40 protein-coding genes, 1 pseudogene and 5 riboswitches (2 of these 46 cut by a window edge) are annotated in these 57671 nt (G+C 74.0%); of the genes and pseudogenes, 14 read left to right on the forward strand and 27 right to left on the reverse strand.

Annotated elements, in window-relative coordinates:
* Nucleotides 1-281, forward strand: the end of a protein-coding gene (locus QWJ13_RS00220) for a YbaK/EbsC family protein (protein ID WP_316519707.1). 283 nt of this gene lie to the left of the window's left edge; the window shows 281 of its 564 coding nt (coding positions 284-564); the start codon falls outside the window, past its left edge; the stop codon is at nt 279-281.
* Nucleotides 282-319: 38 nt separating this feature from the next.
* Here QWJ13_RS00220 and QWJ13_RS00225 read toward each other — a convergent pair whose 3' ends face one another.
* Genes QWJ13_RS00225 through QWJ13_RS00235 form a run of 3 tightly spaced genes read right to left on the reverse strand, consistent with a single transcriptional unit; the run spans nt 320 to nt 3257 of the window.
* Nucleotides 320-1168 carry an ABC transporter ATP-binding protein gene (locus QWJ13_RS00225; protein WP_316519709.1) on the reverse strand — a complete coding sequence of 283 codons (849 nt, stop codon included), beginning with the start codon at nt 1166-1168 and terminating at the stop codon, nt 320-322.
* Nucleotides 1165-2238, reverse strand: a complete 1074-nt coding sequence (locus tag QWJ13_RS00230) for a FecCD family ABC transporter permease (protein ID WP_316519711.1) — start codon at nt 2236-2238, stop codon at nt 1165-1167. Before QWJ13_RS00230 ends, QWJ13_RS00225 begins: the two co-directional genes overlap by 4 nt.
* A gap of 20 nt (nt 2239-2258) precedes the next feature.
* A complete protein-coding gene (locus QWJ13_RS00235) occupies nt 2259-3257 on the reverse strand; it encodes a FecCD family ABC transporter permease (RefSeq protein WP_316519715.1) in 999 nt (332 codons plus the stop codon).
* 90 nt (nt 3258-3347) lie between these two features.
* Between QWJ13_RS00235 and QWJ13_RS00240 the strand changes: the two genes are divergently transcribed.
* Entirely contained in the window at nt 3348-4310 is a 963-nt protein-coding gene (locus QWJ13_RS00240; protein ID WP_316519718.1) for an ABC transporter substrate-binding protein, read from the forward strand.
* Between the two features lie 77 nt (nt 4311-4387).
* On the opposite strand, the pseudogene QWJ13_RS00245 reads toward QWJ13_RS00240, so the two are convergent.
* The 6 genes and pseudogenes from QWJ13_RS00245 to QWJ13_RS00270 all read right to left on the reverse strand — a co-directional run.
* A pseudogene (locus QWJ13_RS00245) lies at nt 4388-4645 on the reverse strand (short-chain fatty acyl-CoA regulator family protein); the annotation flags it as partial.
* A gap of 112 nt (nt 4646-4757) precedes the next feature.
* On the reverse strand, nt 4758-5558 hold the full coding sequence (locus QWJ13_RS00250) for an ECF transporter S component (RefSeq protein ID WP_316519719.1): 801 nt from the start codon (nt 5556-5558) through the stop codon (nt 4758-4760).
* Entirely contained in the window at nt 5555-7219 is a 1665-nt protein-coding gene (locus QWJ13_RS00255; protein WP_316519721.1) for an ABC transporter ATP-binding protein, read from the reverse strand. The genes QWJ13_RS00250 and QWJ13_RS00255 overlap by 4 nt, the downstream gene beginning before the upstream one ends.
* Complete coding sequence (locus tag QWJ13_RS00260) at nt 7216-8391, reverse strand: energy-coupling factor transporter transmembrane component T (RefSeq protein ID WP_316519722.1); 1176 nt, start codon at nt 8389-8391, stop codon at nt 7216-7218. The genes QWJ13_RS00255 and QWJ13_RS00260 overlap by 4 nt, the downstream gene beginning before the upstream one ends.
* Before the next feature lie 2 nt (nt 8392-8393).
* Nucleotides 8394-9473, reverse strand: a complete 1080-nt coding sequence (locus QWJ13_RS00265) for a hypothetical protein (RefSeq protein ID WP_316521564.1) — start codon at nt 9471-9473, stop codon at nt 8394-8396.
* Nucleotides 9474-9523: 50 nt separating this feature from the next.
* The gene (locus tag QWJ13_RS00270; RefSeq protein WP_316519724.1) at nt 9524-12364 is read right to left on the reverse strand and encodes a prenyltransferase/squalene oxidase repeat-containing protein; all 2841 of its coding nucleotides are present in this window, start codon (nt 12362-12364) and stop codon (nt 9524-9526) included.
* Between the two features lie 106 nt (nt 12365-12470).
* Nucleotides 12471-12608: riboswitch (cobalamin riboswitch) on the reverse strand.
* A 103-nt stretch (nt 12609-12711) separates the two neighbouring features.
* Nucleotides 12712-12789: riboswitch (cobalamin riboswitch) on the forward strand.
* Nucleotides 12790-12910: 121 nt separating this feature from the next.
* On the opposite strand from QWJ13_RS00270, the gene QWJ13_RS00275 reads away from it, so the two are divergent.
* The gene (locus tag QWJ13_RS00275) at nt 12911-14335 is read left to right on the forward strand and encodes a prenyltransferase/squalene oxidase repeat-containing protein (RefSeq protein ID WP_432277397.1); all 1425 of its coding nucleotides are present in this window, start codon (nt 12911-12913) and stop codon (nt 14333-14335) included.
* Between the two features lie 49 nt (nt 14336-14384).
* Here the strand turns inward: QWJ13_RS00275 and QWJ13_RS00280 are convergent, their stop codons facing one another.
* On the reverse strand, nt 14385-14804 hold the full coding sequence (locus QWJ13_RS00280; RefSeq protein WP_316519726.1) for a MarR family winged helix-turn-helix transcriptional regulator: 420 nt from the start codon (nt 14802-14804) through the stop codon (nt 14385-14387).
* 99 nt (nt 14805-14903) lie between these two features.
* Between QWJ13_RS00280 and QWJ13_RS00285 the strand changes: the two genes are divergently transcribed.
* Complete coding sequence (locus QWJ13_RS00285) at nt 14904-15728, forward strand: SDR family oxidoreductase (RefSeq protein WP_316519727.1); 825 nt, start codon at nt 14904-14906, stop codon at nt 15726-15728.
* Here the strand turns inward: QWJ13_RS00285 and QWJ13_RS00290 are convergent.
* The gene (locus tag QWJ13_RS00290) at nt 15718-16497 is read right to left on the reverse strand and encodes an adenosylcobinamide amidohydrolase (protein WP_316519728.1); all 780 of its coding nucleotides are present in this window, start codon (nt 16495-16497) and stop codon (nt 15718-15720) included. The genes QWJ13_RS00285 and QWJ13_RS00290 overlap by 11 nt on opposite strands.
* Nucleotides 16488-17921, reverse strand: a complete 1434-nt coding sequence (locus QWJ13_RS00295) for a short-chain fatty acyl-CoA regulator family protein (RefSeq protein ID WP_316519729.1) — start codon at nt 17919-17921, stop codon at nt 16488-16490. Before QWJ13_RS00295 ends, QWJ13_RS00290 begins: the two co-directional genes overlap by 10 nt.
* Nucleotides 17922-18128: 207 nt before the next feature.
* Between QWJ13_RS00295 and QWJ13_RS00300 the strand changes: the two genes are divergently transcribed.
* From QWJ13_RS00300 to QWJ13_RS00310, 3 genes are read left to right on the forward strand one after another with little or no spacing between them, the layout of a single operon-like run.
* Nucleotides 18129-19655, forward strand: a complete 1527-nt coding sequence (locus QWJ13_RS00300) for an MmgE/PrpD family protein (RefSeq protein WP_316519730.1) — start codon at nt 18129-18131, stop codon at nt 19653-19655.
* The gene (gene prpB / locus QWJ13_RS00305; protein WP_316519731.1) at nt 19655-20560 is read left to right on the forward strand and encodes a methylisocitrate lyase; all 906 of its coding nucleotides are present in this window, start codon (nt 19655-19657) and stop codon (nt 20558-20560) included. Before QWJ13_RS00300 ends, prpB begins: the two co-directional genes overlap by 1 nt.
* An 18-nt stretch (nt 20561-20578) precedes the next feature.
* Nucleotides 20579-21715 (forward strand): bifunctional 2-methylcitrate synthase/citrate synthase, encoded by a 1137-nt coding sequence (locus QWJ13_RS00310; RefSeq protein WP_316519732.1) that lies wholly within the window; start codon nt 20579-20581, stop codon nt 21713-21715.
* Nucleotides 21716-21781: 66 nt separating this feature from the next.
* On the opposite strand, the gene metE is transcribed toward QWJ13_RS00310, so the two are convergent.
* Nucleotides 21782-24088: a 5-methyltetrahydropteroyltriglutamate--homocysteine S-methyltransferase gene (gene metE / locus QWJ13_RS00315; protein WP_316519733.1), complete on the reverse strand. Its 2307-nt coding sequence runs from the start codon at nt 24086-24088 to the stop codon at nt 21782-21784.
* Nucleotides 24089-24244: 156 nt separating this feature from the next.
* A riboswitch (cobalamin riboswitch) is annotated at nt 24245-24470 on the reverse strand.
* A gap of 144 nt (nt 24471-24614) precedes the next feature.
* On the reverse strand, nt 24615-25109 hold the full coding sequence (locus tag QWJ13_RS00320) for an acyl-CoA thioesterase (RefSeq protein ID WP_432277398.1): 495 nt from the start codon (nt 25107-25109) through the stop codon (nt 24615-24617).
* Nucleotides 25110-25303: 194 nt separating this feature from the next.
* Nucleotides 25304-25378, reverse strand: a riboswitch (cobalamin riboswitch).
* Between the two features lie 139 nt (nt 25379-25517).
* Here QWJ13_RS00320 and cobF point away from each other — a divergent pair.
* Complete coding sequence (cobF, locus tag QWJ13_RS00325) at nt 25518-26276, forward strand: precorrin-6A synthase (deacetylating) (RefSeq protein ID WP_316519734.1); 759 nt, start codon at nt 25518-25520, stop codon at nt 26274-26276.
* A gap of 45 nt (nt 26277-26321) precedes the next feature.
* Here the strand turns inward: cobF and QWJ13_RS00330 are convergent, their stop codons facing one another.
* The 8 genes from QWJ13_RS00330 to QWJ13_RS00365 form a co-directional block, all read right to left on the reverse strand.
* Nucleotides 26322-27098 carry an enoyl-CoA hydratase gene (locus tag QWJ13_RS00330; protein ID WP_316519735.1) on the reverse strand — a complete coding sequence of 259 codons (777 nt, stop codon included), beginning with the start codon at nt 27096-27098 and terminating at the stop codon, nt 26322-26324.
* Nucleotides 27095-27982, reverse strand: a complete 888-nt coding sequence (gene mmsB / locus QWJ13_RS00335) for a 3-hydroxyisobutyrate dehydrogenase (RefSeq protein ID WP_316519737.1) — start codon at nt 27980-27982, stop codon at nt 27095-27097. Before mmsB ends, QWJ13_RS00330 begins: the two co-directional genes overlap by 4 nt.
* Nucleotides 27979-29052, reverse strand: coding sequence for an enoyl-CoA hydratase/isomerase family protein (locus QWJ13_RS00340; protein WP_316521570.1), 1074 nt, complete (start codon nt 29050-29052; stop codon nt 27979-27981). Before QWJ13_RS00340 ends, mmsB begins: the two co-directional genes overlap by 4 nt.
* Nucleotides 29053-29123: 71 nt before the next feature.
* On the reverse strand, nt 29124-30269 hold the full coding sequence (locus QWJ13_RS00345; RefSeq protein ID WP_432277399.1) for an acyl-CoA dehydrogenase family protein: 1146 nt from the start codon (nt 30267-30269) through the stop codon (nt 29124-29126).
* Between the two features lie 5 nt (nt 30270-30274).
* The gene (locus QWJ13_RS00350) at nt 30275-31771 is read right to left on the reverse strand and encodes a CoA-acylating methylmalonate-semialdehyde dehydrogenase (RefSeq protein WP_316519741.1); all 1497 of its coding nucleotides are present in this window, start codon (nt 31769-31771) and stop codon (nt 30275-30277) included.
* A gap of 191 nt (nt 31772-31962) precedes the next feature.
* Nucleotides 31963-32137, reverse strand: a riboswitch (cobalamin riboswitch).
* 177 nt (nt 32138-32314) lie between these two features.
* Nucleotides 32315-32671, reverse strand: coding sequence for a zinc ribbon domain-containing protein YjdM (locus QWJ13_RS00355; RefSeq protein ID WP_316519743.1), 357 nt, complete (start codon nt 32669-32671; stop codon nt 32315-32317).
* A 53-nt stretch (nt 32672-32724) separates the two neighbouring features.
* Nucleotides 32725-34434 carry a SulP family inorganic anion transporter gene (locus tag QWJ13_RS00360; protein WP_316519744.1) on the reverse strand — a complete coding sequence of 570 codons (1710 nt, stop codon included), beginning with the start codon at nt 34432-34434 and terminating at the stop codon, nt 32725-32727.
* Between the two features lie 344 nt (nt 34435-34778).
* Nucleotides 34779-36398: an ADP-ribosyltransferase domain-containing protein gene (locus QWJ13_RS00365; RefSeq protein WP_316519746.1), complete on the reverse strand. Its 1620-nt coding sequence runs from the start codon at nt 36396-36398 to the stop codon at nt 34779-34781.
* A gap of 240 nt (nt 36399-36638) precedes the next feature.
* Here QWJ13_RS00365 and QWJ13_RS00370 point away from each other — a divergent pair, with 240 nt between their 5' ends.
* Entirely contained in the window at nt 36639-37325 is a 687-nt protein-coding gene (locus tag QWJ13_RS00370; protein WP_316519748.1) for a macro domain-containing protein, read from the forward strand.
* Nucleotides 37326-37388: 63 nt separating this feature from the next.
* Here QWJ13_RS00370 and QWJ13_RS00375 read toward each other — a convergent pair whose 3' ends face one another.
* The gene (locus QWJ13_RS00375; protein ID WP_316519750.1) at nt 37389-38051 is read right to left on the reverse strand and encodes a TetR/AcrR family transcriptional regulator; all 663 of its coding nucleotides are present in this window, start codon (nt 38049-38051) and stop codon (nt 37389-37391) included.
* A 100-nt stretch (nt 38052-38151) separates the two neighbouring features.
* Between QWJ13_RS00375 and QWJ13_RS00380 the strand changes: the two genes are divergently transcribed.
* From QWJ13_RS00380 to QWJ13_RS00400, 5 genes are all read left to right on the forward strand, one after another.
* Complete coding sequence (locus tag QWJ13_RS00380; protein WP_316519751.1) at nt 38152-39165, forward strand: zinc-binding dehydrogenase; 1014 nt, start codon at nt 38152-38154, stop codon at nt 39163-39165.
* Between the two features lie 180 nt (nt 39166-39345).
* Nucleotides 39346-42234, forward strand: coding sequence for a penicillin acylase family protein (locus QWJ13_RS00385; protein WP_316519752.1), 2889 nt, complete (start codon nt 39346-39348; stop codon nt 42232-42234).
* Nucleotides 42235-42451: 217 nt separating this feature from the next.
* Nucleotides 42452-43000, forward strand: a complete 549-nt coding sequence (locus QWJ13_RS00390; protein WP_316519753.1) for a YceI family protein — start codon at nt 42452-42454, stop codon at nt 42998-43000.
* Between the two features lie 83 nt (nt 43001-43083).
* Nucleotides 43084-44307 carry a threonine synthase gene (locus tag QWJ13_RS00395; RefSeq protein WP_316519754.1) on the forward strand — a complete coding sequence of 408 codons (1224 nt, stop codon included), beginning with the start codon at nt 43084-43086 and terminating at the stop codon, nt 44305-44307.
* A 126-nt stretch (nt 44308-44433) separates the two neighbouring features.
* Entirely contained in the window at nt 44434-45819 is a 1386-nt protein-coding gene (locus QWJ13_RS00400; protein WP_316519755.1) for a hypothetical protein, read from the forward strand.
* 49 nt (nt 45820-45868) lie between these two features.
* Here the strand turns inward: QWJ13_RS00400 and QWJ13_RS00405 are convergent, their stop codons facing one another.
* The 4 genes in view from QWJ13_RS00405 to QWJ13_RS00420 are tightly spaced (at most 26 nt apart) and all read right to left on the reverse strand, a layout consistent with a single transcriptional unit that may run on beyond the window.
* Entirely contained in the window at nt 45869-46924 is a 1056-nt protein-coding gene (locus tag QWJ13_RS00405) for an MDR family NADP-dependent oxidoreductase (protein ID WP_316519756.1), read from the reverse strand.
* Nucleotides 46921-48585 carry a phytoene desaturase family protein gene (locus tag QWJ13_RS00410; RefSeq protein ID WP_316521571.1) on the reverse strand — a complete coding sequence of 555 codons (1665 nt, stop codon included), beginning with the start codon at nt 48583-48585 and terminating at the stop codon, nt 46921-46923. The genes QWJ13_RS00405 and QWJ13_RS00410 overlap by 4 nt, the downstream gene beginning before the upstream one ends.
* Before the next feature lie 26 nt (nt 48586-48611).
* Nucleotides 48612-50306: a phytoene desaturase family protein gene (locus tag QWJ13_RS00415; RefSeq protein WP_316519757.1), complete on the reverse strand. Its 1695-nt coding sequence runs from the start codon at nt 50304-50306 to the stop codon at nt 48612-48614.
* Nucleotides 50293-57671, reverse strand: partial view of a non-ribosomal peptide synthetase/type I polyketide synthase gene (locus QWJ13_RS00420; RefSeq protein WP_316519758.1) — the 3' portion only. It continues 1864 nt past the right edge of the window; only the last 7379 of its 9243 coding nucleotides appear in the window; its start codon lies off the right edge, out of view; its stop codon occupies nt 50293-50295. The genes QWJ13_RS00415 and QWJ13_RS00420 overlap by 14 nt, the downstream gene beginning before the upstream one ends.

The raw sequence follows: 57671 nt of genomic DNA on the forward strand, positions 1-57671 counted from the left end.
CCACCCGGGTGGACGTGAACAAGGTGGTGCGCGGCCACCTGGGGGCGCGCAAGGCGTCCTTCGCGCCGATGGACACCGCGGTCGAGCTGACCGGCATGGAGTACGGCGGCATCACCCCCGTCGGCCTGCCGGCCGGCTGGCCGCTGCTGATCGACGAGGCGGTGGCCGCGGCCCCGCACGTGCTGGTCGGCAGCGGCCGGCGCCGGGGCAAGCTGATCCTCCCCGGCTGGGCGCTGGCGCAACTGCCGGGCGCCGAGGTGCTGCCGGGCCTGGCCGGCTGACCGGCCCGGCGGCCCCCGGGTGTCAGCGCACCCCGGCGTCAGCGCGCCCGGGGGGCGAGGCCGACCGGGCAGACCACCGGGGTGCCGTGCACCGGGTCGGTGAGGATGGCGCTCTCCACCCCGTACAGCTCGCGCACCAGCTCCGGGGTGACGATGTCGCGCGGCGCGCCCTGGGCGGCGACCTTGCCGTCCCGCATGGCGACCATGTGGTCGGCGTAGCGGCAGGCGGTGGTGAGGTCGTGCAGGACGAGGACGACGGTGCGGCCGCGCTCGGTCAGGCCGCGGACCATCTCCAGCACCTCCAGGGCGTGCCCCATGTCCAGCGCCGAGGTGGGTTCGTCCAGCATCAGGATGTCGGTGTCCTGGGCGACGGCCATCGCGATCCAGGCGCGCTGGCGCTGGCCGCCGGAGAGGGTGTCCAGCGGGCGGTCGGCCAGGTCGTGGAGGTCGGCGGCGGTGAGCGCGTGTTCGACGGCCTCGGCGTCGGCGGCGGACCACTGCCGCAGCAGGCCCTGGTGTGGCTGCCGGCCGTAGCGGACCAGGTCACGGACGGTCAGCCCGTCCGGGGCGGTGGCGGACTGCGGCAGCAGGCCGATGATCCGGGCGATCGCCCGGGTGGACAGCGAGGTCAGCGGCTTGCCGTCGAGCAGCACGGCGCCGGAGCGCGGGGCGATGGTCCGGGCCAGGCCGCCGAGCAGGGTGGACTTGCCGCAGCCGTTCGGGCCGACGATGACGGTGACCTGCCGCTGGGGCAGTTCGAGGTCGAGCTCGCGGACCACGATGGTGCGGTCGTGGCCGAGGCTGAGCCCGCTGGTCGCCAGCCGGGGCGCCCCGGCGGCGGTCCCGACGGGAGCGGCGGTCACGGCGGAAGCGGTGCGGGCGGTCATGCGGTCCTCCGGGGGCGGGTGGTGAGCAGCAGCCAGAGCAGGTACGGGCCGCCCACGACGGCGGTGACCAGGCCGGCCGGCACCTCGATCGGCGACAGGGCGGTGCGGCCGATCAGGTCGGCGAGCAGGGTGAAGGCGGCTCCGGCGGCGGCCGAGGTGAGGACCGGCACGCAGCGCGGTCCGGCGATCCGGCGGGCGGCCTCGGGGGCGGCGAGGGCGATCATGCCGAGCGGTCCGGCGACGGCCACCGCCAGGCCCGCGCAGACCACGGAGACCACCAGGACGCCGACCCGCAGGCCGCGCACCCGGACGCCGAGACCGGTGGCGACGGCGTCGGAGAAGCGCAGCAGCGACAGTCGGCGGCCGAGCAGGACGGCGGCGGGCAGGCAGAGCAGCAGGCCGAGTTCGAGGTAGCCGACGGCGTCGGCGTCCCGGCTGTTGAGGGTGCCGACCGTCCAGCCGTAGGCGGAGTTGGCGGCGTCGATGGCGGCGCGCGACAGCATCAGATTGGTCACCGCGCCGAAGACCGCGCCGATGCCGAGGCCGACCACCAGGAAGCGGTAGCCGTTGCGGCCGGCTCCGCCGCCGAGGGCGAAGGCGAGCGAGGCGGCGGTGGCGGCTCCGACCAGGGCGGCGGCGGAGGGCAGCAGCTGGGTGGCGACGCCGGTGACGGAGGCGACGGCGAAGGCGGTGGCGCCCTCGTTGAAGCCGACGGTGTCCGGGGTGGCCAGCCGGTTCTGGGCGAGGGTCTGCATCAGGCAGCCGGCCACGCCGAGGGCGGCGCCGACGGCCAGCGCGGCCTCCGCCCGGGGCAGTCGCAGCTTCTCCACCAGCAGCACGTCACGCGCGGTGCCGTCGCCGAAGGCGGCCCGCAGGGCGGTCACCGGGTCGAGGTTGGTCTCCCCGACGGCCAGGCAGACGGCGGTGACGGCGACCACGACGAGCAGCAGGGCGGCGCAGCCGAGCAGCGGCCGGACCGGGACGAGCACCGAGCGGCCGCCCAGCGCGAGCAACCTGGTGCCGGGCGGGGTCGTCCGCCGGGGCGCGGCCGAGGGGGTTTCAGGTTCCACGACGGTGTTCACAGGGGCCTTCACAGCGCGGGCATTCGGTGCGAGCGGACGACGGCGACCAGGACGGGAGCGCCGCACAGGGCGGTCATCACGCCGAGCGGCATCTCGTACGGGCGGGCGACCAGCCGGGAGGCCACGTCGGCGAGCAGGACGACGGCGGGCCCGAGCAGCGCGGAGACCGCGAGCAGCCGGCGCAGGTCCGGGCCGACCAGGGCCCGGGCGGCGAACGGCACCACCAGGCCGACGAAGGAGACCGGTCCGGCGACCGCGGTGGCGGCGCCGACCAGCAGGGCGACGGAGGTCACCGCGAGGGCGCGGGCCCGGCGGGGCTTGTGGCCGAGGCCGGTGGCGACGTCGTCGCCGAGGCTGAGCGCGGTCAGTGCCGGGCCGGAGAGCAGCGCCAGCACCAGACCGATCAGCAGGATGGGCAGCACGGCCACCAGTTGGTCGGTGCCGCGTCCGGCGACCGAGCCGATGGTCCAGAACCGGATCTCGTCGGCGGCCCGGGCGTCGGACAGCAGCAGGACGGAGGAGCCGGCGTTCATCAGCCCGCTCAGCGCCGCCCCGGCGAGCACCAGCCGGACGGGGTCGTCGCCGGTGCCGCGCAGCCGGGCCGCGCCGAGGGCCAGCAGGCAGCCGGCGGCGGCGCCCAGCACGGCGACGTACGGGCCGACGCTCGCGGCGCTGGCGCCGAGCACGAGCGCGATCACGACGGCGAAGGAGGCGCCGGTGCTGACCCCGAGCAGTCCGGGTTCGGCCAGCGGGTTGCGGGCGGCGGCCTGGAGCACGGTGCCGGCCACGCCGAGGGCGAGGCCGACGGCGAGGGCCACCTCGGTGCGCGGGACGCGCAGGTGGAAGACGGTGAACCGGGAGTCGGAGTCGCCGTCACCGAGCAGGGTGGCGAGCGCCCGTGACGGCCCCACGTCGCCCGCGCCGAGCAGCAGGCTCGCCAGCACGGCGGCCAGCAGTATCGCGCCGGCGGGCAGCAGTCCGCGCAGCAGGAGTGATCGGGATGTCACACCGGGCCTTCCCCTCGGGGTCTTGAGTATGGTTAGGCTAACCTCAGGAAAACGGTTCGTCCGTAAACTACCATTCCTCGGAGAACACCCATGCTTGGCACCCGCTTTACCAAGACCCTGCTCGGTGCGGCCGTCGTCGGCGCCCTCTCCCTGGGCCTGACCGCGTGCGGCTCCTCGGGGTCCGACGGCTCCGCGGGTGACGCAGGCTCCTCCTCCACCACCGCCGCGAAGGGCGGCAAGCGCAGCATCGACACCGCCTTCGGCGCGGTCGAGGTCCCGGCCGAGGCCAAGCGGGTCGTCGCCCTCAACGACACCTCGCTGGACACCGCCCTCTCGCTCGGCGTCACCCCGGTGGGCACCAGCTCCAGCCGCGGCGGCACCACCGCCCCCGCCTACCTGAAGGCCGACGCCATCCCGCTGGTCGCCACGGTCAAGGAGCCCAACATCGAGGCCATCCTGAAGGCCACCCCCGACCTCATCCTGGCCTCCTCCGGCATCGAGAAATCCCAGTACGAGAAGCTCTCGGCGGTGGCGCCGACCATCGTGCCCAAGGCCGGTGACTGGCGCTCGGTGCTCGCCGTCTACGGCGACGCGCTCGGCCACAAGGACGACCTGAGCGCCAAGCTGGACGCCCTGGACAAGCGCGCCGCCAAGGCCGGCGAGGGCAAGACCGGCAGCGCCGTGGTGATGCGCTGGATGCCCAACGGGCCGATCGTGATGAACACCACCAACATGCCGGGCGACCTGCTGAAGAAGGCCGGCGCCGGCACCATGCCGATCGCCGACGGCCTGGGCGCCCAGCCGCACTCGGACCCGCTATCCCTGGAGAACCTCAACAAGGCCGACGCGGACCGGGTGTTCGTCGCCACCCTGAACGCCGAGGGCGAGAAGGCCCTGGAGACCGCCCGCAAGCAGGAGGCCTTCACCCGGCTGAAGGCCGTGGGCGCCAACCAGCTGATGGGCGTGGACGGCCAGGTCTGGAGCAGCAGCTCGGGCCCGATCGCCGCGGAGAAGGTCGTCGAGGACATCGAGAAGGCCTACGCCGCCAAGTAGCCGCACCCGCCGGGGAATCCCCCCCGGGGGAGTTTCGAAGGGCCGCCCCCGGAGGATTCCCGGTGGCGGCCCTTCCGCTACCGGCCCTGCCCGGTGCGCAGCGGGTACGGCACGAAGGTGCCGGTGTGCTGGTCCACCGCCGGCGGGCGGCCGCCCGGCGGCGCGGAGCGCTGAGGGCGGGCCGGGCGCTCGCACACCTTGCAGCCGAGGCCGATCGGCGTGGCGGCGGACTCGTCGGCGAGGTCCAGGCCGGTCGAGTACACCAGCCGGTGGGCGTGCCGCGGTTCGCAGCCCAGGCCCAGGGCGAAGGTCTTGCCGGGCCGGCCCCAGCCGCCCTCCGGGAAGCCACCCCGGAGAAGGCCGCCTCGGCGCACCGAGGCCCGCGCCCGACCCGTCGGAGGCGGGCAGGGGTCCACCCCGGCCGGCCTTCCCGCCGCCCGCGGCGGGTCACCCCACCGCGGGCTCGAAGCGCACCTCGGGCTCGAAGTTGGCCCGCCGGGCGGCCCGGCGGAAGACGGTCAGTACGGCAGGGCCGACGACCAGGACCGCCGTGAAGGTGGTGACGGCCCGGCCGGTGTCCCAGCCGAGCGAGGTGGCCAGGTCGAACAGCAGGTAGCGGTGCCACTGCTCGGTGAACGGCAGGCCGGGCAGGTAGGCGATGGAGCTGTTCGGATCCAGCGAGAACGGCCAGAAGGACAGGTTGAGCAGGAAGCCGAACAGATAGCCGGAGACCGAGCCGTACACCGCGAGCAGGGCGATCTCCCACCTGCCCCGGGCCCTGGGCAGCATCCCGGCGAGCATGCCGACGAACGCGCAGCCGAACATCTGGTACGGCATCCAGGGCCCGACGCCGCCGGTCAGCAGCGCGGAGGCGAACAGCGAGGTGCAGCCCAGGGTGAAGCCGAAGCCGGGGCCGAACACCCGCCCGGCCAGGACGAGCAGGAAGAACACCGTCTCGATGCCCGCCGTGCCCGCACCCAGCGGCCGTAGGCCCGCGTTGACGGCGGAGAGCACACCGAGCATGGCCAGCGCCTTGGCGTCGATGCCGCCCGCCGAGATCTCGGCCACCACGACGGCGATCACCAGCACCAGCAGCGCGCCGAAGATCAGCGGCGGGGCGTACGAGGAGCCGAATGTGCCGGGCGCGACGACGAACGGCCAGCAGAAGGCGACCAGGCCGATGAAGGCGGCCAGCGCGACGGCGATCCGGGCCCGGCCCGGAATCCGCACCGCTACCACGGAGTTCACCGCTCCACCTCCGCCCGGTCCAAAGCTGCCGAGACTTGATGGATCGTCAGATACGGCAGCGGCGCGAGGACCTTGGCGGCCTGCGGAGCGAAGGTCGGTGAGGCGGTGACGACTTCGGCCGTCGGGCCGTCCGCCACCACCTCGCCCTCGGCCATCACCACCACCCGGTCGGCTGCGGAGGCGACGAACTCCACGTCATGGGTGGAGATCACCACGCTGCGGCCCTCGGCGGCGAGCTCGTCGACGATCCGCACCAGCGCTTCCTTGGCCGCGTAGTCCAGGCCCCGGGTCGGTTCGTCCAGGAGCACCACCGTCGGCGCGGCGGCGAGTTGGACGGCGAGCACCAGGGCGAGCTTCTGGCCCTCGGAGAGGTCCCGGGGGTGGCTGCGGTCCGGGATGCCGGGGGCGAGCCGGTCCAGGATCTCCCGGGCGGTCGCTCCGTCGGTGGCGGACTCCCGGTCGGCCTGGGCGAGTTCGTCCCGGACGGTCTCCAGGTAGAGCAGGTCGGTCGGGGTCTGCGGGACGAGGCCGACCAGCCGGCGAGCCTCGGCGGCGGACAGCCGCTTCGGGTCGGCGCCGCGCTTGGAGCCGGCGCGCTTGGAGCCGGCGCCCACGGCCCCGGCGACCTGGACGCTGCCGCCCTGCCGGGGGCCGGAGCCCTGGAGCGCCCAGAGCAGCGAGGACTTGCCGGAGCCGTTGCGGCCCATCAGCGCGGTGACCTCGCCCGCCCGCAGCTCCAGGTCGACCTCCCGGACAGCCGCCACCTGCCCGTACCGGACCACCACCCCGCGGGCCTCCAGCACCCGTTCCCCCACCGCGGCTGCCCGACGCGGCGGGGGAACGGGCAGTCCGCTGAGCCGCTCCCGCAGCGGCGCGGCGGCCCGGCGGGCGTCGCGGACCGACAGCGGCAGCGGGCTCCACCCGGCCAGCCGGCCGAGGTGGACGACGGGCGGGGCGACCGAGGTGTCCGCGAACAGCTCGGCGGGCGGGCCGTGCACGACGGTGCCGTCCCCGGGCAGGTGGACGACCCGGTCGGCGTACTGGACGACGCGCTCCAGCCGGTGCTCGGCCAGCAGGACGGTGACGCCGAGGTCGTGCACCAGGCGGGTGATCGAGGCGAGCACCTCCTCGGCGGCGGTCGGGTCCAGCGCCGAGGTGGGCTCGTCCAGCACCAGGACGCGCGGGTGCGCGGTGAGCACCGAGCCGATGGCGACCCGCTGCTGCTGGCCGCCGGACAGCTCGTGCAGGGCGCGGTGGCGCAGCTCGGCCAGGCCCAGCAGGTCGAGCGTCTCCTCGACGCGCTTGCGCATGGTCTCCGGTGGGATCGCCAACTGCTCCATGGCGTAGGCGAGTTCCTCCTCCACCGTGTCGGTGGTGAAGCCCGCCACCGGGTCCTGGCCCACCACGCCCACCACGTCGGCGAGTTCGCGCGGCGGGTGGTCGGCGGTGTCCCGGCCGTCCACGGTGACCCGGCCACGCAGGGTGCCGCCGGTGAAGTGCGGGACCAGCCCGTTGACGGCGCCGAGCAGGGTGGACTTGCCCACGCCGGTGCGGCCGACCACCAGGCACAGCTCGCCCTCGGGGACGACGAGGTCGACATCGCGCAGCACGGGTTCGGCGGCGCCCTGGTAGCGGACGCCGACGTGGTCGAAACGGATCACTGCGGTACCTCGACCTCGGTGCGGTGCCGTGCCGGAACGGGCTTGGCGGGGGCGGCGGTTGGCGCCGACGGGACGGGCTGGTCGGGCGGCGGGGCGATCAGCCCGGCGGCGCCGGCCAGCAGCACCGCGACGGCGGGGACCAACGGCAGCGCGGGCCAACTCAGCGGGTGCAGCGAGGGGGTGAGGTCCGTCGGGTCGTAGCCGACGGTGCCGAACAGCGTCACCGCGGCCAGGATGCCGCTGGCCGTCACGCCCCACTCGGCGGCCCGGAAGCGGTCCGGCCGGTAGGTGGTGCGGCGCACCCGGCGCCCGCCGAGCGCCAGGCCCGCGCAGCACAGCACCGAACCGGCCAGCAGCGCCGGGATGCCCAGGAAGGCGGGCGCGGTGCCGTCCAGCAGCCCGTACGCCCCGGCGCAGAGCCCGGCCATGCCGAGCAGCATCAGCGCCCCGGTGACCCGCCGGGAGCCGCGCGCGGCGCTGCCCGAACGGCCGTAGCCGCGCGAGTCCATCGCGGCGGCCAGCTTCAGCGAGCGCTCCAACGCGTCCTCCAGGACGGGCACCACGATGCCGCGCAGAGCCTTCACCCCCTTGCCGCCGCCCGCCCTCAACCTGCGCGCCCGGGAGACTCGTTGGACGCTCTGGACGAGCTGCGGCGCCACGCTCACCGAGACCGTGACGGCGACGCCCAGCTCGTACAGCGCGCCCGGCAGCACCCGCAGCGCCCGCTTGGGGTTGGCCAGGGTGTTGGCCGCGCCGATGCAGCAGATCAGGCAGGCCAGCCGCAGCCCGTCGAAGGCGGAGGAGAGCACCGCCTCCAGCGAGACCGGGCCGCCGATCTCGATGCCCGCGTACCAGGCCGGCGTCGGGATGTGCGGCAGGGTGAACACGATGTGGTCGCTCGCCGTGACACCGGTCGCGAAGACGCAGCGGAACAGCACCCGGATCGCGATCACCACCAGGGCCAGCCACAGGTAGTAGCCGAAGCCGCGCGCCCAGGGCGCGTCGGTGCGGCGGGCGGTGACCACGTAGCCGAGCACCGCCAGCACCAGCAGGAGGAGCAGCGGGTTGGTGGTGCGGCTGGCAGCGGTGGCGAGTGCCAGCGCCCAGGCCCACCAGGCCACCGGGTGCAGGGTGCGCGGTACCCGGCGGCCGGCCAGGGCTGCGGTCGTCATCGTCACAGCCTGCGCCGGCGGCGGCGCCGGGCGGCGGCCACGGAGGCTCCGCCGAGCAGGACGGCGACCAGGACGGTGGCGGCCAGCGGCAGCACCGAGCCGGTGTCGGACGGCGCGTCGGCGGCGGGTGCCGCGTCCACCACGATGGTGGTCGGGGACGGTGCTGCCGCCGCCGGGTCGGCGGCGGTGGTGGGGGTGTCGGTGGGCTCCGGGGTGGCGGCCGGGGCCGGGGCGTCGCTCGGGGCGGGCGTCTCCTCGGGGGCCGCGGTGGGCGGGGCCACCGGGTCCGAGTCCTGCTCGGGCGCTGCGCCCGCGGCGGGCGGCTGGGCCCCGGCGACGGGCGGGGGCGCGGCCACGGGGCCGCGGCCGGAGCCGGACCCGCCGCCGTTCGCGGGGCCGCCCGCACCGCCCGCACCGCCCGAACTCGCGGAGCCGCCGGAGCCGTTGGTGCTGCCGCCGCCGCTGCCGTGACTGCCGCCGCCCGATCCGGCGCCCGAGCCCGAGCCCGAGCCCGAGCCCGTACCGCCGGAGCTTCCGGTACTGCCCGCGCCGCCCTGGCCCTGGCCGCCCGGGGTGGTGTTGCGGGCCCGCAGCGAGTCCGGTGAGACGGTGGGACGGCCCTCGGTGCCCTCGATGTTGGTGCCGCCGAAGATCCACAGGTCCACGCTGCCGGGCTTCGGGTGGTACGACATCGCGCCGAGCTGGCTGTAGCTCCAGTCGTTCTCCCCGGGGTCGGCGTGCCAGTACGACCAGTAGGCGCTGGCCGGTGGGGTGAGCACGCACTTCTCCTGCTCGGGCGGCGGGAACTGCTTGCCGCCCTGGTAGCCGCTGTACCCGATCCGGCAGATGAAGGCCGGGCCGTCGTGGCCGGTGCCGGTGGTCCGCCAGCCGCCCTGGTTGAGCAGTTCGTAGCCGGTGGTCGGGGTGGTGCCGCAGGAGCGCAGCATCGGGCCGCCCCACTTGCCGAGGTCCACGGCCAGGACGACGCCCGAGGTGGTGGTGCACTGGTCGATCGGCTGCGGGCCGGCGGCGGCCGGGGTGGCCGTGCCGAGCAGCGCCAGGACGCCAGCCGCGGCGCCCAGCCCGGTCGCCCGACGGCCATGGCTCAGGCGGCCCTTCACACGATGGAGCCTCACTGGTGCCTCCCCGGGTTGGTGCGGGCGCGGCGGATGCCGACGGCGGCGCCGCCGGTCAGCAGCAGGGCCAGCGCCAGCAGGGCGAGGGTGCTCGCCTCGGTGCCGGTCCGGGCCAGGTCGGAGCCGGTCGGGCCGGACGGGCCCGCGTGACCGGCGTTGCCCGAGTTACCGACTTTGCCGTCGTTGCCGTCGTTGATCACCGGCGCGGCACCGTCATCGCTGCCGGCGGGCGGGAGGGTCGCGGGGTGGCTGCCCTCGATGCCGGTCGGACTCGGGCTCGGCTTCGGCGAGCCGCTCGGGGAGGGCGAGCCGCCCGGCTCGGGCGTCCCCGCCTCCACCGGTCGGCTCAGCGTGCCGAAGGAGGTCCCGACCACGCCACCCAGCACCTGGGTGGAGGCCCGCACGTCCGAGCCCGGCTGCCCGCCCGCCGCGACGTTGAACCCGCCGTCCGGGTTCTGCTGCCCGGTCAGGAAGTCCCGGGCCCGCGCGATCGCCGTGCCGTACTTCCCGGCCCGCAGCGAGAGCGCCTGGACGGCCAGCGCCGCCGAGTTGGTGGAGTCGCCGGCCGCGCCGGGGAAGCCGCCGTCGGCGAGCTGCTTGCCCGCGATCCAGGTGACCGCGCGGTCCACCGCCTGCTTGGCGTTCGGGTCGTCTGTGAGCAGGTCGAGCGCCATCGCGGCGATCGCGGTGCTGTCCACGTCGGAGTCCCCGGTGGCCGGGATCAGGCTCGGCCAGGAGCCGTCGGGGTGCTGGAGGCCGCTCAGGTAGCGCACCGCCTCGGCGGCGTGGGCGGCGTCCCCGGCCCGCAGCTGGGCCATGATGCCGAGGGACTGGGAGAACACCGAGGTGGCGTACCGGTAGTTGCCCCGGTCGGCGCAGGCGGTGTCGGGAGCCCGGCCGCGCTCGGTGCAGACCATCGCGGCCAGGGCGGCGATCAGGTCCTGCCCGGCGAAGGCGCGCGGGTTGCGGCCGGTCACCTCGGCGAACAGCGCCGCCTTGCCGATCGAGCCGCCGCCGGCGAACTCGGTGCCCGCGCCCGTCCATTCGTTGACGCCGCGGCCGCCGCCGTCCTTGCCGCCGCGGTCGAAGAAGTCGGCGAGGCGGCGCAGCGCGGCGTCGTCCGTGCCGGTGGCGGCGAGCGCGAAGCCGGCGTCGATGGTGAGGCCGAAGTCGCCGAAGCCGGTGCCCGGGACGGACTCGTAGTAGTGGCCGTCCAGCAGTCGGGCCGGATCGGTGAGGTAGGCGCCGCCCTTGGCGAGGTCGGGCATCCGGCCGCCGGGCTGCGGGGTGGTGATGTCGTGGGTCAGCTCGGCGAGGTCGGTGCCGGCCAGGGCCAGGACGGCCTGTTCGGTGACGTAGCCGGCGGACTGGGTGGCCGTCGGGTCGGTGCCGAAGCCGCCGTCGGGCAGCTGCCGGGCGGCGAGCCAGCCGATGGCGGCCGTCCGGGCCTGGGCCCGGCCCGCCTGGCGCAGGGCCTGGGCGGCGAGGGCCGTGGTGTAGCTGTCGCCCGCGCCGGACGTGGGGTCCACCGGCAGCGCGCCGTCGGGCAGTTGGCGGCTCAGGATCCAGGCGTCGGAGCGCCCGGTCCGGTCGGCGGCGGTGCCGGTCCGGCGCAAGGCGAGGGAGGCCATGGCGCTGGTGCCCGGGTCGGCGTCGCAGGGCTCGCGGGGGCCGACGTAGACGGGGGAGAAGCCGCCGTCGGCGCACTGGGCGGAGAGCAGCCGGTCGACGGCGCTCTGCGGGACGGCGACGCCCGCGCGGGCGAGGGCGAGCAGGCCGAGGGTCTGGTTGACGGGCCAGGAGGCGCCCTCGAAGTCCCCGGCGGCGGCGCAGGCGCCGCCCCGGCCGGGGGCCTCACAGAGGTGGGAGGAGAGCGCGGCGATCAGGTCGTGGCCGCCGAAGTCGCTCGGGTTGCCGCCGGTGACCTCGGCGACCAGGGCGAGCAGCGCGGCGCCCCGGACGTCGGGGGCCGCGTCGGCGCCTGCGGGGAAGGCGAACTCCCCGGTGTGGGCGGCGAGGTAGGCGACGAGCTTGCGCAGGGTGTCGTCGTGCCCGCCGGCCGCCGCGAGCGCGAGGGCGGTGTTGGCGGTCGCGGCGTGGTCGAGGGTGCCCCAGTCGGGGTCGACCACGTGGTCGCCGTCGGTCAGCCGGCCGATCAGCCAGCGGGCGGCGGCGGGCAGGTCGCCCTGCGGCGGCTTCGGGGTGCCGGTGGGGGTCGTGGTCGGGGTGCCGGTCGGGGTCGGCGTGGCGCCGCCGCTCGGCGAGGGCGAGGCGCCGCCGGTGGCGCGGACCGACGCCGGGCTGAAGGTCGGCGCCCCGCTGGTGCCGCCGATGTCGGTGCCGCCGTACACCCAGGCCTCGACCTCGCCGGGCCCGGGCTTCTGGGACATCGCGCCGAGCGTGGCGTACTTCCAGGTGTCCTGTCCGGCCGGGGCGATCCAGTACGACCAGTACCCGGTGGCCTGCGGGGTGTTGACGCAGGCCTCCTTGTCGGGGGTCGGGTACTGGGTGCCGCCGTTGAACTCGGTGTTGCCGAGCCGGCAGATGAAGCCGGGGCCGTCATGGGCGGTGCCGGTGGTGGCGAACCCGGCGTTGTGCAGCAGGTTCATCCCGGTGGTGGGGTGGGCGTCGCACCCGCGCAGCACTCCGCCGCCGAAGGGGCCGAAGTCGACCGCGACGACGGCGCCGGAGGTGGCGGTGCACTGCTCCATCGGGTCCGCGTGCGCGGTCGCGGGCAGTGCCGCCAGGGCCAGGCTGCCCGCGGTCAGGGCGGTGGCCGCCGCCGGGGCGGCGGTGCCTCGCCGCCACCCGGTGGGACGGTGTCTGTGGACCGGCACGGAAACGACTCCCTGTGACTCCGGCGCCGGTCGCGGACACGCGGGTGCAGCAGGGCGCTCCCCGGAGCGGGGGCGTTCCGTACCGCGTCGCAGTCCTCGACGACGCTCGTGCGTATTCCGCGGTGCAGGCATTCCGGCTCGTCCGTCGCCACGAGCCGGAGGGGCTCGCCACGACGGGCACACGGTTGCGGGACAGCGCCGGAGTCGAACCGGCTTCCCCTGACAGCCACGGAGGAAAAACGCTTCATCAGACCACGCGCCCACCCGCAGGGTCAACGGTTCGTCATATCGCCTACGTCACGGCCGGTAGGGGCCGGAATGCGGTAACGTCCCGGCTCGGCCGAGCGGGGGAACCCGGTGCGAATCCGGGGCTGACGCGCAGCGGTGTACGGGGTGGTTCGTCCACCCCGCGAGCCCGAATGCCCGGCGGCCACACAGCTCTGCGGAAGTACGTCCACGCGATCCGGGCGTCGGCCGCCCCCGCGCCGGCGCACCTCCGTCGACGCACGGGCACGGTCGGAGCCCCCTACCCCAGGAGCCCTTCCCGTGACCACCGCCTCCCGTCTCACCGCTCGCCGCGGCCTCGCCGCCGCCGCCGTCCTGGCCGCCGCCGGCTGCGCGCTCGCCACCGCGATACCGGCCCAGGCCACCGCCACCCCCGCCCAGATCGCCACCTCCCGCGCCAACGGCGTCGCCTACCTGCGCACCCTCCAGGGCGCGGACGGCGGCTACGCGGGCAGCGGCCTGTCCAACGAGTGGGCGTTCAGCGCCTTCGCGGCCGCCGGTACCGCCGCCGCCGACATCACCCCGGGCGGCGACACCACCAAGAACGCCCGCCTGGTGTACCGCAACCAGCTCGCCGCGCCGACCTGGCCGAGCGCCAACCCGGTGGTCACCGACTACGAGCGCGGCATCCTCAACTCCTATGCGGCGGGCATCGATCCGGCCCGGGTCGGCCCCGGCCGCAACCTGGTCGCCGACGCGGTGTCCTACTGGCAGACCGCCGAGCCCGGCTACTACGGCTCGTCCGCCAACTTCAACGGCACCGTCTTCGCCCTGCTCGCCCTCGGCGGCGCCCGTACCCAGGCCGGCGCCCAGCGGGTGCCGCAGCCATTGCTGGACCTCTCGGTCGCCGCGGTGCGCGCCAACCAGCACACCGACGGCGGCTGGAACTACAGCAAGGCCGCGGGCGACCCGACCGCGCTCGGCCAGCCCGGCGACATCGACATGACCGGCGCCGCGATGGCCTCGCTCTGCGCGGCCGGGGTGCCCAACACCGACCCGGCCGTGGTCGCGGCCAAGACCTTCCTGAAGAACAACTTCAACCCGCTGAACGGCGCCTTCAAGGCGATGTACGGGATCAACACCGACTCCAACGGCTGGGCGGTGTCCGGGCTCAACGCCTGCGGCATCAACCCGCAGGGCCCGGACTTCAACCCGTCGGCCTCCAGCAAGACCCCGGTGGACTTCCTGATCGCCCAGCAGTTCAACCCCGGCGGCGGCTTCCGCTACCAGCCCACCGACACCTCCCCCAGTGCCTACGCCTCGGTGGACGGGCTGCGCGCCGTCGCCGGCGGCGGCTTCACGGCCGCGCCGCCCACCCCGGTCACCGCGGGCGAGCCGCGCTGGGCCGCCACCACTGCCTTCACCCCGGGTACGGCCGCCCGGCTCGCCTTGGTCGTCGACGACGGCACCGGCAAGCCGCGTGCCTGCGCGGTGACCATCACCCCGACCGGCACCACCGCCACCCTCGGCGACGTGCTCGACGCGGCCGCCGGCGCGACGCCGTCCGGCTGCGTCGGCGCCGTCACCCCGGCGAGCGGCAGCGGTGCCGTCACCTCGCTCAACGGCGTTGCCAACGCGGGCACTTCGAGCTGGAAGCTGTCGGTCGACGGCGGCGCCGCGACGGCCGCGGCCCGCTCGGCCGCGATCAACCTCGGCGACACGGTCTCGCTGCGCTACGGCAGCTGACCCCGCCCGCCGACGAACGGCCCCCGGACACTCGTCCGGGGGCCGTTCGTCATGCGTCCAGGACGAGTTGGAGAAGCTCGCGCAGTGACTCGCGCTGGTCGGCGCTCAGCCGGGCCAGCGGATCGCCGGTGAACGGCATCCGGGCCCGCAGGTCGGCGACGACCTCGCGCCCGGCGGCGGTGGCGGCGACGTGCTTCACGCGGCGGTCGCCCGGGTCGACGCTGCGCTCGACCAGGCCCCGGGACTCCAGCCGGTCGACGATCACCGTCACATTGGACGGCTCCGCGTGCAGCTTCTCGGCGATCCGGCGGGTCGGGACCGGCGCTTCGGCGGCCAGCAGCGCCTTGGCCTGCGACGCGGTGAGGTCGTGGACCGCGGCGGCCGCCTCGGACTCCCGGCCGTAGCGGCGGTTGATCGCCGCGAAGAGTCCGACGATCTCCTGGGTGAGGTCATCCGATGGGTGGGGCATGGCCACCAGGGTATCGAGGTGCTTGACAGGCTGAAATATCAGGCCACATAGTTATGGACCATATTGGTTATGGTCCATAAACATATGGAGTCCAGCACGATGAGCGACAAGACCGTCCTGATCACCGGCACCTCCTCCGGCATCGGCCTGGCCACCGCCGTCGCCGCCGCGCGCGGCGGCTGGCAGGTGATCGCCACCATGCGCAACACCGCGAAGGCCGGCCCACTGCTGGCCGCCGCCGAGCAGGCCGGGGTCAGCGTCGACGTCCGGGCCCTGGACGTGACCGACCCGGCCTCGATCGAGGCCTGCCTGGCCGGCGTCGACCGGCTGGACGCGCTGGTCAACAACGCCGGGGCGGGCCACGTCGGCACCCTGGAGCAGGAGGGCGTGGAGGACGTCCGCGCCGTGATGGAGGTCAACTTCTTCGGGGTGCTGAACGTCACCAAGGCCGCCCTGCCCCTGCTGCGGGCGAGCAAGGGCCGCCTGCTGACCGTGACCAGCGTCGGCGGCGTGGTCGGCCAGCCGTTCAACGAGGCGTACTGCGCCGCCAAGTTCGCGGTCGAAGGCTTCATGGAGTCCCTCGCGCCGGTCGCGGCCACCACCGGCGTGTCCGTCAGTGTCGTCGAACCGGGCGCGGTGGCCAGCGAGTTCGTCGGCAACGTGGGCCTCGCGGACGACGCGGTCGAGCAGGCCGGCCCGTACGCCCCGGCGCTGACCGCCTACCTGGACCGCACCCGCGCCGCCTTCAGCAACGCCCAGGCGGCCGACGAGGTGGCCGCCCGGATCCTCGGCCTGCTCACCGCCGAGCGCCCCGCCTTCCGGCTGCTCACCTCCGACGCCGCCCGGGGCTTCGCCGGGATCAAGCTCAAGGACCTCGACGGATCGGCCGTGCAGGGCCTGACGGCCGGCTGGGTCAACCCGTGACCACCCGGGCCGCGACGCCGGTCCGGGCCTCGCACACGTCCGGGACCCGACAGCCGGGCACCGTCACCGGGTGCGCCACCGGCGGCCCCTCGGCCCGGCGCTCACGGTCCGACTCGGCGCCCTCGCGCACGGCCCGGTAGACGGCCCGGGCCAGCCGGGCGCCCCAGAGCGACCGCGGGCCGCCGAACGGGTCGGCCGGGGCGCCCGGGTCGTCCGGGGAGGCGGTGCGGACGGCCACGCAGACGGCGTCGGAGGGGGTGCCGGAGCAGTCGTAGCCGGCGTCCAGCAGCGCCTGGACCTTGGCCTCGGTCGCGGTCGCCAGCAGGTTGACCAGCCCGGCGTCCGCGACCGCGGCCGGCACCACGGCCAGGATGTTGATCGTCCCGGGCCGGTACCCGGCCGGCTCCGCGGCCGGGTCGGCCGCCCAGAGCGCGACGCCGATCCCGGCGGTGACCAGCGCGGTGACACCGCCGTCCTCGGCCCAGGTGCAGTCGTCCACCTCGGCCGCCGTCATCAGCCCCACCCCCGGGCCCACCAGCCCCTGCCCGGCGGCCAGTTCGGCCAGGTGCTCGGCCGGGTCCATCCGCGCGTAGCCGGGCCGCACCTGGGCGTTGAGCACCCAGCAGCGCTCACCGAGCCCGCCGCCGAGCACCCCGCTGCTCACCATCCGCCAGCCGGGCCCGGCCCGCCACACCAGCAGGTGGCGGCAGGCGCCGTCCTCGGCCCGCGCGGCCCGCACGACCCGTACAGCGCTCTCCTTCACGACCACTCCCCCTCCACCGGGTACGGCACCCTGGTCCGCCGGTCCGGATCCACCGCCAACCGCTCCCCCGCCGGCGGCCGGGCCCGCTGGACGCAGTCCGTCCGCGCGCACGTCCGGCAGCCCAGGCCGATCGGGGTGGCCGCCCGCGGGTCGTCCAGCGCGACGCCCTCGGCGTACACCAGCCGGTGCGCGTGGCGCAGCTCGCAGCCCAGCGCCACGGCGAACTCGGCGCGTGCCGCCCGGTGCCCGCGGCCGCCGTGCGAGACCGTCCGGGCGATCCAGAAGTACCGTTTGCCGTCCGGCATTTCGGCGACCTGGGTGAGGATCCGCCCGGGCGCGGAGAACGCCTCGTAGACGGTCCACAGCGGACAGGTGCCGCCGAGCCGGGAGAAGTGGAAGCCGGTCGCGGACTGCCGCTTGGAGATGTTCCCGGCCCGGTCCGCCCGCAGGAAGGAGAACGGCACCCCGCGCCGGCCGGTGCGCTGGAGGGTGCTCAGCCGGTGGCAGACCGTCTCGAAGCCGACGCCGAACCGGGCGCCCAACAGGTCCAGGTCGTACCGCAGTTCCTCGGCGGCGGCGTGCACCGCGGAGTACGGCATCAGCACCGCCCCGGCGAAGTAGTCGGCGAGGCCGATCCGGGCCAGCGCGGCGGCCTGCGGCGAGCCGAGGCCGGCCGCGGCCACCAGCTCGTCGAGCAGCTCGCGCTGCTCCGACAGGGCGAGCTGGGTGGCGAGTTGGAAGGCCCGCTGGCCTTCGGTGAGCCACGGCGACAGCCGCAGCAGCCCGGTGGCCGGGTCGTAGCGGCGCAGGTCCGCGCCCGGACGGTGGTCCACCTCGGCGATCCGGACGCCGTGCCGGCGGGCGAGCCGCTCGGCCAGCGCGGGGGCCGAGCCGGCGCCGTACGGGGTGCCGAGCGAGCCGGCCAGCGCCTCGGCGGCGTCGTCCAGCGGCGCGATGTGGTTGTGCCGGGCGTAGAAGAAGTCCCGTACCTCGTCGTGGGGTTCGGGCGCGGGCAGGGCGGCGCGCTCGCCCGGCGCGGCGAGGCCGGCGACCCGCTCGACCGCCTCCCGGTAGCGCCGGTGCAGGGCGACCAGCGCCCGGGCCACCTCCGGGTGGTCCCGGCTGACCTCGGCGATCTCCTCCGGCGGCACCGGCCCGGGGCAGGCCTCGTCGGCGAGCGCCGTGCGCAGGTCGGTGGCCAGCCGCTCCTCGTCGGCCTCGGAGAAGAACTCCGGGTCGACGCCGAAGACCTCGGCGATCCGCAGCAGCACCGGGGCGGTGAGCGGGCGCTGGCTGTGCTCGATCTGGTTCAGGTAGCTGGTGGAGATGCCGAGCTCGTGGGCGAGTTGGACCTGGTTCAGGCCGTGCTCGCGGCGCAGCCGGCGCAGCTTGGCGTGGGCGTAGACCTTCCGTCCGGCCGGGCGGGCCATGGTGCGCTCGGGTTCCTTCCGCTCGCCTGCGAGGCGCCGACCGGTCCGGGCAGCGGTTGCGAAGGTATCACCACGGGCGGTTCGCAGGATTCGCAGATTCACAGCGTTCGGATGGACGGATTCCGCAGTGTGGCTCGCTCGCCCGGGGCCCCGCGGTGGGGAAGGCTCGACGGCGAAGCCCCCGTTCTCCCGACCGTGAGGAGTCCCGTGATCGACCACCGGGTACGCGTCCACCCCAGCACCGACCGGCTGCCCCGGGAGGAGCAGCTCGCCTGGAAGCTCGCCGCCGTCGCCACCGAAACCGCCGCCGTCACCGGCACCGAGGAGCTCGACCCCGACGCCGTGACGATGGCCGCCAACCGGGTGATCGACAACGCCTCGGTCGCCGTCGCCTCGCTGCTGCGCCGCCCGGTGGCGGTCGCCCGCGCCCAGGCCACCGCCCACCCGGCGGCCGCCCCCGGCGCCTCGGTGTTCGGCAGCGGCGTCCGGGTCTCCCCCGAGTGGGCGGCCTGGGCCAACGGCACCGCCGTGCGCGAACTGGACTTCCACGACACCTTCCTGGCCGCCGACTACTCCCACCCCGGCGACAACATCCCCCCGCTGCTGGCCGTCGCCCAGCACACCGGCCGCACCGGGGCCGACCTGCTGCGCGGCATCGTCGCCGCCTACGAAGTCCATGTCGCGCTCGTCCGGGGCATCTGCCTGCACGCCCACCGGATCGACCACGTCGCCCACCTGAGCGCGGCCACCGCCTGCGGTCTCGGCGCCCTGCTGCGGCTGCCCACCGAGACGGTGTACCAGGCCGTCCAGCAGGCCGTGCACACCACCACCGCCACCCGGCAGTCCCGCAAGGGCGACATCTCCAGCTGGAAGGCCTTCGCCCCGGCCTTCGCCGGCAAGGCCGCGATCGAGGCGGTGGACCGGGCGATGCGCGGCGAGAACGCGCCGTCCCCGGTCTACGAGGGCGAGGACGGCTTCCTCGCCTGGCTGCTGGACGGCCCGGAGGCCGACTACACCGTGCCGCTGCCCGGCCCCGGCGAGCCCCGGCGGGCGATCCTGGACACCTACACCAAGGAGCACTCCGCCGAGTACCAGGCCCAGGCGATCATCGACCTGGCCCGGCGGCTGCGGGAGAAGACCGGCCCGCTGGAGCGGGTGCGCTCGGTGGTCCTGCACACCAGCCACCACACCCACCACGTCATCGGCTCCGGCGCCAACGACCCTCAGAAGTACGACCCGACCGCCAGCCGGGAGACCCTCGACCACTCGATCCCGTACATCCTCGCGGTCGCCCTGGAGGACGGCGGCTGGCACCACGAACGCTCCTACGCCCCCGAACGGGCCGCCCGCCCGCGGACCGTCGGGCTGTGGCGCAAGGTCACCACCGTGGAGGACCCGGAGTGGACCCGCCGCTACCACGACCCCGACCCGGAGCGACGGGCCTTCGGCGGCCGCGTGGTGATCACCCTGGACGACGGTTCGGTGGTCGAGGACGAGCTGGCCGTCGCCGACGCCCACCCGGCCGGCGCCCGCCCCTTCGACCGGCCCGCGTACGTACGGAAGTTCCGCACCCTGGCCGAGGGCGCCGTCTCCCCCACCGCGCAGGACGCCTTCCTCGAAGCCGCCGCCGGCCTCGCCGAACTGGACGCCGCCGGCCTCCACCGGCTCTTCCCCGCCGTCGACACCGAGGCCGTCCGCCGCTTCGACGCGGCCCTGCCGAAGGGCCTGTTCTGATGCTGCACACCCGCACCACCCCCGCCCAGCGCCGCCGCGCCCTGCGCGAACGCCTCGCCACCGGGCGGCTGTTGACGATGCCCGGGGCGATCAACCCGCTCTCCGCCCGACTCATCCAGGACCTCGGCTTCGAGGCCGCCTACCTCTCCGGCGCCGTCCTCGCCGCCGACCTCGGCCTGCCCGACATCGGCCTGACCACCTCCACCGAGGTCGCCGCCCGCGCCCAGCAGACCACCCGGGTCACCGACCTCCCGGTGCTGATCGACGCCGACACCGGCTTCGGCGAGCCGATGAACGCCGCCCGCACCGTCCAGCTGATGGAGGACGCGGGCCTGGCCGGGCTGCACCTGGAGGACCAGGTCAACCCCAAGCGCTGCGGCCACCTCGACGGCAAGACCCTCACCCCGCGCGAGGAGATGACCCGCCGGCTGCGCGCCGCCGTCGACGCCCGCCGCGACCCCGACTTCCTGCTGATGGCCCGCACCGACGCCCGCGGCGTCGAGGGCCTGCGCGCCGCCATCGACCGGGCCAAGGCCTACGTGGACGCCGGCGCCGACGCGATCTTCCCCGAAGCCCTCGCCGACGAGGCCGAGTTCGAGGCCTTCCGCAAGGCCGTCGACGTCCCGCTGCTGGCCAACATGACGGAGTTCGGCAAGACCCCGCTGCTCGACGCCCGCACGCTCTCGAACCTCGGCTACGACATCGCGCTCTACCCGGTCACCCTGCTGCGCCTGGCCATGGGCGCGGTGGAGGACGGGCTGCGCACCATCGCCGCCGAAGGCACCCAGGAACCGCTGCTGGAGCGCATGCAGCCGCGCTCCCGGCTGTACGAACTCCTCGGCTACGAGCGGTACTCGGCCTTCGACGCGGCCGTCTTCGACTTCACCCTCCCGCCCGGCACCTGACGCACCGGAGGCACCACCATGCCCAGCACCATGACCGAGATCCACCGCGGCCTCGCGGGTGTCGTCGTCGACACCACCGGGATCTCCACCGTCCTCCAGGAGTCCAACTCCCTCACCTACCGCGGCTATCCGGTCCAGGACCTGGCCGCCCACCGCTCCTTCGAGGAGGTCGCGTACCTGCTCTGGCACGGCGAACTCCCCGACCGGGCGCAGCTGTTGGAGTTCGAAGCCCGCGAGCGCGCCCTGCGCCCGCTCGACCGCACCGCCGCCGAGCTGCTCGCCAAGCTGCCCGAGACCTGCCACCCGATGGACGTGCTGCGCACCGCCGTCAGCTTCTTCGGCGCCGAGGACCCGGCCGAGGACGACGGCCGCCCGGCCCCCAACCTCACCAAGTCGCTCACCCTGCTGGCGAAGCTGCCCACCGTCGTGGCCGCCGACCAGCGCCGCCGCCGGGGCCTGGACCCGATCCCGCCGAGCCCTGACCTCGGCTACGCCGAGAACTTCTTCCGGATGTGCTTCGGCTCCGTCCCGGCGCCCGAGGTGGTCCGCTGCCTGGAGATCTCCCTGGTGCTCTACGCGGAGCACAGCTTCAACGCCTCCACCTTCACCGCCCGGGTGGTCACCTCCACCCTCTCCGACCTCTACAGCGCCGTCACCGCGGCGATCGGCGCCCTCAAGGGCCCGCTGCACGGCGGCGCCAACGAGGCGGTGATGCACATGCTGACGGAGATCGGGGAGCCCGCCCGCGCCGCCGACTGGCTGGACGAGGCCCTCGCCGCCAAGCGGAAGATCATGGGCTTCGGCCACCGCGTCTACAAGCACGGGGACTCCCGGGTGCCGATCATGCAGGCCGCCCTCGACGACCTGGTCGCCCGCACCACGGACCCGGAGGCCGCCCGGCTGGCCGCCCTGCACACCGCGCTGCGCGAGGCCGTGCTGGAGCGCAAGGGCATCCACCCCAACCTCGACTACCCGGCCGGCCTGGCCTACCACCTGATGGGTTTCGACACCCCCGTCTTCACCCCGATCTTCGTGCTGAGCCGGATCACCGGCTGGACCGCCCACATCACCGAGCAGCTCACCCACAACGCCCTGATCCGCCCGCTCGCCTCCTACCACGGCCCGGGCCGGCGGGCGGTGCCGGCCTCCGTGTGACGAACCACCCCGGGGCGGGTGCGGCACCACTGCCGCACCCGCCCCGATGCACGTCAACCGGCCCCGTCAGTCGGCCAGTTCGGCGCGCAGCAGCCGGGCTGCGCCGACCAGTCCCTCCAGCGAGGCCCGGGTCTCCGGCCAGCCGCGGGTCTTCAGCCCGCAGTCCGGGTTGACCCACAGGCGCTCCGCCGGGATCGCGGCCAGGCCCGCGCGCAGCAGCGAGACCACCTCCTCGGTGCTCGGGACGCGCGGGGAGTGGATGTCCCAGACGCCGGGGCCGACCTCCCGCGGGTAGCCCGCCTCGGCCAGTTCACCGGCCACCTCCATGTGCGAGCGGGTGGCCTCCAGGGAGATGACGTCCGCGTCCAGCTCGTCGATCGCCGTCATGATGGCGCCGAACTCGGCGTAGCACATGTGGGTGTGGATCTGGGTGTCCGCCCGGACGCCCGAAGTGGCCAGCCGGAACGCCTCGGTGGCCCACGCCAGGTACGCCGGGCGGGCGGCGGCGCGCAGCGGGAGGGTCTCGCGCAGCGCCGGCTCGTCGACCTGGACGACGGCAGCGCCCGCCGCTTCCAGGTCGGTGACCTCGTCGCGCAGGGCGAGGGCGACCTGCCGGGCGGTGTCGGCCAGCGGCTGGTCGTCGCGGACGAAGGACCAGGCGAGCATGGTGACCGGGCCGGTCAGCATGCCCTTGACCGGGCGCACGGTCAGGCCCTGGGCGTAGCCGAACCACTCGGTGGTCATCGGGTGCGGGCGGGAGATGTCGCCGGCCAGCACCGGCGGGCGCACGTACCGGGTGCCGTAGGACTGCACCCAGCCGTGCCGGGTGGCCAGGTAGCCGGTGAGCTGCTCGGCGAAGTACTGGACCATGTCGTTGCGCTCGGGCTCGCCGTGCACCAGGACGTCCAGCCCGGCCTTCTCCTGGTAGCCGATGACCTCGCGGACCTCGGCCTCCATCCGCTCCCGGTAGGCCGCCGCGTCGATCCTCCCGGCGGTCAGGTCGGCGCGGGCGGTGCGCAGTTCGGTGGTCTGCGGGAAGGAGCCGATGGTGGTGGTGGGCAGCAGCGGCAGGCCGAGCCGGGCCCGCTGGGCCTCCGTCCGCTGCGGGTAGGCCTGGGCGCGGCGGGTGTCCTCGGCGGTGACGGCGGCGGCGCGGGCACGCACCGCCGGGTCCCGGGTGATCGGCGAGGCCGCACGCGAGGCGAGGTCGGCGCGATTGGCGGCCAGTTCGGCGGTGACCGCGCCGATACCCTCGCGCAGGCCCCGGGCGAGCAGCACGGCCTCCCGCGCCTTCTGCTTGGCGAAGGCCAGCCAGCGCGCGATCTGCGGGTCGATGTCGCGTTCGGCGGCGGCGTCGATCGGCACGTGCAGCAGCGAGCAGGACGGCGCCACGTCGACCGTGTCCGCGAGGCCCAGCAGGGTGGCCAGGGTGGCGAGGGACTTCTCCAGGTCGTTGATCCAGATGTTGCGTCCGTCGATCACCCCCGCCACCAGGCGCTTGCCGGGCAGCCCGCCCACCGCGGCGAGGTCCGCCAGGTTCGCGGCGGCCGGGCCGGTGAAGTCCAGTGCCAGACCGTCGACCGGGGTCTTCGCCAGCACCGCCAGCGCCTCCCCGAGCCGGTCGAAGTAGCTCGCCACCAGCAGCTTGGGCCGCTCGGTGAGGGCGCCCAGCTCGCGGTAGGCGCGGGCGGCGGCGTTCAACTCGGCGGGGGTGCGGTCCTGCACCAGCGCGGGCTCGTCCAGCTGCACCCACTCGGCGCCGGCGTCCTTCAGCTCCGCGAGCAGTTCGGCGTAGACCGGCAGCAGCCGGTCCAGCAGGGTGATCGGCTGGAAGTCGGCGGCCACCCCGGGCGCCGGCTTGGCCAGCAGCAGGTAGGTCACCGGCCCGACCAACACCGGCCGGGCCCGGTGGCCGAGCGACAGCGCCTCCCGCAGCTCGCCCACCGCCTTGGACGGATCGGCGGCGAACACCGTGTCCGGCCCCAACTCCGGCACCAGGTAGTGGTAGTTGGTGTCGAACCACTTGGTCATCTCCAGCGGCGGCACCTGCTGGGTGCCGCGCGCCATCGCGAAGTACCCGTCCAGCTCGTCGGCGGCCACCGCCGCCCGGTGGCGCGGCGGGATCGCCCCGACCGCCACGCTCGTGTCGAGCACGTGGTCGTAGAGCGAGAAGTCACCGGTCGGGACTTCCTCGATCCCGGCCCCGGCGAGCTGCTGCCAGTTCGCCCGGCGCAGGTCGGCCGCGGTGGCCAGCAGATCCTCCGCCGTGACGGCGCCCTTCCAGTACCCCTCGATCGCCTTCTTCAACTCACGGTTGCGGCCCTGGCGGGGGTAACCGTGCACGGTGGCCGCGGCTGCGGACTTCGTGGTCAAGGGACTCTCCTTCGCGAGCCTGATTCCTCACATGACCGGTGACGGCCCGAGGACGCGAAGGGTTGACGGACCGGGCGGTCGCCCGCGCCCGTGCGCGGCCCCGCCTGGTGTGGTCGCCGACCCGCCCACGAGGTCACCGGATGGCCGCACGCGAACGGTCGCGTACGGGCAGTGGCAGGTCTTCGGACTCGCGGGCACGGCCGCCCTGGTTCCAGGGCGGACACCTACTGGCCGTCGCTTCCCAGACCCGTCCCGGGTCCAGTGCGTATGACGGCGGTCGTTCCCGCTCACCGCTGCGGGGCAGTCCCGGATTCCCACCGGGTTCCCTCTTGCGACGCGCCTGCCTGGCGGGCAGGGCGAACCAGCTGCCCCGCCAGCTTAGAGGCAAAACGACGGCGTGGAAGCGGAAATCTCGGAAGGCGTCTGCATGGTGAGACGGCTGGGCCGTGAGGGGCTGCCCGGCCCATCCGCCGCGGGACTGCCCCGGCCCGTCCGCCGAAGGGCTGTTCGGCCCGGCCGCGCGGGGTTATTCCGCCCGGCCGCGCGCCGCCGCGGCCCGACGGGCCCGGCGCTCCTGTGCCGCCCGGCCGCGCCGCTGGTCCTCGGCGCTCTCCAGGACCAGCTCAGGGACCTGGTGCGGCCGGCCCTCCGCGTCGACCGCCACGAAGACGAGTTGTGCCGTCGCCACCGTGGTGACGGGCCCGGTGAGGTTCCACCGCTCCGAGGTCACCATCACGGCCACGTCCATCGAGGTCCGTCCGACGTGCTCCACCCGGGCCGCGACGGTGAGCAGGTCCCCCGCCCGGACGGGCGCGAGGAAGGACATCTCCTCGACCGAGACGGTGACGGCGGGAACGCCGGCGTGCCGCCCGGCGGCGGCGGCCGCCGCGTCGTCGATCAGCTTCATCATCACGCCGCCGTGCACCGACCCGTAGAGGTTGGTGTCGTGGTCGCTCATGATGTGGGCCAGGGTCACCGCCGACTCGGCCGGAGTGCGGGAGACGATGGAGGGAGTGGTCACAGCGACGGCCCGCCCGTCATCGCCTCGTGGAGATCGTGGTCGGCGTTCCGCTGCACGGAACCCTCCTTCGTGAGCTTGCCCACCCCGGGCACGCGAAGGAGCGGGCGGCCGTCCGGACCCGGATCCGCCCGCACCGCCGGCCCGCCCTCGGGGTGGTGGTGGGCCGCGCGCCACCACGGCACGCGGGCAGCGGCAGGTCTTCGGACACAGGGCGGCGGTCGTTCCCGCACACCGCTGCGGGGCCGCCCCGGTTTCCCACCGGGTTCCCTCGTGACGACGCCCCGCCCGGCGGGCGGGGCGAACCAGCTGCCCCGCCAGCTTACGTCCATCCGCGCAGCTCACAGGCACCGGCCGCCTTCCCGGGCGGCCCTGGGCCCGGCACACCGGGCGGACGGCAGAATGTCCCCCATGCGGCACATCTTCGTCATCGGCATCGGCGCGGGCGATCCCGACCACCTCACCCTGCAAGCGGTCAAGGCCCTCGGCCGTACCGACGTCTTCTTCATCCTCGACAAGAGCGAGGAACGGCAGGACCTGATCAGGCTGCGGCGACGGATGCTGGCCGAGCACGGACGCCCCGGGCACCGGGTGGTCGAGGTGCCCGACGCGGAGCGGGACCGCGCCACCCCCGCGTACGCGGCCGCCGTGGACGACTGGCGCGTCCGCCGCGCCGATCTGGTCGAGCGGCTGTTCGCCGAGCACCTGGCCCCCGGCGAGAGCGGCGCGTTCCTGGTCTGGGGCGATCCGGCCCTGTACGACAGCGTCATCGCCGTGGTGGCGGACGTGTCCGGCCGTGGCCGCGTGCCGTTCGAGTACGAGGTACTCCCGGGCATCAGCAGCGTCTCGGCGCTCGCCGCCCGGCACCGCACCACGCTGACCAGGGTCGGCCGCCCGGTACAGATCACCACCGGTCGCCGCCTGGCCGAGGGCTTCCCCGAAGGGGTGGACGACGTGGTGGTGATGCTCGACGGCCGGGCCGCCTTCACCGAGGTCGACCCCGAGGGCCTGGAGATCCACTACGGCGCCTACCTCGGCACCCCGGACGAGGTGCTGGTCTCCGGACCGCTCGCCGAGACCGCCCCGCGGATCCGCGAGCTGCGCGATCAGGCCCGCGAGCGCAAGGGCTGGATCATGGACACCTACCTGCTCCGGCGCACGGACGGCTGACGGAAGGCGGTGCGCCGCCCCGGGAGAGCGGGGCGGCGCGGCCCGTCAGCGGTTGGTGAACTCCGGGGGGCGCTTCTCGGCGAAGGCCGCCATGCCCTCCTTCTGGTCCGCCGTGGCGAAGGTGGCGTGGAAGAGCCGGCGCTCGAAGCGGACGCCCTCGGCGAGGGTGGTCTCGAAGGCGCGGTTGACGCTCTCCTTCATCATGACCGCGGCCGGGGTGGACATCGCCGCGACCGTCTCGGCCAACGCCAGGGCCTCGCCGAGCAGTTGGTCCGCCGGGACGATCCGGGAGACCAGCCCGGCCCGCTCGGCCTCCTCGGCGCCCATCATCCGCCCGGTCAGGCACAGTTCCATGGCCTTCGCCTTGCCGATGGCCCGGGTCAGCCGCTGCGAGCCGCCGATGCCGGGAATGACACCGAGCTTGATCTCCGGCTGCCCGAACTTGGCGGTGTCCGCCGCCAACAGGACGTCGCACAGCATCGCCAACTCGCAGCCGCCGCCCAGCGCGTAGCCCGCCACCGCCGCGACGACGGGCTTGCGCAGCGCGCCGAAGCGGTCCCAGGCGGCGAACCAGTCGCCGAGGTAGGCGTCGACGAAGTCGAGCGACTGCATCTCCTTGATGTCGGCACCGGCCGCGAAGGCCTTCTCCGAACCGGTGACCACCAGACAGCCGATCTCCGGATCCCGGTCGAACTCCACTGCCGCGGCCACGACTTCGGTCATCAGCCGGGTGTTCAGCGCGTTGAGGGCCTTCGGCCGGTCGAGGGTGATCAGCCCCACCCGGCCCTTGCGCTCGACCAGGATCGTCTCGTAGCCGGTCACTTGCCGTCCCCCCTCAGGGTGGTGATGATGGCGGAGAAGTCCAGCTCGCCGGCCTCGCCCTGGGCGAAGGCCGCGTACGACTCGGCTGCCCGACGGCCGAATTCGGCCGGCACACCGGAGGCGGTGGCCGCGTCGGCGGCCAGCCCGAGGTCCTTGGCCATCAGGACGGCGGCGAACCCGGCCGCGTACTCCCAGTTGGCCGGGCTGGCCGGGACGGGCCCGGGGACGGGGCAGTTGGTGGTGAGCGCCCAGCACTGGCCGGAGGCGGTGGCGGCGACGTCGAAGAGCGCCTGGTGGCTGAGCCCCAGGCTCTCCCCGAGGGCGAAGGCCTCGCTGACCGCGATCATCGAGACGCCGAGGATCATGTTGTTGCAGAGTTTCGCGGCCTGCCCGGCACCGGCCGGGCCGCAGTGCACCACCTTGCGCCCCATGGCCGCCAACACCGGCTCCACCTCGGCGAATTCGGCGTCGGAGCCACCCACCATGAAGGTCAGGCTCGCCGCCTCGGCCCCGGGCACCCCGCCGGAGACCGGCGCGTCCACCGCCCGGTGCCCGACGGTGTGGGCCAGGTCAGCGGCGACCCGGGCGTCCCCGACCGCGATGGTGGAGCAGTCCACGAACAGCGCTCCGCTCGGCGCTGCCTCCGTCAACTCCCAGTAACACTCCATGACATGGCGTCCGGCCGGGAGCATGGTGATGACCACCTCGGCCTCCACGGCGGCCTCCGCGGCCGATCCGGCCACGGCCACACCGTGCCGGGCGGCCCGCTGCCGGGCGTCCGGCGACAGGTCGTAGCCGGTCACCCGGTGCCCGGCCTTGGCCAGGTTGGCGGCCATCGGGCCGCCCATGTTGCCCAGTCCGACGAATCCGATCGTGTGAGTCACCAGCGCTCCAGAGGTGTGGTGGTGGCGAGCCCGAGTTCGCGCTCGCCGAGCGGGGCGAAGTAGCGGGCCACCGCGGCGGGTTCGACGGCGCCGAGCGCCGCCGGCTGCCACCTTGGCGACCGGTCCTTGTCGATCACCTGGGCCCGGATGCCCTCGGCGAGGTCGGGGGTGGCGAGCGCCGCACAGGAGGTGCGGTACTCCTGGTCCAGCACCGCCTCCAGCGGGCCGAGGGCCCGGGCCCGGCGCAGCGCGGCCAGCGTGGCCTTGACGGCGGTCGGGGAGTTGGCGGCGATCCGGTCCGCGGCCTTCTTCGCCTCGGGTTCCCCGCTCTCCCGGAGGCGGTCGAGGATCTCCTCCACGGTGCCGGCCGCGTAGCAGTCGTCGATCCAGCCGCGCTGCGCGTCCAGCACTCCGGCCGGGGCGGCCTCGACGTGCTGCCGGAGGGTGTCGTGCACGGACAGTTCGGCCAGGTCGTCCAGCAGGGCCGGGAGCCGCCGGGCGGGGACGTAGTGGTCGGCGAGCCCGCACAGCAGCGCGTCCGCGGCGCCGACCGAGCCCGCGGTGAGGGCGAGGTGGGTGCCCAGCTCCCCGGGGGCGAGGGCGAGCAGGTAGGTGCCGCCGACGTCCGGGACGAAGCCGATGCCGGCCTCCGGAAGGGCGACCCGGGTGGTCTCGGTGACGATCCGGACGCTGCCGTGGGCGGATACACCGACCCCGCCGCCCATCACGATGCCGCTCATGACCGCGACGTAGGGCTTGGGGTAGCGGGCGATCCGGGCGTTGAGGCGGTACTCGTCCCGCCAGAACTCCTCGACCGCGCCCGGGTCTCCGCCGGTGGCGGCGCGGTGGATGGCCACGATGTCGCCGCCCGCGCAGAAGGCCCGCTCGCCGGCCCCGGTGATGACGACGGTCTCGACCCGGTCGTCCCGCTCCCAGTCGTCCAGGGCGTCGGTGATCCGCCGCACCATGGCGTGGGTGAGGGCGTTCAGGGCCGCGGGCCGGTTGAGGACGAGCAGGCCGACCCGGCCCTCGCGCTGGACGATGACCTCGTCGGGGCCGGCGTCGACCATCGGGCCGCCGTCGGCGATGGGGTCGCGGACGGCCGCGGTTTCGCGGTCGGCGATGGGGTCGCGGCCGGTCATCACGCGGCTCCGGTCAGGCCGCGGGCGACGATGACGCGCATGATCTCGTTGGTTCCTTCCAGGATCTGGTGCACCCGCAGGTCGCGGACGGTCTTCTCGATGCCGTACTCGGCCAGGTAGCCGTAGCCGCCGTGGAGTTGGAGCGCGGCGTTGGCCACCTCGAAGCCGGTGTCGGTGGCGTACCGCTTGGCCATCGCGCACAGCTCCGGCGCCCGGGGGTCGCCCCGGTCCAGGGCGGTGGCCGCCCGCCACAGCAGCGAGCGGGCCGCCTCCAGCTCGGTCGCCATGTCGGCGAGCCGGAACTGCAGGGCCTGGGCGTGCAGCAGGCGGGCGCCGAACGCCTCGCGGTCCGCCAGGTAGCCGGTGGCCCGCTCCAGCGCGTCCTGCGCGCCGCCGAGGGAGCAGGCGGCGATGCCGAGCCGCCCGCCGTTCAGGCTGTTCATGGCGATCCGGAAGCCCTCACCCTCGCCGCCGAGCAGCCGGTCGGCGGGCAGCCGGACCGCGTCCAGCAGCACCTGCCGGGTGGGCTGGGCGTTCCAGCCCATCTTCTTCTCGTTCGGCCCGAACGAGACGCCCTCGTCGTCCCGTTCGACGACGAACGCGGAGACGCCCCGGGCGCCCGGCCCGCCGGTGCGCGCCATCACCACGTACACCTGAGCGGTGCCCGCCCCCGAGATGAACTGCTTGACGCCGTCCAGCACCCAGTGGTCCCCCTCCCGGCGGGCCCGGGTGGTCAGCGCAGCGGCGTCCGAGCCGGCGCCCGGCTCGGTCAGGCAGTAGCTGCCGAGGTGTTCGGCCGAGCAGAGCGCGGGCAGCCAGCGGGAGCGCTGGGCCTCGCTGCCGTACCGGTCGATCATCCAGCCGACCATGTTGTGGATGGACAGGTAGGCAGCGATGGACGGGCAGCCGGTCGCCAGCGCCTCGAAGACCAGCACGCCGTCGGCGCGGGTGAGTTCGGATCCTCCGCCGTCTTCGCGGACGTAGACGCCGGCCAGGCCGAGGTCGGCGGCTTTGCGCAGCACGTCCACCGGGAAGTGCTTGGCCTGGTCCCACTCCACCGCGTGCGGCTTCAGGCAGTCGGCCGCGAACTCCCGGACTGCTGCCGCGATGGCGAGTTGATCGTCCGTCAGATCACTGCTGTGCACGGCGTTCACCCCATCGTCGGCATGGTGAAGCTCGCGCCCTCCTTGACCCCGGAGGGCCAGCGCGAGGTGACGGTACGGGTCCGGGTGTAGAAGCGGATCGAGTCCGGTCCGTGCTGGTTGAGGTCGCCGAAGGCGGAGCGCTTCCAGCCGCCGAAGGTGTGGTAGGCGATCGGCACCGGGATCGGCACGTTGACCCCGACCATGCCGGTGTTCACCCGGCGGGCGAAGTCCCGGGCGGTGTCGCCGTCCCGGGTGTAGATGGCCACGCCGTTGCCGAACTCGTGCTCACTGGGCAGCCGCAGCGCCTCCTCGTAGTCGGCGGCGCGGACCACGGTGAGCACCGGGCCGAAGATCTCCTCGCGGTAGATCCGCATCCCCGGGGTGACCCGGTCGAACAGCGAGGCTCCGAGGAAGTAGCCGCCCTCCTCCGGCGATTCGAACTCGCGCCCGTCCACGACGAGTTCGGCACCCTCCCGGACGCCGATGTCCAGATAGTCGCGGACCCGGCCGAGCGCGTCGGCGCCGACCAGCGGGCCGAAGTCCGCCGCCGGGTCGTCCGAGCGCCCGACCTTCAGCGCGGCGATCCGCTCGACCAGCTTGGCCACCAGGGCGTCCGCGGTCTCCTCCCCCACCGGGACGGCGACCGAGATCGCCATGCACCGCTCGCCGGCCGAACCGTACCCGGCGCCGATCAGCGCGTCCGCGGCCTGGTCGAGGTCGGCGTCCGGCATCACGATCAGGTGGTTCTTGGCGCCGCCGAAGCACTGCGCCCGCTTCCCGTTCGCGGCGGCGGTGGCGTACACGTGCTGCGCGATCGGCGTCGATCCGACGAACCCGAGCGCCTGGACGCGCGGGTCCTCCAGCAGGGTGTCCACGGCCTCCTTGCCGCCGTTCACCACATTGAGCACGCCCGGCGGCAGCCCGGCCTCCAGGAACAGCTCGGCCAGCCGCAGCGGCACCGAGGGGCAGCGCTCCGAGGGCTTGAGCACGAAGGCGTTGCCGCAGGCCAGCGCGGGCGCGGCCTTCCAGAGCGGGATCATCGCCGGGAAGTTGAACGGGGTGATGCCGGCGACCACGCCGAGCGGCTGGCGCATCGAGTACACGTCGATGCCGGTGCCGGCGTTGTCGCTGAACTCGCCCTTCAGCAGGTGCGGGATGCCCGCCGCGAACTCGACGACCTCCAGGCCGCGTTGGAGGTCCCCGTGGGCGTCGGCCACGGTCTTGCCGTGCTCGGCGGAGAGCAGCCGGGCGAGGTCCGCCTTCTCCCGCTCCACCAGTTGCAGGAAGCGCAGCAGCACCCGGGCCCGCTTCTGCGGGTTCCAGGCCGCCCACTCGGGCTGGGCCTGCGCCGCGTCGGCGATCACCGCATCGACCTCGGCGCGGTCGGCCAGCGGCACCCGGGCCTGCACCCGGCCGGTGTTGGGGTCGAAGACGTCGCCGTACCGGCCGGACGTCCCGGCGGTGTGCTTGCCGCCGACGAAGTGGGTCAGTTCACGGACCATCGGTTCCTTCTCTCGTCAGGATTCGGGAGAGGAGGAATGGAGCGCACCACCGCGCACAGATCGACACATCGACCGTGCGGGGTGGGTCAGTTGACGAACCGTCAGAAGCAGTGGGCTCCGGCGGTCGGCAGCACGGCAGCGGAGCGGGAACAGCGGCCCGGAGTCATGCGTGTCGTCTCCATCCTCGTGGAAAACACGAACCATCCGCGGCCGGTATCCTGACTCCCGGATCCACGCCCGCCCCCTGGCCTTCCCGGCTGGCTGCCAGTGGCCCTCTGTCGCATGAGGACGGACTCCCCGGTCACAGTGGCGGGACCGTGCCGGACTCACACCGGCTTCCCTGACACCGCGGACCTGCCATCGACCATATAGTTGGACGTCCTAGTAAGTCCAGGGCGACAGCCGGCGAACCTGGCCAGGGTGCGTGAAACGGCGTGAAACGCCGGAATCCCGCGGGCGCCTGGGCACCCACGGGATTCCTCCGTGCTCGTCGTCGGGGGCTCGGACGGCCTCGGACGGCCTCGGACGGCCGAGCCCCGCGGGTCAGGCCTTCTTGACCACGCTGGACTTGAGCTGCATCGCGCCGAAGCCCTCGATGCGGCAGTCGATGTCGTGCCCGTCGACGCCGTCCACCAGGCGGATGTTGCGCACCTTGGTGCCGGCCTTGATGCCGGAGACGCTGCCCTTGACCTTGAGCGCCTTGACCACGGTGACGGTGTCCCCGTCGCTCAGCACATTGCCGACAGCGTCCTTGATCACCCGCTCGCCGACCGGCGCCCCGGCCTGGTCGGCGCCGCCGGGCACCCACTCGTGGGCGCACTCGGGGCAGACCATGAGGGCGTTCATCTCATAGGTGTACTCGCTGGAGCACTGCGGGCACGGGGGAAGGTTGTCGCTCATGAGTTCAGCTTATCCAGGATGTTCGAGGGCGATCTACGGGACGGGTGAGGAGGTCAGCGGGGGTTCCGGCCGACGCCGTGGCCGACGAGGGCCGCCCGGTCGTGCAGGTGGGCCCGGGCGTGGGCGATGGCCTCGGGGGTGGTGGCGAAGACGTGTCCGTCGGCGCGCAGCGGGTCGAGCACGCCGAGGGCGTCCAGCGGGCGCTGGTGCTCGTCGCGGATGCCGGAGACCAGGACGAGGGTGCCGCGCCGCCGGAGTGCGGTGATGGCGTCGCCGAGGACGGTCGCGCCGCTGGCGTCGATCGCGCTGACCCGCGACATCCGCAGGATCGCGACGTCGGCCTCGGCGGCCTCGGTGAATTCGAGCAGGAAGCGGTGCGCGGCCGCGAACAGCAGCGGCCCGTCGATGCGGTAGGCGACGATGTGCTCGGCGAGCAGCGCCCGCTCCTCCGCGTGGTGGTCGGCGGGCGGCAGGTCGGCGCGCAGCGGGACCTGTTCGACTCGGGCCGCCCGGGCCACCGCGGCGAGCGCCAGGACGCCGGAGACCAGCACGCCGATCACCACCGCGGTGACCAGGTCGAAGGCCAGCGTGGCGACGGCCGTCAGGGCCAGGACGGCGGCCTCGCCGCGCCCGGTACGGGCCAGCGCCCGCAGCGATCCGACCTGGACCATCCGGACGGCGGTCGCGATCAGCACCCCGGCCAGCGCCGCCGGCGGGATGCCCGCGACCAGCGGCGCGGCGGCGAAGACGATCACCGCCAGCACCGCCGCGTGCACCAGGGCGGCCAGCCGGGAGGCGGCGCCGGAGCGCACGTTGACGGCGGTCCGGGCGATCGCGCCGGTCGCGGCGACGCCGCCGAACAGCGGGGCGGCCAGGTTGGCCAGGCCCTGGCCGAACAGCTCGCGGTCGCTGTCGTGCCGCTCCGAGGCGCTCATCGCGTCGGCCGCCGTCGCGGACATCAGCGACTCAAGCGCGGCCAGTGCGGCGACGGCGAACGCGGAGGGCAGCAGCGCGGGCACGGCGGAGAGGTCGAGGAAGCCGAGCGAGGGCGCCGGCAGTCCGCTGGGCAGATGGCCGATGGTGGCGACCGGCAGGCCGGCCAGCTGGGCGGTGACGGTCGCGGCGACGACGGCGATCAGCGAGTACGGCAGCGCGGGCCGCAGCCGTACGCCGCCCAGCATCACGGCGGCGACGGCGAGCGCCACCCCGACGGAGGCCCAGTGCGGTGTGGCGGCGAAGTCGCGCACGGCCCGGGCGGCCACCACGGCCGGGTTGTCACCCTCGGGCTTGGGCACCCCGAGCGCGCCGGGCACCTGCTGGAGGGCGATCACCCCGGCGATGCCGAGCGTGAAGCCCTCGATCACGGGCACCGGCACGTACGCCATCCAACGTCCGGCCCGGAGCAGGGCGAGGAGCAGCAGGAGCACTCCGGCCAGCAGGCCCACGGTCAGCACGCCGTCGGTGCCGTAGCGGGCGACGATCGGGACGAGGACGACGGTCATGGCACCGGTCGGCCCGGATACCTGGAGGTCGGAGCCGCCGAACACGGCGGCCAGCGCCCCGGCCACGACGGCGGTGGCCAGTCCGGCCTCGGCGCCCGCCCCGGAGGAGATGCCGAACCCCAGGGCCAGCGGCAGCGCCACGATGGCCACGGTGAGGCCGGCCAGCAGGTCCTTGCGGGGGGAGCGGCCCATGGTGGCGAGGATCGCCCGGGTGGGCAGGACGCCTCGTACCCGTTCGCGCACCGCGGCGGCGGGGCTCATGCCTTGCTCTCCCTCGTCCGACGGCGCTCGGACGCGCCTTCCACCGGTTCAACGGCATGACAGCATGTATGAACTTGAAGAATTTTTCAAATCACTTGTTTCGCATGTGGTGGATCCCGACCGTAGTGACCACGGGGCGGTGGCGGTGCACAGCCTCGGGCCGCAGGAGTGGCGGGTGGCGGGCCGACCGCCGAAGGAGACGGTGCCGCCGGCCAGGTCCTCGCCGGTCACGATGATCCCGGGGCCGCCGCCGACCGGGCCCGCGGGGGTGTTCAGCCGGGAGGCCGCCTTGGCCACCACCCCGTACAGCCGGCGCAGCCCCCTCATCGACCGTTGAGGACACATCAGGACACCAAGGGCGCCTCCTCCGACTCGGTCAGCGTCACCGTGCACAGGCCGCCGCGCTCGGCCCGGACGTCCGTGACCTCCAGCCGCGTGCCCGGCAGCAGGATGAACTCCTCCTCGCCGGTGAACGCCGAGAAGCTCTGGATCCCGGCGGCCCGCCGCGGCCGCACCTCGAAGAGCGTCCGCTTGCCCCGGCTGCCGAGGAAGGACTGCGCCACCCCGAGCTTGGAGGTGCAGGAGGAGACGCCCCACCACGTCACCGTCCTGCCCAGCGGGTACTGCCGCCGCAGGTCCAGCGACACCCCGCGCCACAGCGGTGCCGTCCGGGCGGGCAGCCGCGACACGGCCGCGAACAGCAGCCGCAGGTACGGCAGGTAGGGCACCAGCCGGCCGCGGTCCGGTGAGCGCAGCACCGCGTTGATCTCCCGGTAGAACGCGGACTCGCAGGTGTACAGGTACAGCACGGCGATCTCGTCGGCGGACAGGCCGGCGGCCGCCTCCGTCATCCGCCGCTCGCCGAACTCCTGCGACCGCGACACGTGCCCGCCCAGGCCCCGCAGCAGCTCGGCGACCGGCGCGACCGCCTCCCGGAAGCCCATCAGCGGGGTGTCGAACACGCCGGTGATGGCGGGCAGGACGAGACCCTCGTCCTTCACCCCGGCGAGTCGGTCAAGGTAGAGCTGGTGCAGCTCCATGGTGGAGGCGATGAAGGCGCCCATCCGCTCGGCGACCTCGCCGTCCGCCCCGTCGCCCTGCGCCGACCGCGCGTTCCACCCGGCGCTGGGCAGCCAGTCGACCTCGTCGGCGCCGAGCGAGGCGAGGGCCGCGTTCACCGTGGCGAAGTGCTCGCCGTCGCAGAAGAGGTCCCCCTGGGCCGCCGGGTTGGCGTGGTCGATGTGGCGGACCTCGACCTCGGGGTACTTCTCCTGCAACCGCAGCACCACGTTCTTCAGGTTGCGCGCGTGCGCACCCCACCACGCGAACACCACGAAGCGGTCCTCCTCGGCGGCCTGCTGCTTGGCCCGCAGGATCTCCTCCACGATCCGCTCGGCCACCGGCCGCCAGAAGCCGGTGTGCTGGTCGGGCCCCATCGCGCCGTCGCTGCTCGCGGTCAGCGCGGCGTTCAGCAGCAGCACGCCCTGGGTGAGCATCGCCTGGAACCACTCCGGCGGCTGGACCGTGTCCTCCTTCTTCAGCAGCGCCCGTATGTCGGCGATCGGCGTCTTCTTGGGGATGCCGTACTTCCACATCGCCGCGGCCTTGATCAGGCAGCGGATGCTGATCACCCGGCCGAACTGGCTGTCCTTCCAGTCATGGAAGGTGTTGTCGAACATCGCGATGCCGGTGGCGCTCTCCGGCCGCGGGTACGGGTTCTGGCCGAAGACCACGACCTTCCACTTGTGCGGCGCGTGCGGCTTGAGCGCCTGGAAGGTCAGTTCGCGGACCGGGACGACCTCCGGGCCGCGGGCGGGGCCGATGAACGAGGCCGCGCCGGGCTGCGCCTCGATGACCGGCTTCAGCAGCGGCAGCCACGGCTCGCCGCCGCCCGTGAAGAGCTCCGCGAGGGCCAGCGGGTCGCTCGGGTCGTGCTGGGTGGCGGGGGTGTCGACAGCGTTCATGGTGGTGCGACTCCGGCTGGTCGGGACCGTACGAATGACAGACGAACGGCAGGTGATGGACCGTCAGCTTCCCTGGCGGACACCACAGTCCTACCAGTGGGGTCCGACAATCCCGGCCGCGCCGACCGGCGCCGGACCGGGGCGGACACGACCGGACGGATTGTCAGTGCCGTGCGCTAGCTTCGTCGGCGTCATCAAGGAACCGGCCCGACGGGCCCACCCGACCGACAGGAGCCCAGCATGACCACGGACCGCACCCAGTCGCCGCTCACGGTGGTGCTGACCGACCTCAACGCCACGGTCGTGGAGTCCTGGCGGGCCGCCTTCGCCGACACCCCCGGCGTCGAGGTCCGGCACGCCTCCCTGCTCACCGCGAAGGTCGACGCCTGGGTCAGCCCCACCAACGCCAAGGGCCGGATGGACGGCGGGACGGACGCGGCGATCAAGCGCCACCTGGGCGCGGGCATCCAGCTGCGGGTGCAGAGGGCGATCCGCGAGCGGCACGCCGGCAGCCTCCCGATCGGCAGCGCGGTCTGCGTCCCGTCCGGCGCCGTCAACCCCAGGTTCCTGATCTCGGCCCCGACCATGCAGACGTCCTCGCAGGACGTCAGCGAGACGTTGAACGTGGCCCTGGCCTGCGCCGCCGCCTTCCAGGCCGTCCACCGGCAGAACCGCCTGGAGCCGGGCAGCATCCGCTCGGTCGCGCTGGTCGGCATGGGTGCCCGGACCGGCCGGGTCCCGGCCCGGGTGTGCGCCAACCTGATGTGGTCGGGGTACACCCTGTTCACCGACCACCACTTCGAGGACGACGACGACCTGCGCGCCACCGTCCTCGCCCAGCTGGACGACCTGGAGCAGGCGCCCGCCACCGAGCGGGTCCGGATAACGCCGCCCACCCGCCGCGGTGCGCCGACCGGGCGGGCCTGACCCGCCCCGGAGCGGCCGGCCCGCCGAGTCCGGAGCCGCCCCGCCTCAGCCTCGCGAAAGCACTCAGCCCGCCGTGAGCGCGAGGCGGATCCAGCGCTCGGACTCGGCGGCCGCCACCCCCACATCGAAGGCCGCCGGCGCGGCCGCCGCCTGCACCACCAGCCCCTTGAGCAGCCCGACGAAGGCCAGTGCGAACGCCGCCGGCTCCACGCCGGGGCGCAGCTCCCCGTCCCGCTGCCCCTGGGCGACCACCTCGGCCGTCCACTCCCGGGTCCGAGCGTCCAACTCCGCCACCGCGACGGTCAGTTCCGAGGCCCCGGCGAGCGCCTCGGCGCCCAGCACCACGAAGGCCCGGCCCAGATCGGTCGGGTTGCGCACCCCCTCCAGACACCCGCGCGCGAAGCCGCACAGCTCGTCCACCGCACCCGCCCCGCTGCGCTCCGGCGCGGCCGCCGCCATCGCCTCGGCCAGCGCCGCCTCCTGGAGCCGGGCCAGCAGCGCGGCCTTCGAGCCGAAGTAGTGGGTGGCCAGGCCCCGGCTGAAGCCCGCCTCCTCCCCGACCCTGGCGAGCGTGACCCCGGTGCTGCCGTGCTCGGCGATCAGCCGGGCGGCGGCGGCGAGCAGCGCGGACTCGGCCCGGGCCCGCCGTTCGGCCTGGGTCCGGCGCGCCGGCGCCTCCCGGAGCGTCCCGGCGCCATCGGCCCGGAACTCATCGTGCGTAGACATAACACCATGCTAGTGTCGAACTTGCTTGTTGGATAACAAGTAACTTCCGGAGTGGCGGGCCCTCCCCCGATCCGCCGCCCCCGCGAGAAGGGAAGTACCGATGACCGCCACGATGCTCGCCGGCCGGCTCGACGTCGCGAAGGGCTCTTTCGCCGTCGAGGAGGTCCCCGTCCCGGTGCCCGGCCCGGGCGAGGTGCTGATCAAGGTCGAGGCCGCCGGCGTCTGTCTCTCGGACGTCCACCTGATCGAGGGCATGCTCAAGCCGCTCTATCTCAAGGGCGACAAGGTCACCCTCGGCCACGAGGTCGCGGGCACCGTGCACACCCTCGGCGAGGGCGTGACCACCGCGGCCGTCGGCGACCGGGTGCTGCTCCAGGCCGGCGAGACCCGCGACGGCGTCGTCCACACCCGCGGCGTGGACTACGACGGCGGCTGGGCCGAGTACGCGCTCGCGACCGCCACCACCCTGGTGCCGATCCCGGACGAGCTCCCCTTCGAGCAGGCCTGCTTCATCCCCGACGCGGTCTCCACCCCCTGGGCCGCCATCACCGCCACCGGCGCCGTGCGCCCGGCCGAGGCGGTCGGCGTCTGGGGCGTCGGCGGCCTCGGCGCCCACGGCGTGCAGCTGCTGCGGGCGGTCGGCGCCTTCCCGATCGTCGCCGTCGACCCGCTGCCGGCCGCCCGCGAGCGCGCCCTGGCCTTCGGCGCCGACGCCGCCCTCGACCCGACCGACCCCGCCTTCGCCAAGCGGCTGCGCGAGGCCACCGGCGGCCGCCCGCTGTCCGTCGCCTTCGACTTCGCCGGCGTCGCCCCGGTCCGCGAGCAGGCCATGGCCACCCTCGGCAAGGGCGGCCGCCTGGTCCTGGTCGGCCTGACCGACAAGCCGCTGACCGTCACCAACGGCACCCGGGTCAGCTACCTGCGCCAGGAGATCCGCGGCCACTACGGCTCCGAGGGCGAGGACGTCGTCGACCTGGTCAACCTGGTCCGCGGCGGCCGCCTGGACTTCTCCCGCTCGGTGAGCGGCACCTTCCCGCTCGCCGAGGCCGCCCGCGCGGTCCAGGCGCTGGAGCACAAGGAGGGCAACCCCATCCGCCTGGTGCTCAAGCCCTGACCCACGGCCCCACCGACCCGGCGCCGCACCTCCCGGACTGAGCCCGGCAGGTGCGGCGCCGCGCTGCCCCGCGCCATTCCGCCTCGGAGACGCGCAGCACCGGCCCCGCCGCCACCACCCCACCGGCACCAGCCCAGAACCACCGCCCGGCGCCCTCAACTCCGCGCTGCCGTACGGGAAATGGCATGCACGCCACTAGCCATCCGTCCGCCGGGCCCCTACCGTCGACTCTCCGCGACTTCGACGGAGGAGTCCGCCTTGCGTCCACGCCAGCGCCCCCGCCCCCGCTCCCTCCGACTCCCGGCCGCCGCCCTCGCCTCGGCCCTGCTCGTCACCGCCGCCCTCGCCACCCCCGCCGCCACCGCCGCGCCCGCCGCGCCGGCGACGGCCGCCGCCGACTACTGCGGCGGCGGCTGCGCCGACATCCTGCCGCCGGGCGAGAACGGCAACGCCACCCTCGCCGAGATCCTGCTCAACCGGGCCTTCGGCACCCGCCCCGCGCACACCGACGACCAGCTCGGCCCGTACGCCGCCCTCGCCTCCGGCTACCCCGGCCTGACCGAGGCCAAGCTGCGCGACTTCTTCAACGACGCCTCCTTCGGCGTCCCCGCCGACCAGGTCGCCAGCAGCACCAGCCCGCGCGCGGACGTCACCATCGTGCGCGACAAGGCCACCGGCGTCCCGCACATCACCGGCACCACCCGCTACGGCACCGAGTTCGGCGCGGGCTACGCCGCCGCCCAGGACCGGCTCTGGGTGATGGACCTCTTCCGGCACGTCGGCCGCGGCCAGCTGTCCGGCTTCGCGGGCGGCGCCGCCGCCAACCGCCGGCTGGAGCAGACCTTCTGGCAGGCCGCGCCGTACACCGAGACGGAGCTGCAACAGCAGATCGACGCCATCGCCGCCCGCGGCGGCCGGGCCGCCCAGGCACTCGCCGACGCCGGCGCCTACCTCGACGGCATCAACCAGTACGCCAAGGAGTCCTACAACGCCCGTACCTTCCCCGGCGAGTACGACCTGACCGGGCACATCGACCCGATCACCAACGCCGGCTCGATCGAGCCGTTCAAGCTGACCGACCTGGTCGCCCTCGCCTCCGTGGTCGGCGCGCTGTTCGGCTCCGGCGGCGGAGGCGAACTGGCCTCCGCCCAGGTCAAGTCGGCCGCCGAGGCCCGGTACGGCAAGGACACCGGGGACGCGGTCTGGAAGTCGCTGCGCGAGGCGGACGACCCGGAGGCCGTCCAGACCCTGCACGACGGGCAGAGCTTCCCGTACGCCACCGTCCCCGACCACCCGCAGGGCGAGGCCCTGCCCGACCCCGGCTCGGTGCGGCCCGAACGGGTGATCTACGACGCCACCGGCTCGGCCGACTCCGCGATCACCGCCGCACCCGGTGTCCTCCCCGGCAACCTGCTGAGCGCCAAGCACGGCATGTCCAACGCCCTGCTGGTCTCCGGCGCGCACACCGACGACGGCCACCCGGTGGCCGTGTTCGGCCCGCAGACCGGCTACTTCGCCCCGCAGCTGCTGATGCTGGAGGAGATCCAGGGCCCCGGGATCAGCGCCCGCGGCGCCGCCTTCGCCGGCCTGAGCTTCTACGTACAGCTCGGCCGCGGCCAGGACTACGCCTGGAGCGCCACCTCCGCCGGGCAGGACGTCACCGACACCTACGCCGTCCCGCTCTGCACCACCGACGGCTCCCCGGTGACCACCGCCGCCAACTCCTACCTCTGGCACGGCCAGTGCCTGCCCTTCGACCGGCTGGAACGCAAGAACGCCTGGAGCCCCACCACCGCCGACTCCACCCCGGCGGGCTCCTACACCCTGGTGATGTACCGCTCGAAGTACGGCCTGGTGACGGCCCGCGGTACGGTCGGCGGCTCCCCCGTGGCCTTCACCTCGCTGCGTTCCACCTACCGCCACGAGGCCGAATCCATCATCGGGTTCCAGGAGTTGAACGACCCGGGCGCGGTGCACGACGCGGCGGGCTTCCAACAGGCGGCGCAGGACATCAACTACACCTTCAACTGGTTCTACGCCGACTCGCGCGACATCGCGTACTACAACTCCGGCAGCAACCCGGTCCGCGCCCCCGGGGTGGACGCCGGGCTTCCGGTCCTGGCCCAACCCGCCTACGAGTGGGCCGACTTCGACCCCACCGCCAACACCGCCCGGTACACCCCGGCGGCCCGGCACCCACAGTCCGTCAACCAGGACTACTACATCTCCTGGAACAACAAGCAGGCGAACGGCTACACCTCGGCCGGCTTCGGCAACGGCTCGGTGCACCGCGGCAATCTGCTGGACGACCGGGTCAAGTCCCTGCTCCGCAACGGCGGGAAGGCGAGCCGGGTCTCGCTCACCCAGGCGATGGAGAGCGCCGCCCTGGCCGACCTGCGGGCCGAGGACGTGCTGCCCGACCTGATCCGGGTACTGCGCGGCGCGCCCGTGACCGACCAGGTCACCCTCACCGCCCTCCAGCAGCTGGAGGCCTGGCTGGCCAACGGCGCTCAGCGGAAGGAGAGTTCACCGGGAAGCCACGGTTACGCGGACGCCACCGCGATCCGGGTGATGGACGCCTGGTGGCCGCTGGTCGCCGACGGCGTCATGCGGCCGGGCCTCGGCGACCCGCTGTTCGGCGCGCTGACCGGTGCCCTCCAGATCAACGAGTCCCCCTCGGGTGGCCAGACCGGAGCCGCCACCGGCCCGGCGAGCGCCAACGAGGCCATCCCGCACAAGGGTTCGGCCTTCCAGTACGGCTGGTGGAGCTACCTGGACAAGGACCTGCGCGCCGTCCTGGGCGACCAGGTGGCCGGCCCGCTGGCCCGCCCGCTCTGCGGCGGGGGCGACCTCACGGCCTGCCGGACCGTCCTGCTCGACACCCTGAAGCAGGCCGCCGCCCAGACCCCCGCCCAGGTCTACCCGGGCGACGCCGACTGCGCGGCCGGCGACCAGTGGTGCGCCGACACGATCATCCAGCGCCCGCTGGGCGGGGTGACCGACGCCAAGACCACCTGGCAGAACCGGCCGACCTACCAGCAGGTGGTGCGGTTCCCCGGCCACCGCTGAACCGAGCCGCCCCTGAACCGAGCCGCCGCTGCGCCGAGCCGCCGGGCCCCACCCCACGGGGCCCGGCGGCCACCCGCCCCGGCCGCCCATCCCGCCCAACCCGGCGCGCGGCCCGTCACGACTCCCCCTAGCGTGGTCCGGGGACCGCCCGACCACCTCCGGCCGAGGTTCCGAACCACCGAGACCAGAGACCAGCCATACAGGAGGCACGCCGCCCATGACCGCCAACCTCGCCGAGCTCACCGGCGACTACGCCCTCGATCCCACCCACACCCGGATCGGCTTCGTCGCCCGCCACGCCATGGTGACCAAGGTCCGCGGCGCGTTCCACCGCTTCGAGGGCACCGCCCACCTGGACGGCAACGACCCGTCCCGCTCCACCGCCCAGGTGGTGATCAAGGCCGACAGCATCGACACCGGCGTGGAGCAGCGCGACCAGCACCTGCGCACCAACGACTTCCTGGACGCGCCGAACTTCCCCGACATCACCTTCCGCACCACCGCGATCGAGGCGCGCTCCGGCAGCGAGTACCGGGTCACCGGCGACCTCACCATCAAGGACACCACCCGCCCGGTCACCATCGACTTCGACTACACCGGCAACGCCGTCGACCCGTACGGCAACCTGCGGGTCGGCCTGGAGGGCTCGGTCACCATCAGCCGCAAGGACTACGGCGTGACCTGGAACGCGGCCCTGGAGGGCGGCGGCGTCCTGGTCGGCGACAAGGTCACCCTGGAGTTCGACATCTCCGCGATCCGCCAGTAGCAGATGTCCGGCCGGTGACATCGATCCGGCCCGCCTGGCGCGAAACCCGGAAACCTCCGCGCCCCCCGGCTAGTCTCCCGGACATGCCGACAGAAGACTCCCTCGCGACCGGCCAACGCTCCCTCGGCGACCCTGCCCTCCACTACCCGCTCTGGCCCCCGCTCACCGCCGGCTGCCCCCGCACCGGCTCCGAGGACGTCTCCTACCCCGTCGAGGTCGACTACGCCTACGCCAAGGCCGAGCCGGCCGCCCTGTTCACCCCGGCCCCGACGCGCACCGGCCTGGAGCGCTGGGCCCCGCTGCTGCCGCCGCTGCTCGCCCCCGGCCTGGGCGAGGGCGCCACCCCGCTGGTGGAGATCGAGCCCGGGGTGTACGTCAAGGACGAGTCCCGCAACCCCACCTGGAGCCACAAGGACCGGCTGAACCGCTGCACCACCAGCGCCGCCGTGGGCGTCGGCGCCCCCGGCCTGGCGGTCGCCTCCTCCGGCAACCACGGCGCCTCGGCCGCCGCCTACGCGGCCCGCGCCGGGCTGCGCTGCGTGGTGTTCACCGGCCCGGACACACCGCCGAACGTCGACGCCTTCCTCAACGCCTACGGCGCGGTGGTGCTCCCGGTGCCATGGGAGGCCCGCTGGCCACTGCTGCGCCAGGTGGTCGACCGGCTGGGCCTGCACCCGGTCAGCAACCTGACCGCCACCCACACCGGTCACGCGTACGGCCCCGAGGGATACAAGACCGTCGCCTACGAGATCTTCCAGGACGTCGGCCTGCCGAGCGCGGTGTTCGTCCCGACCGGCTACGGAGAGCTGCTGTTCGGTGTCTGGAAGGGCTTCTCCGAGCTGCGCCGGCTGGGCCTGACCGACCGGGTGCCGCGCGTCCACTCCTGCGAGTCGGCCGCCTCCGGCCCGCTCGCCCGGGCCGTCGCCGAGGGCCTCCCGACCGCCCGGGTGGCGGTCGGCCCGAGCGACGCCTACTCGATCAACTCCCCGGTGAGCGGCTACCGCGGCGTGCTCGCGGTCCGCGAGAGCGGCGGCCGGGCGCTGACCGTCACCGACGCCCAACTCTCCGACGCCCAAGGGGAGCTGGCCCGCGCCGGACTCTGGGTGGAGCTGTCCTCCGCGGCCGGCCTGGCCGGTCTGCGTAGCCTCGGCGACGGCCTGCCGGACCTCTCCGAGGGCCCGGTGGTCTGTGTGTCGACCTCCAGCGGCTTCAAGGACAAGGGCGTCGGCACCCGCCGCACCGAGCCGGTGGCCCCCGACTGGGAGGCGGTCAGCCGCCGCCTGCGCGCGGCCGGGATCACCGGCTGAGCCGATCGTAGGCCTGCTGTTCGCCGGCCCGCCCCTCCTCGTAGGGCCGTCGTAGGGCCGGTGTTCGCCGAGCGCCAGCAGGCTGACACACCTCCGTCAACTCCCCCACGCCGAAGGGTAGCCACCGTGCCGCGTTCCCTCCGCCGCCTCCTCCCGCTGACCGTCGCCGTCGCGGCGGTGCCCGTGCTCGCCCTGCCCGCCGTCCCGGCCGGCGCGGTCACGTACGGCACCCCGACGATCACCTTCTCGGCCGGCTACCTGTCCGGCGCGGTCGGCGCCACCGGCGACCCGACGGTGACCGTCTCGGTCGCCCAATCCGGCGCCGACGCCTCGGCGTTGACCGTCGCCGCCTCCGCCACCACCCGCAGCGCCGTGGCCCGCACCGGCGACGTCACGGTGAGCGGCACCGGCGGCAGCCGCACCCTGGCGGTCGCCGCCCAGGGCGTCGGCTACGCCGACCTCACCATCAAGGTCACCGGCCTCGGCGGCAAGAGCGCCACCCGCACCCTGCACTACGCCGCCTCACCCGCTGTCCAGTACTCCGCCACCAGCCGCTACCTGACCGGCTCCAGTGACGCCTCGGCCGCCGTGGACGCCGGTGGCGGCTACCTGGTGGTCGGCGACGACGAGTCCAACACCCTGCGCCTGTACGACCGCGACAACTCCGGTGCGCCGGTCCGCACCTGGGACTTCAGCTCGGCCCTCGGCGTCTCCAAGGAGATCGACATCGAGGCCGCCACCCGGGTCGGCAACACCATCTACTGGACGGGCTCGCTGGGCAACAACAAGGACGGCGCGATCAAGCCCGACCGGCACACCGTCTTCGCCACCACCATCACCGGCTCCGGCGCCGACACCCAGCTGTCCCTGGCCGGTTCGTACCACGGCCTGCGCGACGACCTGATCACCTGGGACAACGCCCACGGCAAGCGCTACGGCTTCGCGGCCGGCGCCGCCGACGGCCAGGCGCCCAAGCAGATCGACGGATTCAACGTCGAGGGCCTGGAGTTCGCCCCCGGCAGTACCGGCACCGCGTACATCGGCTTCCGCGCGCCGCTCACCCCGGCCGTCACCGGCGGCCGCGCGCTGCTCGTGCCGGTCACCAACTTCTCGTCGCTGCTGAACGGTTCGGCCGCGCACGCCACCTTCGGCGACCCGATCGAGCTGGACCTCGGCGGCCTGTCCGTCCGCGACATCCGCCGCAACGACCTCGGCCAGTACCTGATCGTGGCCGGCTCCTGGGCCGCCGAGGACAACTCCGCCCCGTACGCGCTCTACCGCTGGGACGGCCGGCCCGGCTCCCGGCCGACCAAGCTGATCGACCTGCCGACCAGCGACTACGGCGCCTGGGAGGCCATCGCGGACGTCCCGGACCTGGACGCCCCCGGCGCCCGGGTCCAGCTGATCACCGACGACGGCTCCGCGGACCTCTACAACGACGCCACCGCCGCCAAGGACCTCACCCACCCCGAGTGGAAGAAGTCCCGCAGCACCTGGTTCACCCTCAACTGACACGGCCAAGGCCCTTCGGCGACCACGCCGAAGGGCCCCCGCCAGTGGATCAGAGCTCGACCAGCACCTTCCCCCGGCTCGCCGAACGGTCCAGGTAGAGGCCGCGATAGGCCTCCGGAATGCTGTCGAAGCCGTGGTGCACCGTCTGCCGGTGCTTCAACTCCCCACTGCGGACCAGCGGCCCGAGGTCCCGCCGCAGCGCGGCCCAGTTCTCCTCGACGAACCACTCCAGCGAGAAGATGCCGCGGATCGTGGTGCGCGGGAACATGATCATCGGCAGCAGCCGCGGCCCCGCCCACTCACCGCCGACCTGGCTCCCCCACTGCCAGCAGACGGCCACCTTGCTGTCCACCGCGAGCATGCCGAACACCACGTCCGTCAACGACCCGCCCAGGCTGTCGAAGTAGCGGTCGATGCCCTCCGGCGCCAACTCGGCCAGCTCCCTCCGCAGTTGATCCGGCGCGTCACCGTCGCGGTACACCAGCACCGCGTCGTAGCCCAGCTGCCGCAGCCATTCGACCTTCTCCGGTGTCGCCGTGGTGCCGATCACCCGTGCGCCCCGCCGCTTGGCCAGCTGCCCGACCAGCGAACCGACCGACCCGGAGGCCCCGCTGACCAGCACCGTCTGGCCGGGCCGCACGTCCAGGAACTTCTCCATCGTGCCCCAGGCCGTCATCCCGGGCCCGCCCAGGATGCCGAGCGCGGTGGACAGCGGCAGCGCCTCGTCGTAGTCGGCCGGGTCCAGCCGGCGGAAGGCCGGGAAGACCATCGGGAAGGTGCCGGTCTGCCAGAGCCTGGGCTCGCCGTTGCTGATCAGGTGGGTGCGCCAGCCGCCGAAGCCCTGCACCAGGTCGCCGGGCGCGAAGCGCGCCTCCGGCCCGGCCTCCAGCACCTCCATGATCGAGTCCGCGCCCATGTGGTCGCCGATCGGCGTGTCCAGCGCGATGCCCTGGAGGTACGGGTCCACCGAGACGTACCGGGTGCGCAGCAGCATCTCGTCCGCGGCGAGCCGGACGTCCAACTCCTCCACGACCTTCCGGTACACCCGCTCGATGTCCGGCACGCCGTCCTTGTGCTCCTGGACGACCCACTTCTCGGCTTTCACGACGTGACTCCAAACTGGCGGTCGGCGGGGCCGACTCGATCGATGAGCAGGGTGGGCGGCGGCGCGCTGTCGTCGACTTCCGCGGTGAAGGGCTTGCCGTCGTCCCGGCAGATGAACTGGACGACGTGCCGGCCGGCCGCCGCCGCGCGGATCAGCCCGCCGGTGGTCGCCCAGACCCCGGAGAGATAGAAGTTCGCCAGGCCGGGCAGCCCCGGGCCGTTGCGTTTGATCTCCTCCTCCAGCGTCTCGCCGCTCTCCACGAACGGCTGCCAACCCAGCACGCTGCCGTCGTAGTTGCCGGTGTACCGGACCTGGGTGAGCGGGGTGGAGACGTCCTTGACCGACACCGCGTCCCGCAGCCCGGGGTGGTGGCCGTCCAGGAATTCGACGATGGTGTCGCGCACCCGGCGCTTCTCCCGCTGGTACTCCCGCCCCCGGCCGACCGGCAGGGTGTGCAGCTCCTCGCCGCGCCGCATCCGGGCCGACTGCTCCGGTCCGGTGCTCAACTCCCGCCAGGGCGCGATGTCGCAGAAGTAGCTGGCGTACACCACGGTGGTGTCGGCGGGCGACAGCTCCGGGTAGTGACGGCTGCGGAACTGGACGTTGATGCTCGGGTGCCGGATGCCGGTGAGCCGCGCGGCGACTTCGTCCTCCAGCAGATAGGTGGTGCACGGGTCCCCCGCCGGGAAGGGCCGGCGCAGGCCGAGGAAGACGGTCACATAGCCGGGGAAGACCATGCCCGGCTCGGTGATGGTCTGGGTGTACAGCCGACGGTAGGTGTCGCTCAGGTAGCGGCCCTTGAGCAGGTCCATCATGGTGGTCCGGCCGTCACAGGCGGCCACCACGATGTCGGCCCGCACCTCCTGGCCGTCGCTCAGCCGCACCCCCACCGCCCGGTCGTCCTCGACCAGGATCTCGCTCACCTTGGTGTTGTAGCTGATCTCGCCGCCCAGCCGCAGGTAGCGCTGCTCGATCGACTGGGCCAGCCCCAGCGAGCCACCCTCCGGCACCCCGGCCGACTGACCGGCGTGGCAGGCGAGTTGGAAGTAGTTGGGCAGCACCGGGAAGTTGGGGTGCTTCTCGTACAGGATGAAGTTGAACGCCTCGCGCAGCAGCGGGCTCCTGAACCGCGCCGAGTAGTCGCTCATCAGCACCGTGATCGAGCGCCGGATCACGTTGAAGTACGGCAGGAAGGAGGCGAGCATCCGCATCCGCTCCCACCGGCCCATCAGCCCGACCGGCTTGAGAAACGGGTAACGGGCCAGCGCCAGGCGGAACTTGCGCAGTCCGGAGCAGAACTGCCGGATCTGCCGGGCGTCCTCCGGGGCGAGGTCCAGCAGGTGGGCCTCCAGCCGGTCCGGGTCGGAGTAGAAGTAGACCGCCCGCCCGTCCCGGGCGCGCACCACGTTGAAGACGTCGAAATTGCGCATCCGCTTGCCTTGCAGCGCGCCGAGTTCGAGCCAGATCTGGTGCATCTCGTTGCCCGGCCCGCTGCCGAGCAGCCAGCTGATGCAGCAGTCGAAGGTGAACTCGCCGCGGTCCCAGCCGGTGCAGCAGCCGCCGGGGATCTCGTGCATCTCCAGGATCCGGGTGCGGTAGCCGTTCATCTGCGCGAAGCAGCCGGTGGACAGGCCGCCCAGTCCTCCGCCGATGATGAGCATGCTCTGCCGGGTCGTCTCACTGGTGGTCATTCCGCCACTCCCACTTCCGGCAGCCCCACGGTGGCCCGGTCGAGTTGCGGCAGCCGGCCCCACTTGCCCGGGTGCCAGGGTTCCTGGTTCTCGCTGGGCCAGGCCCGGAACGGCCGGCCCAGCTCCTGGCAGAGGTACTGCGCGGCGAACCGCCCACTGGTGGCGGCCCTGATCAGCCCGCCGAGCACGGTCCACTGGCCCGCCATCGAGAAGCCGCTCAGTCCGGGCAGTCGCATCCGCTCCCGGTTGACCAGCCGGTTGGCGGCGTCCTCGGCCTCGGAGAAGGCCTGCCAGGCGAGGATGCTGCCGTAGGTGTTGCCGGTGAACCGCTCGGTGGTCACCGGCGAGGCGACGTCCACGAGTTCGATCCGCCGGCCGAGCCCGGGGTACGTCCGCTCCAGGAACTCCCGGACGAACGCGGCGACTTCCTGCTTGCGCGCCCGGTAGGCCCGGCGGTCGCTGGTGCGCAGGTCCTTCCAGGAGCGGTAGTCGCTGAAGTAGGTGCAGTGCAGCACCGACTTGCCCGGCGGCGCGAAGCCGTCCGCGTAGGAGGAGCGCAGCTGCACCACCAGGCTGCGCTGGAGCGAGCCGGGCAGCCGCTCGCCGTCCTCGGGCGTCAGCAGGTAGGTGGTGCTGTGCGGCTCGCCCTCGGGCAGCGGGCCGTCGATGCCGACGAAGGCGGACACCACGGCCGGGTACAGGTTGCCCGGCTTGTCGAGCAGTTCGCCGTACAGCCGCTCGGTGGACGGGCTGGAGTAGCGCCCTTCCAGCAGCCGGTCCAGCACCGTCGGACCGTCGCAGGCGGCCACCACGTGGTCCGCGAAGTGCTGTGAGCCGTCCCGGAGTTCCACACCGATCGCCCGGCCGTCCTCGATCAGGATGCGCTCGACCCGGCAGCGGTAGCCGATCGTCCCGCCGAGCGAGGTGTAGCGCTCCTCCACCGAGCGGGCCAGGCCGAGCGAACCGCCCTGCGGGAAGCCCGCGTTGCCGTTGTGCGAGGCGGCCAGGGTGTACAGGTACGGCAGCAGCGGGAAGCCGGTCGGCTCCTGGAGGAACATGTTGGGGAAGGCCCGCCGCAGCAGCGGGTCCTGGAAGCGCTCGGCGAAGCCGCTCATCGGGGTGGTCGCGGTGCGCCAGAACAGCCGGAACGCGGGCAGCACGGCGCGCAGGGTGCGCAGCCGTTCCGCCGTGGTGCGCAGCGGCGGCGGGGTGAGCTCCCAGGGCAGGTCGATCGCGGCGAAGCGGCGCAGGTCCCGGCAGAAGGCCCGGATCGGCTTGGCGTCGCCGGGCGCGACCTCCAGCAGGTGGGCCTCCAGCCGGTCCGGGTCGCCGAAGAAGGTGACGGCCCGGCCGTGTTCGTCGACGACCCGGTTGAAGGTCTCGAAGCGGGTCACCGACTTGCCGTCCAGGGCGCCGAGTTCGCTCCACACCTGGTGCGCTCCGGTGCCCTCGGCGGTGCCGATCAGCCAGTCGATGCAGTAGTCGAAGAGGTAGCCGTGCCGGGACCACGCGGCGCAGCAGCCGCCGGGCAGGACGTGCTTCTCGAAGATCCGGGTCTCCAGGCCGCTCATCTGCGCGTAGCAGCCGGTGGCGAGGCCGGCCAGGCCGGCCCCGATCACGATGACCCGGGGCGGGCCGTCGCCGGCCCGCTCCCTGGTGGACCAGTCCGGTCCCCGGTCAGCCGCGGCCATCGGCGGTGCCTCCGGCCAGGATGGCGCCCGCCAGTTCGGCGTTGCGGGCGGCGAACTCGCCGTCGAGCATCTCGGCGTGGGTGCCGTGGCCGACGTACACCGCGGTGCCGGTGGTGGAGGCGCCGTGCCAGGAGCCCGGCTCCCCGCCCACGTGTACCGAGAGCCGGTCACGTTCGCAGACCACGTCCAACTGGGCTTTCACGGTCCCGGTGTTGGGCGTGCGGCTGCTGAACTCCAGGTAGTCCCTGGCCTGTTCGAGGGTCTCCTGGGCGACGATCTTCGAGCCGGTGTGGCGGTGCAGGTGCTCGTGGAGTTCGCGTTCGAAGACGGCCAGGTGCTCGTCACCGAGGTCGAAGGCCTCGGTGACCCGGTAGGCGTCCACCAGGAGCACCGAGTCGACGGTGCGCCCGCGCCGTTCCAGCTCCTTGGCCACCTCGTAGGCGAGGTTGCCGCCGAGCGAGTAGCCGAGCAGCGCGTACGGCCCGTCGGGGTGCAGTTCCTCGACCAGGTCCGCGTAGCGGGCGGTCTTGTCGTCTCCGGTCAGGTAGTTGAAGGAGGCGATCCGGTGCTCCGGCAGGTGCGCGGCGAGCTGCCGGTAGACCAGCCCGTGCCCGCCGGCCGGCGGGAAGCAGAAGACCGTACGGCCTTCGGGCGCTTCGGAGTTGAACCAGAGGTAGGGCTCGCCGCCGGCCACCTCGCCGGTGATGATCTGTTCGACGGTGCGGGCCATGCCGTGCAGGGTGGTGACCTTGAACAGCAGGCCGACCGGGATGCTGATGTTGAACTCGCTCTGGAGGTGGTGGATCAGCTCGATGAGCCGGATCGAGCTGCCGCCGAGTTCGAAGAAGTCGTGCTGGAGGCCGACTTCTTCGAGGCCGAGCAGGTTCCGCCAGTGCTCGGCGACCCTGGTCTCGTAGAGCGTGACCGGCGGTTCGTGCTGGGCCCCGGCCGTGTCGGCCTTGGGCTCGGGCAGCGCCGCGAGGTCCACCTTGCCGTTCGGGGTGAGCGGCAGGGCGGGCAGTTCGGTGAGGTAGGAGGGGATCATCACGGTGGGCAGGTGCTCGGCCAGGTGGCGGCGCAGCTCGCGGCGGTCCAGCGCGGTGCCCTCGGCGGGCACCACGTAGGCGGCCAGCGTGGCCTCGCCCCGGGCGTCCTGGCGGACCGCTACGCAGGCCTGGGCGAGTTCCGGGCGGGCGGTGAGGTGGGCCTCGATCTCGCCCAGCTCGATCCGGTGGCCGCGGACCTTGACCTGGTTGTCGATCCGGCCGAGCAGGTGCAGGGTGCCGGCGGTGTCCCAGTGGCCGAGGTCTCCGGTGCGGTAGAGCCGGACGGTCGCACCGTCGAGCTCCCGGGTGACGAAGCGCCGGGCGGCCTGCTCCGGGTCGTTGGGATAGCCGGCCGCGACGCCCGCGCCGCCGATCCACAGCTCGCCGGGCACGCCCGCCGGGACGGGCTCGCCGTAGGGGTCGAGGACGTACACCGCGCTGTTCGGGAACGGCCGGCCGATCGGCACCATCCGGCCGGGTTCCAGGTGTTCGGCGACGCCCTCGTAGTAGGTGCTGTCGACGCTGGCCTCGGTCAGCCCGTAGGAGTTGACCAGCCGGGTCTGCGGGCCGCACAGGGCGCGCAGCCGCTGGTGCTCGGCGGCCTTCCAGGAGTCGGAGCCGACGATCAGCAGCCGCAGGAAGTCCAGTGTGAGGCCCTCGCGTTCGCAGTGCGCCAGCAGTGCGCGGGCCACGGCGGGCACGAACTCGCCGCCGTCCACGGCCTCTTCCCGCATCACCCGGTAGAGCCGGGCGGTGTCGAAGAGCAGCTCGCGGTCGACCAGGACGAGGGTGCCGCCGGTGCTGAGCGCTCGGGCGAGGTCGCCGGAGAACACGTCGAAGGCGGTGCCGGCCATCTGGAGGTGCGCCCGGACCTCGGTGTCCAGCCGGTATTCGGCGCGCCACCCGGCCGTGACGGCGGCCAGGTTGCGGTGGTCGACCCGCACCCCCTTCGGGCGGCCGGTGGAGCCCGAGGTGTGGATCACGTAGGCGGCCCGGTCCGGGTCGGCGGCGGGCAGCGGCAGGGCGGCCCCGGCGGGCCGGTCCAGCTCCTCCAGGGTGACCGGCTCGGCGGGCAGTTCGGCCGCGAGCGGGCGCCGCTGGTCGATCACCACCAGCGCCGCTCCGGCGTCGGCCACCTGGTGGGCGAGCCGGTCGGCGGGGTGTCCGGGGTCGAGCGGCAGGTAGGCGGCGCCGGCCCGCCAGATCGCCAGCAGGGTGGTGATCAGCTCGGGTGACTTGTCCAGACAGACCGCGACCACCGAGCCCTCGCCGACGCCGAGTTCGCGCAGCCGTACGGCGAAGCGGTGGGAGCGTCGCTCCAGTTCGCCGTAGCTCAGCCGATGGATCATGTCCCGGCCGGGTGCGACCACCGCGACGGCCTCGGGCCGCTCGGCGGCGGCCTTGGCGAACAGCTCCGGCACCGGGGTGTCGTGCTCGATCCGGCGTTCGGCGCCGCTGAAGCCGGTGAGGATCTCCCGGCGCTCGGCCTCGCCCAGCATCCGCAGCCGCCCGACCGGCTCGCCCTCGGCGGCGCGGGTCATGGCGTCCAGCAGGTTGCGGTAGTGGGCGGCGAGCCGCTGGACGGTGGCCGGCTCGAAGAGGTCGGAGTTGTACTTGAAGACGCAGTGGAAGCAGCCGTCCGAGCGGTCCTCGTAGGCGGACAGCGTCAGGTCGAACTGCCCTTCCTCTTCGGGGAGTTCGATGTACTCCAGGCGGTAGCCGAAGCGCTCCACGGCGACCTTGTGGGTGAGCAGGATGAACATCGCCTGGAACACCGCGGACCGGCTCGGGTCGTGCTGGAGCCCCAACTGCTCGACCAGCAGCGGGAAGGGGTAGTCCTGGTTGTCCAGGCCGCCGAGCACGCTGCCCCGCACCCGGGCCAGCAGCTCGGTCACGGTCGGCTCCCCGGCCAGGCTCACGTGCAGCGGCAGCGGGTTGACGAAGTAGCCGTAGACGGAGCCGAACTCCTCCTGGGTGCGGCCGGTGACGGGGCTGCCGACCACGATGTCCGGCTGCCCGGACCAGCGGTGCAGCAGCAGGTAGTAGGCGCTGAGCAGCACCATGAACGGGGTGGCGCCGTTCGCCCGCGCCAACTCGTGGACTCTGGCGGTGAGTTCGGCGTCCAGCCGGAAGAACTCGGAGGCCCCGTTGTGGGTCTGCACGGCCGGGCGCGGCTTGTCGGTGGGCAGCGCCAGCACCGGCATCTCGGCCGGCAGGTGGCCGCGCCAGTAGTCGAGCATCCGGCGGGCCTCGGGCCCGGCCAGGAAGCGGTTCTGGTGGTTGAGGAAGTCCAGGTAGCGGGCCGGCACCGGGGGCAGCTCCGGGGTGCGGCCCTGGCGCAGCGCCTCGTAGACCTCGAACAGCTCCTCGATGAAGGTGAAGGTGGAGATCGCGTCCGAGACGATGTGGTGGACGGCCTTCATCAGCACCCAGCGGTCCGGCCCGCGCCGGAACAGCCGCAGCCGGACCAGCGGGTCCCCGGCGAGATCGTACGGGCGCCGGTACTCGCGGACGATCAGCTCGTGGATCTCCTCCCACGGCCGGCCCTCGACGTCGAACAGTCCGGTGTCGGCCTCGGCCTCCTCCCGGATCCGCTGGACCGGGCGGCCCTCCTCGGCCGTGAAGGCGGCGCGCAGCTCGGGGTGCCGGGCGACCAGGAAGCGGAAGGCCTCGAACATCAGCTCCGGGTCGATCTCGGCGCGGACCTCGACGGCGCCGCCGATGTTGTACGCGAAGCCGTCCGGGTGCAGCAGGCGCAGGAACCAGAGCGCCTGCTGGTTGTGGGTGAGCGGGTAGCGGGACTCGTCGGTGTACAGCTCCACCTCGGCCTGGGCCGGGCCGCCGTCGGCGTCGAGCCGCTCGGTCAGGCCCTCGGTGAGCAGGTCGACGAGGTCGCCGACGGTGCCGTTGCTGAGCAGGGCGACCACCGGCAGGGCGACGCCCAGTTCGCCGTGCACCCGGGCGCGCAGCTCCATCGCGAGCAGCGAGTCCAGGCCGTGCGCGCCGAGCCTGGTCTCCGTGTCGATCCGCTCGGCACCGATCCGCAGCACGGCCGCGGCGGCGGCGGTGAACCGCTCGGTGACCAGCTCCCGGCGGGCCTGCGGGTCGGCCGCGCGGTAGGCGTCCAGGAAGCCGCCGGTCTCGGCCGGGGCCTGTTCGGCGGCGTTCGCCGCCAGGTCGGCGACCAGCGGCGGCGGCGCCGGGTACCAGGCGAGGAAGGTCGGCCAGTCGACCACGGTGGCGACCAGCAGCTGGGCGCGGTCCTGGCCGAGGACGCGCTCCAGGACGGCCGTCCCGGCGTCCGGCGGCAGCGAGCTCATGCCGCGCGCGTCGCGGTAGTGGGCGACCAGGCCCAGCTCCTCGATCATGCCGGTGGCCCAGGGGCCCCAGTCGAGGCTGAGACCGGGCAGGCCGTCGGCCCGGCGGTGGTGGGCGAGGGCGTCCAGGAAGGCGTTGCCGGCCGCGTAGTTGGTCTGCCCGGCGGTGGTGAGCAGCGAGGCGACGGAGGCGAACAGCACGAAGTGGTCGAGCGGTTCGTCGCGCAGCAGCCGGTGCAGCAGGTGGCCGCCGACGACCTTGGGGGCGTAGCCGGCGTCGAAGGCCGGCCGGTCCATCTGGGCCAGCAGGGTGTCCTTGACCTGCCCGGCGAGGTGGAACACGCCCCGGATCGGCGGGCGTTGGCGCTGCCGGTAGTCGGCGAGCCAGTCCGCGAGGGCGGCCTCGTCGGTGACGTCCACCGGGGCGAGCAGCGGTTCGGCGCCGAGCGCCTGGAGTTCGCGCAGGAAGGCGATCCGCTCCCCGGCGGGGCTGTCCGGGTCGGTGTGCGCCCACTGGGCGCGCTCGGGCAGGGCGGTGCGTCCGACCAGGATCAGTCGGCGGGCGCCGCGCCGGACGAGGGTGCGGCAGAGCAGCCGGCCGAGGGCGCCGAAGGCGCCGGTGACGAGGTAGCTGCCGTCGGGGCGCAGCACGGGCGGCAGCGGGCGGGTGAGGCCCTCGGCCTGCCGCAGCCGGCTGGTGAGCCGGGCGCCGGCCCGCAGGGCGATCTCCTGCTCGTCCCCGGCGGCGAGTTCGGCGAGCAGTGCCTCGGCCTGGGCGGTGGCGTCGGCGGCGGGGTCGAGGTCGATCAGGGTGCCGCGCTGGGCGACCAGCTCCTGCTGCCACAGCACCCGTCCGATGCCCCAGGCGGGGGCGCCGAGCGGTTCGACCCGGTCGCCGGGGGCGGCGGGCTGGGTGCCCCGGGTGACGATGTGCAGTCGGCCGTCCGGGCGGGCGGCAGGCAGGGCCTGGGCGAGGGTGATCAGCGAGTAGGCGCCGAGGGTGGCGAGCGGGCCGAGCCGGTCGGCGGTGGCGGTGTCCAGGGCGGGCAGGTCGAGGTTCCAGAGGTGGACGACGGTGCCGAAGCTTGAGTCGAGGTCGGCGAACAGCCGCCGGACGTCCTCGGCGGAGTCGGGCCGTACGGTCGAGTGGTCCTCGCCGTGCCGGTACTCGGTGCCGGGCCGCACCAGGTGGCAGCGGGCGCCGCGGGCGGTGGCCAGGGCGGCCAGCCGTTCGCCGAGGCCGCCTTCGTCGGTGAAGAGCAGCAGGTCGCCGGGCGTCTGCTCGATGGTCGGCTCGGGCGCGGCCACCCAGGCGACCTCGGTGAGCCAGCCGTCGATGGTGGCCAGCCCGACGGAGGCCGGGGCCTGGGCGACGTCGGCGACCTTGAAGCCGGTGACCTTGCCGACGGGGGTGCCGTCCTCGGTGTAGAGCGCGAGGTCGCCGACGAGCTCCTCGCCGCTGTCGCGGGTGACGGTGGCGTGCACCCAGAGCGGGCGGTCGCCGATCTCGTCGAGCCTGACCTCCTCGATCGAGACGGGCAGCCGGACGCTGCCGCCCTCGGGGGTGTGCAGCCGGGTGGTGAGCAGGGCCTGGAAGCAGCCGTCCAGCAGGACCGGGTGCAGGTGGTGGGCGGCGGCGTCCGGGCCGAGCTGCTCGGTCGGCCGGATCCGGGCCAGTGCCTCGTCGGGGCCGGCCCAGACCTCGGCGATGGTCTGGAAGGCGGGGCCGTAGTCGTAGCCGAGTTCGGCCAGCCGCCGGTAGCAGTCCGGGCCGTCGAGCCGCCGGCCCCGGGCGCGCAGCGCGTCCAGGTCCGGTGCGGGCCCGTAGGCGCGGCGCTGGCCGGTGCGGACCCGGCCGGCGGCGTGCACGCCGGGTTCGCCGCCCTCCGGGGTGGAGGCGATGGTGAAGCGGGCGTCCTCGGTCGCGTAGCCGAGCTGGACCGGGACGGGGTCGGTCTCGGAGAGGAACAGTGCCCGGTTCAGTTCGATCTCGGCCAGCGTCACCACGGTGGCGCCGGTCAGGGTGCGGACGGCCTGGGCGGCCATCTCCAGGTACCCGGCGGCCGGGAAAACCACCTGGCCCTCGATCCGGTGGTCGTTCAGGTAGGGCAGCCGCTCGGGGTCGAGGGTGCCGGTCCAGCCGGGCTGGGCGCTGGCGGTGCGACGGCCGAGCAGCGGGTGGTCGAGCCGTCCGAGCCGGACCTGCTCGACCGCCTTGGGCTCCACCCAGTAGCGGTCGCGCCGCCACGGGTAGGCCGGCAGCGGCGTCGGGCGGCCGGCCGGGTGCAGCGCGTCCCAGCTCAACTCGACGCCGAGGGTGTGGAGTTCGGCGAGGCTGCGGGCGAGGCGCTCGGGTTCGTCCTGCTGCCGGCGGATCGACGGCAGGGTGTGCGCCTGCTCGGCGCACTCGCGGATCGCGTGGCCGAGCACCGGGTGCGGTCCGAGCTCCAGGAAGAGCCCGTGCCCGTCCTCGGCCATCCGCTCGACGGCTGCCCGGAAGCGCACCGGGTTGCGGACGTTCTGCCACCAGTACTCGCCGTCCAGCTCCGGCCCGCGGGCGAGCCCCTCGCGGGCGGTCAGGTAGAGCGGCAGCCGCGCCTCCTGCGGCTTGATGGTGGCGAGCGAGGCGACCAGCTCGTCCCGGATCGGGTCCATCCGCACGCTGTGGTACGGGACTTCGACGTCCAGCAGCCGGGCGAAGACGCCCTGCTGGTTCAGCTCCTCGGCCAGTTCGCGCAGCGCGTCGGCGTCTCCGGCCAGGGTCACCGCGGAGGGGCTGTTGACGGCGCCGAGCGAGATCCGGTCGCGGTACGGGCGGATCCGGCGCTCGGCCTCCGCCTCCGGCAGGCCGACGGCGAGCATGGTGCCGGTGCCGGCCAGGCGCTGCTGGAGCCGGCTGCGGGCGAGCACCACCTTGACGGCGTCGGCCAGGTCGTAGACCCCGGCCTCGTGGAAGGCGGCGACCTCACCGGTGCTGTGGCCGACCACCGCGTCGGGGCGCA

It is taken from the genome of Kitasatospora brasiliensis (assembly GCF_032654805.1).
GTDB classification, from domain to species: Bacteria; Actinomycetota; Actinomycetes; order Streptomycetales; family Streptomycetaceae; genus Kitasatospora; species Kitasatospora brasiliensis.

What these genes read in the sequence shown, in the direction of transcription:
- QWJ13_RS00225 (WP_316519709.1), bottom strand. Translation starts at nt 1,168, where the DNA reads ATGACCGCCCGCACCGCTTCCGCCGTGACCGCCGCTCCCGTCGGGACC.
- QWJ13_RS00240 (WP_316519718.1), top strand. Translation starts at nt 3,348, where the DNA reads ATGCTTGGCACCCGCTTTACCAAGACCCTGCTCGGTGCGGCCGTCGTC.
- QWJ13_RS00260 (WP_316519722.1), bottom strand. Translation starts at nt 8,391, where the DNA reads ATGACGACCGCAGCCCTGGCCGGCCGCCGGGTACCGCGCACCCTGCAC.
- QWJ13_RS00280 (WP_316519726.1), bottom strand. Translation starts at nt 14,804, where the DNA reads ATGCCCCACCCATCGGATGACCTCACCCAGGAGATCGTCGGACTCTTC.
- QWJ13_RS00285 (WP_316519727.1), top strand. Translation starts at nt 14,904, where the DNA reads ATGAGCGACAAGACCGTCCTGATCACCGGCACCTCCTCCGGCATCGGC.
- QWJ13_RS00295 (WP_316519729.1), bottom strand. Translation starts at nt 17,921, where the DNA reads ATGGCCCGCCCGGCCGGACGGAAGGTCTACGCCCACGCCAAGCTGCGC.
- prpB (WP_316519731.1), top strand. Translation starts at nt 19,655, where the DNA reads ATGCTGCACACCCGCACCACCCCCGCCCAGCGCCGCCGCGCCCTGCGC.
- QWJ13_RS00310 (WP_316519732.1), top strand. Translation starts at nt 20,579, where the DNA reads ATGCCCAGCACCATGACCGAGATCCACCGCGGCCTCGCGGGTGTCGTC.
- cobF (WP_316519734.1), top strand. Translation starts at nt 25,518, where the DNA reads ATGCGGCACATCTTCGTCATCGGCATCGGCGCGGGCGATCCCGACCAC.
- QWJ13_RS00340 (WP_316521570.1), bottom strand. Translation starts at nt 29,052, where the DNA reads ATGGTCGACGCCGGCCCCGACGAGGTCATCGTCCAGCGCGAGGGCCGG.
- QWJ13_RS00350 (WP_316519741.1), bottom strand. Translation starts at nt 31,771, where the DNA reads ATGGTCCGTGAACTGACCCACTTCGTCGGCGGCAAGCACACCGCCGGG.
- QWJ13_RS00355 (WP_316519743.1), bottom strand. Translation starts at nt 32,671, where the DNA reads ATGAGCGACAACCTTCCCCCGTGCCCGCAGTGCTCCAGCGAGTACACC.
- QWJ13_RS00360 (WP_316519744.1), bottom strand. Translation starts at nt 34,434, where the DNA reads ATGAGCCCCGCCGCCGCGGTGCGCGAACGGGTACGAGGCGTCCTGCCC.
- QWJ13_RS00365 (WP_316519746.1), bottom strand. Translation starts at nt 36,398, where the DNA reads ATGAACGCTGTCGACACCCCCGCCACCCAGCACGACCCGAGCGACCCG.
- QWJ13_RS00370 (WP_316519748.1), top strand. Translation starts at nt 36,639, where the DNA reads ATGACCACGGACCGCACCCAGTCGCCGCTCACGGTGGTGCTGACCGAC.
- QWJ13_RS00375 (WP_316519750.1), bottom strand. Translation starts at nt 38,051, where the DNA reads ATGTCTACGCACGATGAGTTCCGGGCCGATGGCGCCGGGACGCTCCGG.
- QWJ13_RS00380 (WP_316519751.1), top strand. Translation starts at nt 38,152, where the DNA reads ATGACCGCCACGATGCTCGCCGGCCGGCTCGACGTCGCGAAGGGCTCT.
- QWJ13_RS00385 (WP_316519752.1), top strand. Translation starts at nt 39,346, where the DNA reads ATGGCATGCACGCCACTAGCCATCCGTCCGCCGGGCCCCTACCGTCGA.
- QWJ13_RS00390 (WP_316519753.1), top strand. Translation starts at nt 42,452, where the DNA reads ATGACCGCCAACCTCGCCGAGCTCACCGGCGACTACGCCCTCGATCCC.
- QWJ13_RS00395 (WP_316519754.1), top strand. Translation starts at nt 43,084, where the DNA reads ATGCCGACAGAAGACTCCCTCGCGACCGGCCAACGCTCCCTCGGCGAC.
- QWJ13_RS00410 (WP_316521571.1), bottom strand. Translation starts at nt 48,585, where the DNA reads ATGCTCATCATCGGCGGAGGACTGGGCGGCCTGTCCACCGGCTGCTTC.
- QWJ13_RS00415 (WP_316519757.1), bottom strand. Translation starts at nt 50,306, where the DNA reads ATGGCCGCGGCTGACCGGGGACCGGACTGGTCCACCAGGGAGCGGGCC.